Here is a 57,671-nt window from a genome sequence, read left to right on the forward strand (position 1 = left end):
AGGTGGTCGTCACACTCCATTCTTCAAAGGCTACCGTCCACAGTTCTACTTCCGTACAACTGACGTAACTGGTGATATCTCTCTACCAGAAGGCGTAGAAATGGTAATGCCAGGCGACAACATCCAAATGACTGTTGAGCTAATCGCACCAATCGCAATGGACGAAGGTCTTCGTTTCGCGATCCGTGAAGGCGGCCGTACAGTAGGTGCTGGTGTTGTTGCTAAGATCTTCGCTTAATTCTTAAGAATTAAATGAAATCTAGCACACTTCTTCATTAGAAGAATGCGCATCTAGAGAAAGGGAAGCTTAGGCTTCCCTTTTTCATTTTGGTTATATGCTCAGAGCGTCATTTGTCTCACTGCCTATTCTTACGCATTTAGGTAAAACAAACGCTTATCTGCTCTCACTTCTCTTACCTCCCGCTTTTTCTCTACTCTAGGCTTTCTGCTGTTTAATTTGCCGATTTTTATATAACAAATTGGCATTAACAATTTTATAAATCTAACTGGTAGTAAGAACTATTCTTGTTTATATTGTTGCTTAAGCAGTTGTTGTTGGGGTTAGAAATGTACGTTTGCCTTTGTCATGGTGTGTCAGATAAAAAAATCAGACAGTTAGTTTTAGAAGAAGGCATGGCAGACATGCGTAGCATTAGACGCTGCACTGCACTTGGCTCACAATGTGGAAAGTGTGTTAAGCAAGCAAAGCAAATTCTCAACGAAACGGCACCACAAATGTATAAGCAGGCCAGTTAAAACTGGGCTTCGCCTTTTTGACTCTTTGTTGATCGCATCTACAGTTAAATGAATCAACAAGGAGGAACTCTCTATGAAAGGCGACCCGATCATCATTCAACATCTCAACAAAATACTCGGCAATGAACTCGTTGCCATCAATCAGTACTTTCTTCATGCCCGTATGTATAAAGATTGGGGCTTAAAGCATCTTGCGGATAAGGAATATCATGAGTCGATCGATGAGATGAATCATGCCGATCATCTGATTGAACGCATACTGTTTTTAGAGGGGCTTCCCAACCTACAAGACCTAGGTAAATTGATGATTGGTGAAGATACCCAAGAGATGTTGGAATGCGACCTAAAGCTAGAAATGATGGCGATTCCGGATCTCAAAGCGGCGATTGCTTACGCTGAAGATGTGCATGACTACGTCTCACGCGATCTGTTTCAAGATATTCTCGAAGATGAAGAAGAACATGTTGATTGGCTAGAGACTCAGCTAGGTCTGATTAAAATGACCGGCATTCAAAACTATCTACAGGCACAGTTCGTCGACGAAGATGACGACGATTAAACCTTTTCAAAATGCGCTCGTCTGTGCGGGCGCAGTCGATTTATCTGCTTGTTTTCCCCTTCTTTTCTCACCATTACATTTTGCTTGCTTAAACTGCTCTCTTTCTGTACTATTCGTGCTCTTAAATTCTCGGTCAATTATCTTTCGTTCCTTGCTTCCTCTGGATGACCGAGCCATTTGTGGAAGCTGAATAATCCGTAAGGAGCAACACATGCGTCATTACGAAATCGTATTCATGGTGCACCCAGATCAAAGCGAGCAAGTTGCTGGCATGATCGAGCGTTACACTGGTTCAATCACTGAAGCTGGCGGTACTATCCACCGTCTAGAAGACTGGGGCCGTCGTCAACTGGCTTACCCAATCAACAAGCTTCACAAAGCTCACTACGTTCTAATGAACGTTGAAGCTGACCAAGCTGTTATCGATGAGCTAGAAACTGCTTTCCGTTACAACGATGCAGTTCTACGCAACATGATCATGCGTACTAAAGCGGCTATCACTGAGCCATCAATCATGCTTAAACAGAAAGAAGAACGTTCTGCTAAGCGTGAAGAGCGTGCTGAAGCTGCAGCTGAGTAATTGATTGTATGACCAATCGAATGGAGCTGAGCGGCACTGTTGCTAAGCCTCCGATTCGTTCAAAAAGCCCTAGTGGAATCGAGCACTGCCGTTTTTGGTTAGAACATCGTTCCACTGTAATTGAAGCCGACTTACCACGCCAAGTTTATTGTCGTATGCCAGTCGTCGTCAGTGGGGCAAGGTCAACAGCATTCACTCAAAACTTAGTACAAGGCAGTAACATTAAGGTAGGGGGCTTTGTCGCTTACCAAACCGGCCGAAATGGCGTAGGTAAATTAGTGTTGCATGCCGACAACATTACTCAAATTTAAGATCAGGAGATAGCCCATGGCTCGTTTCTTCCGTCGTCGTAAATTCTGCCGTTTCACTGCAGAAGGCGTACAAGAGATTGATTACAAAGACGTAGCAACTCTTAAAAACTACATCACTGAAGCTGGTAAAATCGTTCCTAGCCGTATCACTGGTACAAGCGCTAAATACCAACGTCAACTAGCTCGCGCTATCAAGCGTTCACGCTACCTAGCACTACTACCGTACACTGACAAGCATCAGTAATCGGTCGGTTTATTAAGAAAGAGGATTAAACAATGCAAGTTATTCTACTTGATAAAATCGGTAACCTAGGTGGTCTTGGCGACACAGTAAACGTTAAATCTGGCTACGCTCGTAACTTCCTTATCCCTCAAGGTAAAGCGGTTATGGCTACTAAAGCTAACGTTGAAATGTTCGAAACTCGTCGTGCTGAACTAGAAGCTAAAGTTGCTGAGCAACTATCTGCTGCTGAAGCACGTGCAGAGCAAGTTAACGCTCTAGAAGCAGTTGTTATCGCATCTAAAGCTGGTGACGAAGGTAAACTATTCGGTTCTATCGGTACTCGTGACATCGCTGACGCAGTTACTGCTGCTGGCGTTGCAGTTGCTAAGAGCGAAGTTCGTCTTCCTGAAGGCGCTCTACGTACAACTGGTGAGTTCGAGATCAGCGTTCAACTTCACTCTGAAGTTTTCGCTACAGTTAACCTACAAGTTGTTGCTGCTGACTAATATCAGTATCAAGACGTATTTTAAAAGCACCTCTTTGAGGTGCTTTTTTTATGCCTGCATACCGTCCTGAATAAGGTTGAAGTTAGAAAGCGAACAGCAGGTTAACTGAAAAAATGCTGTCTGAGTTCTCTAAGCCCTCTGGTACGCGGTCATGATACTGGCGTGAGTAAGCTAGCTTGAGCGCAATATCTTCGGTAATGGCGTTGATCACACTAGCATCAGTATCGATACGCGTATTGCTATGACCAGAGACCAGCGTCATGGTCGCTTCGAAGGCTAAGTTATCTAGAGCTTGCCAGCGTGAGTTTATCTTGCCGCGAAAAATCGCCTCTTCTACGATGTCCGGGAAAATAATGTCGTCGTCATCAAGCTCATCTAAGTTGGGTTCTTGATAGCGGTAACCAGGTCCCACTTCGAGCTCCAATACGAAGGTTTCGGTATTGGCAAACTGATAACCCAAACCGCCTGATAAGGTATAGTCGCGGTAGTAGGCACTATAGCGAGAGTCAACGCCTTTAAAGCTGCCGTATAAGTAAGTCTTAGGGCTGAGCTTATAGTCGGTCTGCGCACTGTAGCTTGATTGGCGTTTGTCTTCTTCGCCATCTTTGTACAGCAGGTAAAATTTCCATTCACCGCTGGTACGGTGGCGCCCGCGAATATACTCAGCGTCAATGCGCGAGTTGAGGGATTCAGATTCAGAGTTGCCTGAGTGAGCTTGGTAACCAAACTCAACTTCACTCTTCCACGGCGATGGGACATCAATGTCACTAGCGGTGTCCGTTTCATGGGCGTGCGCAAATGTAGCACTTAATAAACCAAAACAGGCCAACCAAACTCTTGTCACACAGATCCTCGTCGTCATCAAAATAAGCGGGCGGTTAAAATAGCATGAAATGGTAATAGTAACGCACTGCAAATCGGTCAAGGGTAGGTTAATTATTGCAACAAGACGACAATCTTTGTAGCAATGGAAGACAAGCGTTCGATTCTCGCTATAATGATCGGTCATAGAAAGTAGTTGAGCAGAACCATGGCAGAGAACAGAGCGGATAATCGCAGACGTAATAAACCTGATGCACAAGTTGATGCAATCAAAGCACCACCACACTCGTTAGAGGCTGAGCAATCAGTAATTGGTGGTCTGTTGCTGGATAACGAGCGTTGGGATACGGTTGCCGAGCGAGTTGTCGCGCGTGATTTTTATAGTCGCCCACATCGCATTATATTTGAAGCGGTGCAGCGTATTCTCGAAGACAGCAAACCGCTGGACTTGATCACCCTGTCTGAATATCTCGAGCTGCATGAAAATCTCGAAGATGTCGGTGGTTTTGCCTACCTTGCTGACTTGGTAAAAAACACCCCAAGTGCTGCCAACATTAATGCCTATGCCGATATCGTCGCTGAGCGTGCTGTGGTACGTGAACTGATCGGCGTAGCAAATGAAATTGCTGATGCTGGCTATGATCCACAAGGTCGTTCTTCAGAAGATTTAGTTGATTTGGCTGAGAGCAAAGTATTTGCCATTGCCGAGTCGCGCACTAAAGAAAGTGATGGTCCACAAAACGTCGACAACATCCTAGAGAAAACCCTCGAGCGTATTGAGCTGCTGTACAAGTCGCCACAAGATGGCGTGACAGGGGTAGATACGGGCTTTACCGATCTGAATAAGAAGACCGCAGGTCTGCAAGGTTCGGATTTGGTGATTGTTGCCGCGCGTCCATCGATGGGTAAAACCACTTTTGCGATGAACTTATGTGAAAACGCCGCCATGGTGTCAGACAAGCCAGTGCTGATCTTTTCACTCGAGATGCCATCAGAACAGATCATGATGCGTATGTTGGCATCCTTGTCTCGCGTTGACCAAACCAAGATCCGTACCGGTCAATTAGACGATGAGGATTGGGCGCGTATTTCTTCGACCATGGGTATCCTAATGGAGAAGAAAAACATGTACATCGACGATAGCTCAGGTTTAACACCAACTGAAGTGCGCTCACGTGCTCGCCGAATTGCACGTGAACATGGTGGTTTATCGCTTATCATGGTCGACTACTTGCAGCTAATGCGTGTGCCAGCGCTATCCGATAACCGTACTCTAGAGATCGCCGAAATTTCTCGCTCACTCAAAGCACTGGCGAAAGAACTGAACGTGCCTGTAGTGGCGCTGTCTCAGCTCAACCGTTCCCTAGAGCAACGTGCTGATAAACGTCCAGTGAACTCAGACCTACGTGAATCTGGCTCTATCGAGCAGGATGCCGACTTGATCATGTTTATCTATCGCGATGAGGTGTATAACCCAGATAGTTCGATGAAAGGCACCGCAGAGATTATCCTTGGTAAGCAACGTAACGGTCCTATCGGTTCGGTCCGTTTGACGTTCCAAGGGCAATATTCACGCTTCGATAACTACGCGGGTCCGGCGTTTGATATGGATGACGAGTAATAATATGAGTTATATGAAGGCGGCGACCGCTCACGTCGATCTCGCCGCGCTGAAGCACAATTTGCAGCAACTAAAGCAGCAAGCTCCTAACAGTAAAATGATGGCGGTTGTTAAAGCCAATGGTTATGGTCATGGCTTAAATCAGATCGCCAGTAATGCTGATGCGGCGGATGCTTATGGCGTTGCACGTATTGAAGAAGCGTTACAGTTACGCGCTGCTGGCATTGTAAAACCTATCTTATTGTTGGAAGGTTTTTACTCGCCGGGTGATTTGCCAGTATTGGTTACTAATAATATTCAAACCGCAGTGCACTGTGTTGAGCAACTTGAAGCATTGGAAAATGCTATTTTAGAAACGCCAGTACAAGTGTGGCTGAAAATCGACAGTGGAATGCATCGTTTAGGCGTGCGTCCGGAACAACTCGATGATTTTATTACCCGTCTTAAAGCGTGTGAAAATGTCGCTCAACCGCTGCGTTATATCAGTCACTTTGCCAGTGCTGATGAGCTAGAAAAAGCCACCACTCATGAGCAAATTGAACTGTTCCGTTCGTTGACTGATGGTTGTAAAGGCGAGCGTTCTCTTGCCGCGTCAGCCGGCGTATTGGCTTGGTCTGAAAGTCACTTAGACTGGGTGCGTCCAGGTATCATTATGTATGGTGTGTCGCCATTTGCTGATAAATCAGCAGCAGAGCTAGGCTTTTTACCGGTAATGACCTTAAAGTCTCACATTATTGCGGTGCGCGAAGTGAAAAAGGGTGAAAGCGTTGGCTATGGTGGTAATTGGACGAGCGAACATGATACCAAAGTGGGCGTGATTGCGATTGGTTATGGTGACGGTTATCCGCGCACTGCGCCAAATGGCACACCGGTGTTTGTTAATGGTCGCAAAGCGCCTATTGCTGGTCGCGTTTCCATGGATATGCTTAGCGTCGATTTAGGTCCTGATGCCACCGATAAAGTCGGTGATGAAGTGATCCTCTGGGGTAAAGAGTTACCATCAGAAGAAGTCGCCGCACATATTGGCACTATCGCGTATGAGTTGGTGACCAAACTGACACCGCGTGTCGATATGGTCTATTCAAACTGATTTTCTAAAGGGAGCATTTGCTCCCTTTGTCGTTTTTATCGCCTAGTTCAATCCTCGCTGGCTGGGTTACTCACCCTGAATAGTCGCGATGATGCGGCGATTACCGCCTTGATCGCGATGCTCTCCTAAGTAAATACCCTGCCAGGTTCCCAAAGCGAGTCGACCATGACTGATTGGAATGGTGACGCTCGAACCTAAGGTCGAGGCTTTGATATGCGCTGGCATATCATCGTCGCCTTCATAGGTGTGTTGATAGTAAGGGGCACGTTCAGGCACATAATGATTAAAGTGCTTTTCCATGTCCGCGCGTACGGTCGGGTCGGCATTTTCATTGATGGTTAAACTTGCCGAGCTATGTTGAATAAATAGATGTAATAAACCTACTGAAATAGTATCTATCTGCGGTAACTGTTGTTCAATTTCATCAGTAATAAGATGAAAACCACGCGGTTTGGCGCGTAAAGTGATGCTTTTCTGTGACCACATAATCTTTCCTTACTCTATTATTTGGTAATTTAGCTCAGGCTGGCTAGGCTATTGACACGGGTTGCAAAATAGAACGGACATGAACTAAGCGATTGAACGTGATATAACTCAATGTGATTCACAAAGGGCTGAGCCATAATTGTCCTATGAAAAAAAATTACAAGCTCTTGTTTTAGCGCATTTAGCCCAAACATCTAGCTCAGAACCAAATTTTTTTGCTTAAAATCGGGGATTCCATAGTTTGTCTAAACTAAGGAATAAAACCTACTGTAACATCGGAATAGAGACCATGTTGAAAAATATTAACCCAACGCAAACTCAAGCGTGGAAAGCGTTAACAGCACATTTTGAATCTGCTCAAGATATGGATTTAACTGAGTTGTTCGCCAGCGATGCAGCACGCTTTGACAAGTTTTCTACTCGTTTTGGTAACGATCTTCTTATCGATTACTCAAAAAACCTAATCAATGAAGAAACGTTACAACATCTTTTTGCCCTAGCAAAAGAAACGGATCTTCAATCTGCGATTGAAGCGATGTTCAGTGGTGAAGCGATTAACCAAACTGAAGGTCGTGCAGTACTACACACTGCACTACGTAACCGTTCAAACAAACCTGTGATGGTTGATGGCGAAGACGTAATGCCAGCAGTAAATGCGGTTCTTGAGAAAATCAAATCGTTCACTGTGCGCGTAATTGGCGGTGAATGGAAAGGTTACACTGGCAAAGCAATCACAGATATCGTGAATATCGGTATCGGTGGTTCTGACCTAGGTCCTTACATGGTGACTGAAGCACTAGCACCATACAAAAACCACCTGAAATTACACTTTGTTTCTAACGTTGATGGTACCCACATCGTTGAAACATTGAAGAATGTAAACCCAGAAACGACGCTATTCTTGATCGCGTCTAAGACCTTCACAACTCAAGAAACCATGACCAACGCACACACTGCGCGTGACTGGTTCCTAGAGTCTGCGCAAGATCAAGCGCACGTTGCTAAGCACTTCGCAGCGCTTTCAACTAATGCGCCAGCGGTATCTGAATTTGGTATCGACACCGACAACATGTTTGAGTTCTGGGACTGGGTTGGTGGCCGTTACTCGCTATGGTCAGCAATCGGCCTTTCAATCGCTCTATCTGTAGGCTATGACAACTTTGTTGAGCTGCTAGATGGTGCGCACGAGATGGATAACCACTTCGTTGCAACAGATCTAGAAAGCAATATTCCAGTGATCTTGGCGCTAATCGGTATTTGGTACAACAACTTCCATGGCGCAGAAACCGAAGCGATCCTACCTTATGATCAGTACATGCACCGTTTCGCGGCGTACTTCCAGCAAGGTAACATGGAATCAAACGGTAAATACGTTGACCGTAACGGTAATGCAGTAACTTACCAAACAGGTCCAATTATCTGGGGTGAACCAGGTACTAACGGTCAGCACGCGTTCTACCAGCTAATCCACCAAGGTACTAAGCTGATCCCATGTGACTTTATTGCTCCAGCAATTAGCCACAACCCAGCAGGCGATCACCACCAAAAACTAATGTCGAACTTCTTCGCACAAACAGAAGCTCTAGCATTTGGTAAAACAGCTGAAACAGTACTGGCTGAATTCATCAAAGCAGGCAAGACGGAAGAAGAAGCGGCATCACTAGTACCATTCAAAGTATTTGAAGGTAACCGCCCAACTAACTCAATCCTAGTTAAGCAGATCACTCCGCGCACACTAGGTAACTTGATCGCGATGTACGAGCATAAGATCTTCGTACAAGGTGTGATCCTAAATATCTTCAGCTTTGACCAATGGGGTGTAGAGCTAGGTAAACAGCTAGCAAACCAAATCCTACCTGAGCTTGCTGATGAGTCTGCGATCGACTCTCACGATAGCTCAACCAATGGTTTGATTAACGCATTTAAAGCGTTCAAAGCGTAATAACCTGTATATTTGACGCTGCAGCGTTGTTGACTGCATAAATGCATCCTAGTCACATAGTTTTCTATGCTCCTAGGGTGCATTTTTTTGTCGCCTAGCTGCAACATCAACTATTTTGGTTATTGTTGATGAATGTGCATATTTGGCGCTGCAGCGTTGTTGACTGCATAAATGCATCCTAGTCACATAGTTTTCTATGCTCCTAGGGTGCATTTTTTTGTCGCCTAGCTGCAACATCAACTATTTTGGTTATTGTTGATGGATGTGCATATTTGACGCTGCAGCGTTGTTGACTGCATAAATGCATCCTAGTCACATAGTTTTCTATGCTCCTAGGGCGGATTTTTTTGTCGCCTAGCTGCAACATCAACTATTTTGGTTATTGGTGAAGGATGTGCATATTTGACGCCACAGCGTTGTTGCCTTCAGCGTCAGTTATCCTCAGTAAATAAAAACGCCAGCAGTAACATGCTGGCGTTTTTTCTCAACTCTCGTATTTCAACTCTTAAATCTAGGTTTTAGGCTCTGTTCGTAGCTCAGCCCGCTGAGCGTTCCCGCATCCCGAAGCAAAGCCCTTGCTTTGCGTTCCTGCTTTCTGCTCTCGCTTTGCGTTCCGCTCTTCGCTACACCGTATGATGAACCGTGCTCTTTACTTCGGTTTGAATGGTAAATTTTTGCCCTAATAACGCGACGAGTTGATCGTAGTACTGTGTATTGGGTTTGTTGCCGAGCAATTTGCACAGCTCGTTACCGGTTGGTGAGAAGCGATAATAGAGCAGTCTCACGCCTTTACCATGTACTTGCAGCGATAGGTTCTTACCTTGATAAATCATAGGCAGGGCTGAATCGAGTTCAATTTCACCAGACTCTAATTCGGTACCATGCATCAAGCCGAGTTCAAACAAAACTAAGAGGCTGGAGTAGGGCAGTTGGAAGCTACCAACATTGATATTGTTGGTGATGGTGCGTTTGCCAAAGCTGAATAATCCGCCTTGAGCACGAAACCCAACCAGTAGTTTGCGACTGCTATCATGCCCAAAACTGCACGCGAGCGAGGCAGCGCGCTGCAGAATTTGCGCTTCTTTAGGCGCCATATCATGCAGCACCTTAAGCGCCTTCATCGAGGTTGAGCCAGGGTTGGTCACTTCACGCTTAAAGACTTGTGCCCATAGACGTTGCATCGCGGGGTTATGTACCTCTTGCGCCATGTCAAAGAAGCGGTACAGCCAATCTTGGTCAGGCTCTCCGGCTGTTTCGTCACTGCATGAGACATGAGCGAGTTTGAGGATTTGCTCGAGGTTCTTTTGTCTTTGCTCGCGGCGTCGGCGCTCACGTAGTAGCGCTCGCTCCAAGGCAGGCTTTTGTGGCGATTCTTTTTGCAGTAATGCGTCTAAGCCATGAGCTTGGGCAATATGCAGCACGCGACTGGCACTATCTTTGACGTAGCTGGATTTTTTTTCCTGACGACTATCCGCTTTCGGCTCGTGTTCAAGGGTGACGGGTTTGTTGCTCTCAGACATGATGTTACCTTAACCAACAGTAATGTTTGCCTAAAATCTTATGCGCACTTGGGTATATAACTGTACCGCGTTCAACCGGTTGCTGCCAGAGAAACTAATGTGAGGGCGTTAAGCAAAATTCACTATCTCAATTGATAATAATTTGTTAAAGTTGTTATCGTGATTAGTGAGGTGTACATGAAGTTTTCGCTTGATAATAAACTAAAAAAACACCTGTCAATCGCCTTGCTGCTACTGGTTTATGTTGCAGTGCTAGTGTATCTCTCTAGATACCTGATATAACAAGGAAGATTAACAGGTTGTTAAATTGTTAATTAAATTCTAGTAGTCATCATATTCGGCAATCTCGGTGCCTTCGATAAGGTAAGCCGTTTCTGCCAGCTCATGGTTGAGCGTCTCTGTTTTTAAGGTCCCTATTACGTAAATGACATCCCAAAGCTGCTGTATTGGTGCACCTGATGGGAATTTAACGTAAATGATCTGGTTCGGTGGCGGTGGCGGTACATGGATACACGCGCCAAAATAAGGCACCAACAAAAACTCAGTGATCTTTTCATCATCCCCTTCCAGTGGAATTACAAAGCCAGGTATTTTGACTTTGCTACCACTAAGCTCCTGACGCACCGTTCCCACTTTTGATTGCTGCATGGCGCCGCCAGAGTGGTCAGTGATCATTGGCATCCCCATGGAATCAAACTGATTACGCTCCGACTCAGGGATCAAATCAATCCAATCTAAGGTTAAGGTATCGTCACTTGCTAGGGTAGTGAGTGGAAGCGCTAAGCTAAATAAAGAGCAAAGCAGCACGATTACTTTTTTCATTTTTACACCTAATTACACACGTATCGTCATACCATCACTGAGAGACTGACGGTAGGCTCGCAGCGCGGGGAAAATGCCAATCACTGTACCGGCAAATTGCACCGCAGCGATCAAAGCGAATTCATGATTAGAGAGCATCACTAGTGGCAGTTGGATACCATAGTTTTGCGTTACAAACGGACCGACTAGCGCCAGAATGCCGTAGAGCATAGTGATGCCGACCAGAATACCTACGAAGGTCAAGACACTCGCTTCGAGGATCAATAAGCTAAAGATATGTCTTGGTCTGGCTCCCATTGCTCGCAGGATTGCCATTTCGCGGCGTCGTTCTTGCAAACTTGTGAGTAGGCTCGAGAGCATGCCTAGTAAGCCAGCAACGACAACAAAGCCTGAAACCACCATCAATGCTTGCTCGGCAACTGACATCATGCCCCACAACTCATGTAAGGCGACACCAGGTAAAATGGCACTCAGTGGCTCTTGTGGGTAGGTATTGATCTGGCGTTGCAGGGCAAAAGTTTGAATGCGCGACTTAAGACCGATCAACATTGCTGTGATCTGTTTGGGCTGAAAGTTATGTTGTTCAAGCTGCTCGGCTGTTGGCGTAGGACCAAGTCTTGCCCCTGACTCCCAGCCAACATGGATCGCTTCAATCGCCTCGAGTGAAACATGCACGGTTTTGTCTACCGGAGTGCCTGTTGGAGCAAAAATCCCCACTACTTTAAACGGTAAATTATCGTGGCGGCTAAAACCGACATCGCTAATGCCATGAGCAATAATGATTTCACTGCCAATTTGATAGCCGAGCTTTTTCGCCACATCGGCGCCAATCACAGTTTCAAATAAGCCGGTAAAAGGGCGACCTTGCGCCAATTCGAGATTTTGCTTGTTGCCGTAACGATAATGTTCAAAGTAGCTATGGTTAGTGCCTAGAACGCGAAAGCCTTTGTGCGAATCACCAAGAGATAGCGGGATGGTCCAATCTACCGAGCGATGCTGGCTGAACTCCTCGAAACTCTTCCAGTCGATGTTGTTGGTGGCATTGCCAATCCGAAAGACGGAATAGAGCAGTAAGTTCACTTGCCCTGATCGCCCGCCAACAATTAGATCGGTGCCGGAGATGGTATTGGCAAAACTGGTTTTAGCTTGGGTGCGAATACGTTCGACGCCAAGTAACAGTACCAGTGAGACGGCAACCGTTAAAATAGTTAAACATGCCGTTAGGCGGCGGTTGTTAACGCTTTTCCACGCCAACATTAAGGTCGGGCTCATGCTAACTCCCCAGCTTGGTTGACTTGGCGCAGATCGATATTGCGATCAAACAGCGGCTCTAAGGTTGGATCATGGCTAACAAACACTAAGGTTGCGTCAACTTGATTAGCTTGCTCAAGTAACAGCTCGATAAAAGCAGTGCGATTGTCATGATCCAGCGACGAAGTGGGTTCATCGGCAATGATTAATGGTGGGTTGCCGATCAAAGCGCGCGCGGCAGCGACACGTTGTTGCTGACCAATACTGAGTTCAACCACCGGCTTGTGTAACAAGGCTGGGCTTAGGTGCAGTTTAGTTAGTAGCTCTTCTGCTCGCTGCTCTAGTGGTGCTGCAACTCTTGTTAGGCGCTGCTTAGAGAAGCGACAAGGCAAGGTGACATTATCAATCACACTTAGGTAAGGCAGTAGATTGAACTGCTGGAAAATATAGCCAATATTGTCGGCGCGAAAGCGGTCACGCTGCCTACTGCTCAGCTGACTAAGATCCTCACCAAGGATCGTAACGCTGCCATTTTGAGCTTGGTTAATACCGGTCAAAAGCCCAAGTAGGGTGGATTTGCCACAGCCACTTGGACCTTTAATAAATAAGTGCTCGCCACGTTGTACTTGTAGTTGGTCAATCACTAACGTCGGGCTTGGGTTATTCGCCCAAGTGAACTGCACATTTTGGAGGTGAATCACCTGCTGAAAAGCGGTGTTATCCATTGAGTCTTCCAATCAAAATCAATGACAAAAGAGCTTGGCATGATTGCCAAGCTCATTAGCAATTACAGCTTAATCGTGCTGTTTTTTGCGTTTAACTCTAGCGCAGTTTGCGCCTTGTCAGTCAGTACGTTGGCGCGTACTTTCTCTGTGCTTGGGAATAAGCTAAACCACGCCGTATCAATCTGCTGTAATTTACTGATGTCAGCGCACTGGTAGTGATATTCGATGGTAAATTCACCGTGCCCACCTTTTTCATGATCGTGCCCTGCGTGGTCATCATGCCCCTTATGCTCATCGTGTCCGTGATGATCGTCATGGTCACTGTGTGCGTCATGCTCATGGTGGTCAGCATGTTTTTCTTGATGCTCGTGATGATGCTTATCATCATGATGGTCGTGGTCGTGGTCGTGGTCGTGGTCGTGGTCGTGGTGCTCATCTTCGCCAAGAGTGTGACTTACCGAGACATGCTCAATCTTACATCCCGCTGCAGCGCTAAGGGTGAGGACGTCAGTTGGCTGTTTAAGTTGTGCAACGGCTTTTTCCAATGCCTGCTTTTGCGCATCGTTTTCAGGTGCATGCTCAAAACCAACAACATCAGCGCCAGGCGCGGTGATCTCTAAAAGTAGCTCATTACCATCTTGAGCAATATTAAACTCTACCTCACCATGCACATGAGCGTCATGCTGACGAAAGCCTTCTTCCGCGATAGCAGAATGAGCAAAAACTAAACCAAGGGCGAGAGCAATCGGAGAAAACTTGTTCATTTTATTTTCCTAGAACTTATCAAAATATGTCGCGATACCCACAAACAGTTGTGAGATTTCGTGGTACCGAATCAGTACCAAAGAGTAAATCAGTTGTATTTAGATAAGCTTAGGTGGTGCGCGAGCAATTTGCGCGATCACCGGAACCTCGAGGTATTGGTATACAGCAAGCGAAGGTGGAGGTTCGTTGGTGAAGTTGATAAGTTGCGCGGTTGCGCTCGACTTGGCGCCATGCACGACGCTAGCAAATAGCTGACAGTGATGGTGCTCGTGATGGGAAATATCCAAATCCAGTTGGTGATGAATGACCGCTAAGTTTGTCCATAGCAACAGCATGACTGTACAAAGTACAACCATCAGCTTGCGCAGTGACAATAAACTAAAGCGAGATATCACGGTCATCAATCCAACTAAAACGGAGTTGTTATACTATAACAACTCCGCTTACAAACGTCAGGATAAATTTAAATCCTTACAGATTTTGTGTAATTAGCTCAAGAACTTGCTGAATTTCACCTGCTGAAAGCTGACCTTCTTTAACAAACAAGATCTTACCTTGCTTGTCTTGTACCACAATCGCCGAAGATTCCGCTGCTAGTTGCCACTTATTAGCGGCAACACCTTCTTCATCGAGCACCATTGAAGACCATGGGAACTCGACTTTGCTATCTTCAGCCGATGATTTTACGAATGAGCCCGTACCCCAGATGGCATCATCTTGGTTGATAATGGTGGTGGTTTGGTAGCTATCAGTTGGGAACTTTGACGCGGTGATCGCCGCCATTAGTGGCGCATTCATCTCTTTGGCACTGCTGCGGCCAGCGATAGCTTGTACGACACGCACTTTACCAAGCATGTCGTTGCTGCTCCAAGCTTGATAAACCATGTCATTATTTTTCACTAGAATCTCACCGTGCGCTGCGATATCAACGCTCGGTAGAGTCTCACCAACAGTGAGATTGTGTGCTGAAGCAAACATTGGAGAGCATGCAATAGCCAGCGCAAGTAGAGTTTTGTTTGTCATTATTTTCTTCCTGTTTTAGTCATGCTAAATGCGTAGACAAACTAAAGTATATACTCAAATCTCAGTTTCACTAGCCAGACCATGGTCGACTATGGCTGTGGAGGGAAACACACGCCAGTACCGCCTAAACCACAGTAACCGTTGGGATTTTTTGCTAAATATTGCTGGTGGTAGTTTTCGGCAAAATAGTAGTGATCTGCTGGTGCGATTTCAGTAGTGATGACGCTATTGCCGAGCAAGGCTTGGTAATCACTTTGGCTTTGTTTTGCCAGTGCGTGTTGCGCTGAATCATAGGTGTAAATCACTGAACGATATTGTGTGCCTCTATCATTGCCTTGGCGCATTCCCTGAGTGGGGTCATGACGCTCCCAAAATTTATGCAGCAAGCTTTGTAGTGAGACCTGGCGCTCGTCAAACACCACACGTACAACTTCAGCGTGCCCGGTCTGTCCGCTGCAGACTTCTTCATAACTTGGGTTTGATGTGTAGCCACCAGCATAGCCAACCGAGGTACTTATCACGCCATCGATTTGCCAAAAGAGTCGCTCTGCTCCCCAGAAGCAGCCCATGCCAAATAGAATCTCCTGTTGGTGCTCTGTCAGCGGAGCTTTAATTTGACTGCCGTTAACAAAATGCGTGTCATCAATCAGCATCTCTTGGCTACGTCCAGGCAAAGCCAACTCAGGTGTTACAAGGGTTTGTTTATCTAACATACGACTTTCCTTACTCTAATTGTTCTAAACAAGACCGGGAAATTAACCTTTTTCCTACAGACGAATTTGATAACTCACGTTATCATTTAGTACAAACAATACGTAACAAAAGTGCCAAAAGTCCATGATTAAAAAGCCATTAGCTCTTGTCCTTGCTTTGCTATGCATGCCCTGTGTAGCGATGGCGAGTGGCGTGAAGCTATCGATTGAGGGCTTAAAAGGCAAAGTAGAAGAAAACGTAAATGTTTATCTTTCCTCAATTCCGCAGAAAGAGTACGACACTTCATTGCGTTTCCAAGCTCGCTTAGAGCGTAATATTACTGAAGCTTTGAATGCGTTAGGTTATTACCATCCTCAGTTTGATTTTCATGTATCTGATAAAGGCGACAAGCTGACGGTTAAGGTTACTCCGGGTACACCGACGTTGATCAAGCAGCTCGATATTGAATTTGCCGGTGAAGCCAAACAAGACCCAGATTTTGCCGATTTAGTTAAAAATAGCGGCTTGAAAATAGGTAAACGCCTCAATCACGGAGCCTACGACTCACTTAAGTCAGGCATCCGCAATCTTGCTTTGCAAAAAGGCTATTTTGATGGTGACTTCACTCTTAACCGTTTAGAGGTGTCACCCGAGCTCAACCAAGCCTATATCAAACTGCATTATGACAGCGGGATACGTTATCACTTCGGTGATACCATGATAACTGGTAGCCAAATCGAAGAAGACCGCGTCCATTCATTAGAGCCATACAAAAAAGGTGAGCCGTACTTGGTGACCCAAGTGGGTGAGTACAACCAAAACCTTTCTAATACCGATTGGTTCTCGTCGGTATTTGTTGAGCCTGATTTAACTATGCTCGGTAAAGGGCGTGAGTTGCCGATCAAGGTCTCGCTTGCCCCGCAAGCGCGCAACAAGCTGGAAACTGGTATTGGTTACTCAACAGACGTTGGAGTGCGAGGTTCGCTGAAATGGAAAAAACCCTGGGTGAATTCACGCGGGCACAGCTTCGATAGTAGTTTTTCGCTCTCGCAACCTGAACAGACTATTACTGCTGGTTATCGCATCCCGTTAGAAGATGTTTTAAACGATTACTATCGTATTCAATATGGTATGAAAAACGTCGATAACCGGGACACCAAAAGTTTGGAATCGAATCTGGCGTTAGAGCGGCATTGGACGCTCGATAATGGTTGGCATCGCACGGTATTTATTCGTTACTTGCTGGAAAACTACGAGCAAGGTATTCAAGATGATAATGCCCAGTTCCTCTTACCCGGGATTTCGTTTAACCGTACCCGTGCGCGTGGTGGCTCAATGCCGAGCTGGGGTGATAAACAAACATTGACGGTTGAATATGGTAACCCTAAAGCGATGTCAGAAACGGAAGTGCTGCGCTTAATTGGTGGTATGTCGTGGATTCGTAGTGCCGGAGAAAACCATCGCGGTATTTTACGTTTTGGCGGCGGTGCTAACTTAGTTGATGACTTTGATAAGTTATCACCTTCATTGCGTTTCTTTGCTGGTGGCGACAATAACTTGCGTGGTTATGGCTACGAGTCGATCTCGCCACGAGATAGCAGTGGCGCGCTTACTGGTGCTAAGTTTGTCGCTGTGACCTCACTGGAATACAACTACCGCTTGGTCGGTAACTGGTGGGGTGCGATGTTCTACGATTATGGTGATGCGTTTAATGACACTCCGGATTTTAAACGTGGTGTCGGGGTTGGGATCCGCTGGGCATCGCCGGTTGGTCCAGTTCGTTTAGATTTTGCTTGGGGGCTAGATGCAACGCCGGGCGATGAGTTTCAATTGCACTTTACGTTAGGTCCAGAGCTATGACCAAGATGGTATTAAAGTGGTCAAAGTGGCTGTCTTTGTCTGTGTTAGGCTTAGTGTTGGCGCTGCTGCTAACACTGGGCTTTTTGCTGTTTACCCACACCGGGCTTGGCGTGGTGCTTTCTACTTCCGAGCGATTCGTTCCGCAGCTCCAAGTCGGTGAATATCAAGGGGCGATTTTCCCGCGTTTCACCTTAAAGCAAGTGCGCTATCAAGATGAACAATTGCATGTTGATACATCGATTGACTCGCTCACATTGGCTGTTCGGGCGGCATGTCTAACGGAGCCTAGTCTGTGTGTTGATGAGGTGGCGCTACAAGGCGTTAAGTTTTCTTTAACTCAATTGCCGCAAGCGAGCGAAACCAGCGAGCCAGATAACAGTTCGACCGGTGCTATTACAACGCCAATCCCAATTCGCGTAAGCAAAGTTTTGTTCGAAGATATAGATCTTGATGTACTGGGAAATCAAATCCAGTGGCGAGTTTTCGAGACAGGACTGCTGTTTCAAGGTAACCGCTTAAAGGTAGATAAAACCTTACTCTACGATCCTTACATCAAACTCGCGCCCTCGACGAATGAGCCTGCGCCTCAAGACACCTCAAAGAACACTGAGCCGAGTGCGATTGTATTACCCGATGTTGAGCTGCCACTGGCCATCGAGTTGTCGCGGTTAGATGTGAATAAATTTAAACTCGATCAAGTTTCTCCGGTGATCGTTAAGCACTTAGGTTTATCGGCGATTGCAGCCGGCTATGATGTGACGGTTTCAACCTTAGAGTTGGATATGCCGGAGGTTACGGGCGAGCTCAAAGGCAAAGTGACATTAAAGCAAGGCTATCCGCTTAAGCTAGATGTTAAAGCCACGCTGGGTATCGATCCGGTTAAAGGTCAGCAGGTGGAATTAAGTGCGGATGGCAGTGTTGAGAAGTTAGCCTTACAAGCCAAACTGCGCAAACTCATCACCGCAGATATCGAAGCGAATGTAGAGCCGTTAGATCCGGATGTGCCATTTGCCATCACAGTCGATCAATTGAAAGCGCAGTGGCCATTGAGTGGTACGGCAGATTACCAAGCGGATGTTACGAGTTTTAGTGGCAAAGGATCGTTGCAAGGCTACAACGTCGAACTGCAAGGGCAAGCGAAAGGTCAGCAAATCCCAGATGTTGCGCTCGACTTGAAAGGTAAGGGCGATTTATCCCAGCTAACGTTGAGTTCGCTGGATATTAAGAGTTTAGGTGGCTCGGTAGTAGGGCAAGCGATGGTCAATTGGCAAGCTCCGCTTAATTGGTCTGCCGCTCTTACCCTCGACAATATTCAGCCCGGGCTGCAATGGCAACAAGCGGAAGGCAATATTAGCGGTAAGTTAAGCACTACTGGTAGCTTAACCAAGCAAGGTGGTTGGCAAGTCTCACTGCCGATGTTGGATATTGATGGTATTTTGCGTCAATACCCACTCAATATTGTCGGTTCATTGGATGTCTCCGATCGTAAAGGCAAAGGCATTCTGTCATTGCAAACGCCCAAGTTAGTTTTATCACATGGTCCAAATTCGATTGAAGCCAACGGCATGTTAGAACAGCAGTGGGATATGGATGTACGCCTGAATCTGCCTGAGTTAGCCAAATCGGTTCCGGAGTTAAAGGGCAGTGCCTTTGGCACGATTCAAATGAGCGGCAAGCTTGCCGAACCGAAAGTCGTGGCAGATCTAGCGGTGAATAAGATTGATTGGCGTGGTGAAGCGCAAGTGGAATCACTGCTGTTAACTGGTGATGTTGTGCCGTTACCCGCGCCGCACGGCAAGGCAACACTCGTCGTTAAAGGTGCCAATTACCAAGGCACTGAAATTGATGATGTGACGTTGCAAGCAGCTGGGACAGAACAAGCCCATGAAGTCACGTTGGATATTAACTCTCAACTTTTAAAGGCGAGCCTAGCGCTGAGTGGCAATCTTGTTATGCAGCCAGAGCTAAAATGGATAGGGCAGCTGCAGCGCGTGGATTTTCTCAGCGAGCAAGGTGAGTGGCGTCTTGAAGAGGCGACTCGCCTTGGCTTTGATATGGCAACGCAGCAGGCGTTTGTTGCCGCTCACTGTTGGCGTCAGGACAACTCCAATATTTGTTTAGACAAAGATATTGAAGTAGGTACTAGTGGTGAAGCTCAGCTATCGATTAACCAATTTAATTTTAAGCAGTTGGCGATGTTTGTGCCGCAAAAAACACAACTTGCAGGCTCTCTAGATGGATTGGTGTGGGCGAAATGGGCTCCAGGTAAAGCGCCAGAGCTTAAAGCCTCGATTAGCCTCCCCAAGGGCTCGGTGACGCAACGCTTAGAGCAACCGCTAGTGTTTGGTTGGGATAGTGTCAAACTCGATAGCACTATTGCTGATGGTAAGTTACAAGCGAATTGGTTATTTGATGTGACCGACAATGGTGACATCAGTGGTGAGATGACCATTCCAGATATTCAAGCGCAAGATAAACAGATCGATGCTCGTTTAGCTCTGGGAACATTCAACCTCGATTTTCTCAATGTATTGGTTGGGGAATACAGCCAGCTTAAATCCAATATTGAGACCGACTTGAAGATCTCTGGACCACTGCTACATCCACAGGTCAATGGTCAGTTTAAGATTGATGATATGTTGTTACATGGCGACATTTCACCGATTGAAGTCGACTCTGGTGGATTAACCATTAATTTTAGTGGCTATCAAGCGGATTTGAATGCAGCACTACAAACTCCTGATGGAGAGTTGAAAGTGACGGGGGATGCGAATTGGCAAGATCTGCAAGATTGGCGCAGTCAAATGCGGGTATTTGCTGATGAGCTGAAGGTTGTAGTACCACCGATGGTGAAAGTAAAAGTGATGCCGGATATGACTATTTCAGCTTCACCGAAGCATGCCCGTATTGATGGTAAGATCGCCCTACCATGGGGACGAATTGTGATTGATGAACTGCCACCAAGTGCGGTGAGTGTGTCAAAAGACCAAGTCATCGTTGATGCCAAGGGCAAGCCAATCAAAGAAGACACTGTAGTGCCGTTTGATATTGAAACCAACATTAATATTAAGATTGGTGACGACTTTAAACTGTCTGCCTTTGGGCTTGAGGGCGGTCTAGTTGGTGAGTTAAATGTTACGCAGAAGAACAAAGGTCCGTTTATTGTCGGTGAAGTCAATGTGGAAGATGGTTCTTATAAATCGTTTGGGCAAGACTTGCTGATCACTGAAGGCAAGATCTTAATGAATGGCCCAGCGGATCAGCCATATGTGCAAATCACAGCGATCCGTAACCCGGATAATACTCAAGATGATGTGACTGCCGGGGTCAAAGTGACAGGACCTGCCGATGAGCCGCAGTTAACCATTTTCTCTGATCCTGCCATGCCGCAAGCTAATGCTCTTTCTTACCTGCTGCGCGGGCAAGATATTGATGGCGAATCGGGTGGTAATGCGATGACCACGACACTGATCGGTTTGAGCCTTGCCAAGAGTGGTAAAGTGGTTGGTGAGCTCGGTGAAGCGTTTGGCGTGCAAGATTTGCAACTGGATACTGCAGGCTCTGGTGATGAGTCGCAAGTAACGGTCAGCGGCTATGTTCTGCCGGGGTTGCAAGTTAAATATGGGGTAGGGATTTTTGACTCAGTCGGGGAATTTACGGTGCGCTATCGCCTAATGAAAGATCTCTACTTAGAAGCGGTTTCGGGGCTAGATAGTGCCGTCGATCTGCTCTACCAATTTGAGTTTAATTAAGTAAGGGGAACACTGATGCAGCAGTTGGTTTTTGTTTATGGCACCTTGCGTCAAGGAGAGAGCAATCATCATTACCTCGCTGGAGCCGAGTTCCTCGGCTTATACGAGACGCCGCCTGAGTATGCCCTCTATGATCTTGGCGCCTATCCAGCCGTAATAAGTGGGCACCAAGTGATTTTTGGCGAAGTTTATTTGATTGATGATCAAATTCTCACAGGGTTGGACGCGCTAGAAGATGTGCCAGTCGAGTACCGCCGCGAGCAAATCGCCACTTCGTTTGGCGATGCTTGGATCTATCTTTATCAAGATGCCGCCAAGCTCGACTTACTGATCTCCTCCGGAGATTGGTGTCAGCGTCTATAATCAAAAGGTGATTTTGGTTAAGGAGAGAGTCGATGAGTTGGAAAGCGTTAGGGTTATCATTATTGCTTGTTGGGTGTTCTTCACAGATCGAACCTATGTTGTCTGATGACCCAACGGTTTGGCAATCTTATGGGCAAGAAAGAGCCATGGGTGGTTACATTGTCCAATCGGAGAAAAAACTCGCAGCTTTTTCGCTTTCCGGCGAAGTGTCTGCTGAGCAGTACCAAGCCTATTTGTCTGGTTATGAAGTGGGTAAAGCGGCTTACTGTGAACAAGATGCCAGAATGTTAGCGCGCACAGGCAAGCCATATCGTGGCATTTGTGACGATATCAAACCGTTTTTCCGCGAGGATTACTGGAATTATCAGCAAAACCTTTAATCATCTGCTAAACAATAAAAGCCAGCAAACGCTGGCTTTTTCGATCTTAGCTAACGCGATTATTTTTGCGTGCGTTGGTAAGATTCTAAGATCTCTTGGCGCGCAGCTTCTGCGTCTGCCCAACCATCTACTTTAACCCATTTACCTGCTTCAAGCTCTTTGTAACGCTCGAAGAAGTGGGTGATTTGTGCTTTGAGTAGTTCAGGCAGGTCGTCGACATCTTGAATATGGTCGTACTCTTTAGACAGTTTAGTATGCGGAACAGCAACGACCTTAGCGTCTTCCCCTGATTCATCGGTCATTTTCAATACGCCAACTGGGCGACAGCGAATCACAGAGCCTGGGATAAGTGGAAATGGGGTTGGGACTAAAACATCAACCGGGTCGCCATCAAGCGACAGGGTATTATTCACATAACCATAGTTACATGGGTAGAACATTGGAGCAGACATAAAACGGTCGACAAATACCGCCCCTGAGTCTTTATCTACTTCATATTTAATCGGGTCAGCATTGGCTGGGATTTCAATCACTACATACAGATCATCGGGCAAAGATTTACCTGCAGGTACGTCATTCAAGCTCATGTATTATATCCTTATGCTTACTTGGTCAAAAATGCGTCTATTACCTTAAAGCGAAATGCGCGCTAATGTAAATAAATGGTTATGAAAAAAGCGCCCTAAGGCGCTTTTATTCTGCTTACGAGTTACTGCTCGTCGTCGCGATATTTCTCAATAAACTCTTCGACTTTGTTAACCATATTCTTTGAACCGACCACAAATGGCACTCGCTGATGCAATTCAGTCGGCTTAATATCCATAATGCGGTTGACGCCATCGGATGCTGTACCACCCGCTTGCTCGGCAATGTATGCCATCGGGTTGCACTCATAAAGTAAACGCAGCTTACCATTTGGATGGCTTTGTGTACTTGGGTAGAGGTAGACCCCGCCTTTGAGTAGGTTACGGTGGAAGTCCGCGACCAATGAGCCAATGTAGCGTGAAGTGTATGGACGCTTGGTGGCAGTATCATTTTCTTGGCAGTACTTAATGTACTTTTTAATTCCCATTGGGAAGCGGGTATAGTTCCCTTCGTTGATCGAGTAGATTTGCCCATCTTGCGGAATCATCATGTTTTCATGCGACAGGCAGAAAGTGCCAAGTGATGGGTCGTAAGTAAAACCATTTACTCCGTTACCAGTGGTGTAAACCAGCATGGTGGAGGAGCCATAAATAACATAACCGGCGGCGACTTGCTTATTACCCGGTTGCAAGAAATCTTCTTGAGTTGGCGGGGTTCCAATTGGAGAGACGCGACGGTAGATCGAAAAGATGGTGCCGACTGAAACGTTGACATCAATGTTAGAGGAACCATCGAGTGGGTCCATCAGAACCACGTATTTGGCATTCTTATTGAGCTCTTTGTTGAATGCGACCGCTTCATCTTCCTCTTCACTGGCAACGCCACACACCTGATCGCGCGCTTCCAAAGCGGCTTTGAACTTTTCATTAGCGTACAAATCGAGTTTTTGTTGCTCCTCACCTTGTACGTTTTCCGCACCTACAGAGCCCGTAATATCAGCTAGACCGGCTTTATTGATCTCGCGGTTAACAATTTTGGCGGCAAGGCGAATAGAAGAAAGTAACGAAGAAAGATCGCCACTTGCGTGCGGGAAGTCTGCTTGTTTCTCAACGATAAATTCGCCAAGGGTGCGCATTCCAGACATGATGTTTCCTTTTTGGTTAGCTATTGGGGCTTAATCAATGGTGGGTTTTCTATGAAACCTCACCGCTAGTTATGTCGTCAGATGGACGACAACAAAGGCTATCTGTTAAGTGTAAGACGTAGATCTTTTTATGGGTAATGAAGTAATTGCTTGAGATCTCAATTTATTTAGTTGGTGAATAGCGCGTTTGTTCGCTCAATCGTCTGTGCTTGTTTCTGCTACGCTGCAGCGATTTGCGTGATCAAAATGGTTCGCTTTTCTGACTATAAACGCCATAATGAAGCGGTTAATTTTCGCGTAATACAAGGTTTAGTTTATGCATATTCATATCTTGGGGATCTGCGGCACCTTTATGGGTGGTGCGGCAATGTTGGCGCGCCAGTTAGGCCATAAAGTGACGGGAAGCGATGCCAATGTTTACCCACCAATGAGCACAATGCTTGAATCTCAAGGTATTGAAATTATAGAAGGTTTTGACCCTTCGCAATTAAACCCTGCGCCAGATTTGGTGGTGATTGGTAACGCCATGAGTCGTGGTAATCCATGTGTTGAATATGTACTAAATAACAATCTGCGTTACACCTCGGGACCGCAATGGTTGCAAGAGTTTCTGTTACATGACCGCTGGGTATTAGCGGTGTCAGGTACCCATGGCAAAACCACCACTTCGAGCATGTTGGCTTGGGTATTGGAAGAGTGTGGTTATCAACCTGGTTTCCTTGTTGGCGGTGTATTGGGCAACTTTGGCATTTCGGCGCGATTGGGCGAAAGTATGTTTTTTGTCGTCGAAGCCGACGAATATGACAGTGCTTTTTTTGATAAGCGTTCAAAGTTTGTGCACTACCACCCGCGCACGTTAGTGATGAATAACCTTGAATTTGATCATGCGGATATCTTTGATGATCTGGAGGCGATCCAGCGTCAATTCCACCATTTAGTGCGCACCGTGCCAGGAAATGGTCGTATTCTCGCTCCGCGCAAAGATGCTGCAATTGCTAATGTGCTGGAGCGTGGGTGCTGGAGTGAAACCGAATTTACCGGTGAAAGCGGCGAGTGGCATGCGGAGAAAGTCATTAAAGATGGTTCAGAATTCCGTGTTTATCTTAAACAGCAGCATGTTGGGACGGTGAAATGGGATTTAGTCGGCGACCACAACGTTGATAATGCTCTGATGGCGATTGCTGCGGCGCGTCATGTTGGCGTTACGCCTGATCTGGCTTGTGAAGCGTTGGGTAAATTTATCAATACCAAGCGTCGTCTAGAGCTTAAAGGCGAGGTCAACGGCATCAAAGTGTATGACGACTTTGCCCATCACCCAACAGCGATTGAACTGACCAGTGGTGGTTTGCGTAACAAGGTCGGCACAGACAAAATCATCGCTGTGCTTGAACCACGCTCTGCGACGATGAAGCGTGGGGTACATAAAGAAACCTTAGCCGCCTCACTACATCATGCCGATGAAGTGTATCTCTATCAGCCACAAGGCATTGAATGGTCGGTGCAAGATATTGCTAAGCAATGTTCACAACCGGCATTTAGCAGTGCGGATATTGATCAATTAGTGATGCAGATCGCGGCAAGCGCGAAACCGGGTGATCATATTTTGGTGATGAGTAACGGTGGCTTTGAAGGTATTCACGCTAAGCTTTTGGCTAAACTTGCGGAATAACAGTTAATGACTAAGCAAAACAGCAAAGCAATTACCCTCGCTTTTACTGGCGCTTCAGGCGCACCCTATGGGTTGCGTCTGCTTGAGTGCTTACTCGCGGCGGATTATCAGGTTTATCTGCTGATCTCATCGGCGGCACGTGTGGTGCTAGCCACAGAGCATGGTTTAAAACTACCCAGTGGTCCTGATGCGGCCAAACAAGCTTTGGTTGAACATCTCAATTGCGACCCAGAAAAATTGGTGGTGTGCGGCAAGGATGATTGGTTCTCGCCTGTCGCGTCAGGTTCTGCCGCACCTAAACAAATGGTGGTGTGTCCATGCTCTGCTGGCAGCGTGGCAGCTATTGCTCATGGTATGTCAGATAATTTGATTGAGCGTGCAGCTGATGTGGTGATGAAAGAGCGTGGTCAACTGCTGTTGGTGGTGCGTGAAACGCCTTTTTCTACCTTACATTTAGAAAATATGCATAAGCTATCGCAAATGGGGGTGACGATTATGCCAGCGGCGCCAGGTTTTTATCATCAACCAAAAAACATTGAAGATTTAGTCGATTTTATGGTGGCGAGAATTTTAGATCATTTAGGTGTTGAGCAAGGTCTCGTGCCACGTTGGGGTTATGATCAACGCAGCTAGTTGCCATCCGGTTACATTTGTGTCGGTAATTGGTTGTAGCCATTAACAAACGGAATGATTACAATCCATCCGAAACTCATCGGGGAGCAAAGTGCTGGGCACTGGCTGAGATCGACGCTTGTCGGGACCCGTGACCTGAACCAGATAATGCTGGCGTAGGAATTGAGTCAGGATAATTGATGATTATGGATAATTAAGCCTCGACTTCAAACCTGTGCCGCTCAACCTTTGGAGAGCGAACAGTGAAAACCACTCTAACAGCCCTAGCTGTGGCTTGTGCTTCTTTTTCGGCGATTGCCGCAGATAATACACTGACTATCTACACCTATGACTCTTTTGCTGCCGATTGGGGACCAGCTCCGGCAGTTAAAAAAGCCTTTGAAGCGCAATGTGATGGCTGTGAAGTTAACTTTGTTGCTTTAGATGATGGTGTCTCAATTCTTAACCGTTTGCGTTTGGAAAACGGTAACAGCAAAGCGGATATCGTATTAGGTTTGGACAACAACCTAATGGCAGAAGCAAAGAAAACTGGCTTTTTGGCTGAGCACTCGGTGGATACCTCAAGCGTCATCATTCCAGGTGGTTGGCAAGATAAAACCTTTGTCCCTTATGACTTTAGCTACTTCGCTTTTGTTTACAACACCGAGAAACTGACCAATCCACCGACCAGCCTGAAAGAGTTGGTTGAGCAGCGTGACGATCTAAAAGTTATCTACCAAGATCCGCGTACCTCGACACCGGGACAAGGCTTTATGTTGTGGATGAAGTCAGTCTATGGTGATGATGTTGCTGCGGCGTGGCAGAAAGTCGCGAAGAAAACGGTAACCGTAACCAAAGGTTGGTCAGAAGCGTATTCTATGTTCCTTGAGGGTGAGGCTGACATGGTGTTGTCATACACAACTTCACCGGCCTATCACATTATTGCCGAGCAAGATAAGCGCTTTGCTGCGGCTAACTTCTCTGAAGGTCATTACACCCAAGTTGAAGTGGCAGCGAAAGTTAAAGGTTCGCAAAACCCAGAGCTAGCCGAGCAATTTATGCAGTTTATTCTGAGCGAAGGGTTCCAATCGGCAATGCCAACTGGCAACTGGATGTACCCAGTGACTGACATCAAGTTGCCGCAAGGGTATGAAGCTTTGACCGTGCCAGCTAAGGCGCTCAGCTTTACTTCTGATGAAGTCGCTGCGCAGCGTAAGGCTTGGATTCGCGAATGGCAAAGTGCATTGACTCGATAGGATGCTTGTTTGAATCGTACGCCTAAAATCGGGCTGGTGGTCGCGATGCTTATCGCGACCTTTGTTTTTTCAGCCCTTGCTGCCTTGTTTCACGCAGCACCCTCACTTAATGTTCTTTCGGTATGGCAAGATCCGTACTACCGTCATGTAACACAATTTAGCTTCTACCAATCGTTTCTTTCAACACTGCTCAGCGTTGGCTTTGCTTTGCCAGTTGCTCATGCGCTGTCTAAACGCGATTTTAAAGGTAAATCGCTGTTGCTAAGGCTGTTCAGTTCCACCTTAGTTTTGCCTGTTTTAGTTGGGGTTTTTGGCCTGTTGGCGATTTATGGTAATTCGGGGTTGTTCGCCGATCTATTTGCCTATTTCGGTGGTGAGCTGCCGTTTTCTATCTATGGACTAAACGGCATTTTACTCGCGCACGCATTCTTTAATTTGCCTTACGCTGCCCGGCTTTTGTTACAGGCTTTGGAGTCGATTCCACAAGAGCAGCATAAGCTGTGTGCGCATCTTGGTATGAGCCAATGGCAGAAATTTAAGTGGGTAGAGTGGCCGCGTTTGCGTCAACAACTGCCTCATGTCTCTGGTTTAGTGTTTATGTTGTGCTTTACCAGTTTTGCTACTGTGATGGCGCTGGGAGGCGGTCCCAAGTCAACGACGATTGAATTGGCTATCTACCAAGCGATCAAGTTTGATTTTGACCTGCAAGCTGGCGCATTGTTGGCAATTTGGCAGATGCTGCTGTGTGGTGTGTTAGCTCTGACTATTCAAAGGTTAGCTAAGCCAGTTGCGGTCACTAGCGGCTCGACAACCCGTCAGCGTTATTTGGTCAATGACACTCTGAAATGGCGACTTTGGGATGGCGCTTGGATTGCGATGGCGAGCCTACTGGTGGTGCCACCGCTGTTAGTGGTGATCATCAGTGGGTTGAACTCGCAGCTATTTAGCGTACTGAGTGATGCTCGTTTTTGGCAAGCATTGCTGGCTTCTCTGCAAGTGGCTGTGGTGGCGAGTGTGATTGCACTATCTGCAGGTCTTGCGGTATTGACCACCAGTCGCCGTTTACGTCTCAATCACAAGGAGCGCCGAGCTGATCAGATTGAGTTACTCGGGACGATCATTTTAGTCACGCCCGGCTTGGTGATCTCCACCGGACTGTTCTTACTACTGCGCAACGTTACTGACGTGTTCAGTATGGCTTTTTTTATTGTTGTTGCGGTCAATGCTTTAATGGGTTTGCCTTATGTGGTGAAAACGCTTTCGCAGCCGATGTTGCAGATTGAGCAGCAATACCAGTACCTAGCCGCAAGTTTGGGGCTAAAAGGCTGGCAACGCTTTAAAGTGGTGGAATGGCGCGGATTGAAAAAGCCAATGGCGCATGCTTTTGCGATCAGTTTTATGTTGGCGATTGGTGATCTTGGCGCGATTGCCTTATTTGGTGGACAAGAGTTTCGCACGCTACCTCTGTATCTATTCCAACTGCTAGGCAGCTACCAAATGGAAGCGGCTGGGGTGGTTTCGTTGACCCTGCTGGTATTGAGCGTGGTCTGTTTTACCTTGATTGAAAAACTGTTTAAAGCGGATGCAAAGGTTAGCCATGATAAACGTTAAGCAAGTTCACTATACCTATCATAATCAACCATTCGATTTCGACTTGCAGATAGCGCCTGGCTCGATTTGTGCTCTGATGGGACCAAGTGGTGCGGGTAAGTCGACGCTTTTGGCATTAATGGCGGGTTTTATCGAGCCACTGAGTGGCGACATCATTGCTGCCGGCGACTCGCTGATAGGTAAAGCGCCACACCAAAGACCTGTCGCGATGTTGTTTCAAGAGCATAACTTGTTTGCTCATTTGAGCGTTCGAGAAAATATCGGTTTAGGTTTGCACCCTGGCCTAAAACTGACGGCTGAGCAACATCAGCAAGTGGAGTTGGCTGCACAACAAGTGGGAGTGGGTGAGTTTCTTGACCGTCTACCAGAGCAACTCTCAGGTGGACAACGTCAACGAGTCGCGTTGGCGCGCTGTTTTGTTCAGCCACATCCGATTTGGCTACTGGATGAACCTTTCTCTGCGCTTGATCCGCTGTTGCGAGAAGAAATGTTGAACTTGGTACTGCGTTTAGCCAATGAACGCAATCTAACCGTGGTGATGGTGACGCACCATGTCAGTGATGCGCGTTCAATTGCGACGGACTTTGCCTTTATCACGGATGGCAAAATTAGTGTTGCCGAGAAGATTAATCAGCTGAGTGCTGAGCACTCAAACCCTGAGCTAGCGGCGTTTGTTAAAGCGGGACATTGATCGGGTGATAGCAGATTCAAAAAATAAAAAAGGTTGCCGAATTGGCAACCTTTTGACTATTTCGCACAGCGTTAACTCGAGTTAGAACTCTTCGTCATTCAGCTCTTTGATGATTTGGAAAATTTCACGGTACGCCTTTGGTGGCTTGTTCGATGATTTTTCTTTTGCTGCTTGACGAGCTAGCTGGCGTAGACGTTGACGGTCTGCCGCTGGGTAAAGCTCCATCACTTCTTCAATTGCTGCGTCGCCTTGCTCAACAACACGATCACGCAGTTGCTCAAGTTTGTGCAGTACCGCCGTGTTTTGTGAGTGCTTGTTACGAATCTTATCCAGTGCCGCTTGAATTGGTTCTGGATCTTCGTAACGCATCAATTTACCAATGCGTTGCAATTGACGACGACGCGCTTCGTTTTTAAAACGTTGTGCATCTTGAATCGCTTCCGCTAGCTCTTCGCTCAATGGGAATTTTTTCAGCGTAGAAGGCTTTAGACCAACCAGCTCTTCGCCTAGTTTTTGCAACTCTTCCATATCGCGTTTCATCTCGGATTTACTAACCCAGATGATCTCTTCTTCCGGTTCCCATGGCGCTTTTTGATTTTTACGTGCCATCTGTTTTGCCTTATTTGACTATCTATTCCTCTATTTTAACAAGAATCGTGGGGAGAAAGCGAAATTCTTGTTATCCTAGAAGCAATACTCACCAATATTTAGATGAAATATGGACGTAAAAGAGCAAGTCGCTCAGCAACGTGCTGAGCTAGAAGCTGCAGTCGCTAAAGCGCTGGAGATGGCAGCAGTCAAAGCTGATGCCGCAGAAGTTGCCATTACTAAGTCAACCGGCTTAAGTGTTTCCACTCGTATGTGCGAAGTGGAAAACGTGGAATTCAATAGCGATGGTGCGCTGGGTATTACTGTTTACCGCGGTCAACGTAAAGGCAGTGCATCAACTTCTGATTTGAGTGAGAAGGCGATTCAGCAAACGGTATTAGCCGCGTTAGATATCGCACAATACACTTCTGAAGATCCTTGTGCGGGTCCTGCACCAAAAGAATTAATGGTGCAAGAGATCCCCGATCTTGACTTGTTCCACCCTGACACGCCCGATCCTGATTACGCAGCGCAAGTGGCGATTGCCGCAGAAGAGCGCGCATTGGCGTTTAGCAGCAAAATCAAGCAGAGCGATGGTGCGAGCTACGATAGCCATTACGGCGTGAAAGTATATGGTAACAGCCATGGCTTACTGGCTAGTTATGCTAGCAGCCGTCACAGCACCAGTTGTTGTGTGATTGGTCAAGGTGGCAATGGTGAAATGGAGCGTGATTACAGCTATACCGTTGCGCGTCATAAAGATGATTTATGGGCACCAGAGCAAGTTGGTGCGCAAGCCGCTGAGAAAACGGTAAGTCGCTTAGACGCGAAGCGTCTTGCTACCGGTAAATACCCAGTGATGTTTGCTGCTGATGTGGCGACAGGGCTGTTAGGTCACCTAGTGATGGCGATCAGTGGTGGCAACCTTTACCGCAAATCTTCGTTTTTGCTTGACCATCTAGGTGAACAGGTTCTACCAAGCTGGTTTAATCTTTCTGAGCGTCCGCATGTTTTGCGTGGTCTAGCGTCTAGCCCATTTGATAGTGAAGGTGTCTACACCCGTGATACGGAAATTATCACTGATGGTGTATTGGCAACCTACCTGCTAACCAGTTACGCGGCGCGTAAGATGAAAATGACCCCAACGGGTCATGCTGGTGGTATCCATAACTGTTACGTGCAATCAACCGGTCAGAACTTTGAGCAGATGCTCAAAGAGCTGGGGACTGGCTTGCTAGTGACAGAAGTTATGGGACAGGGCGTTAACGTGGTGACGGGTGATTACTCACGCGGTGCTGCGGGCTTCTGGGTTGAAAACGGTCAGATCCAATACCCTGTGTCTGAAATTACCATTGCGGGTAATTTAAAAGATATGTATCAGCAGATTGTCGCGGTTGGCTGTGATGTCGAAACGCGTTCACAGATCCAAACCGGTTCTATCCTGCTAGAAACCATGAAGGTAGCAGGCGAGTAATCGCACTCAATTGGAAACGAAAAATCCCAAGCTCAAGCTTGGGATTTTTGTTTTCAGCAAATGTTCACTGAGCAGGGCGATTATTCACCCCACTGGGCTTCAAACCAACTTTCTAAAATCACCACGGCAGATTGGCAGTCGATATTGCCTTTCGAGAGTGCTTTATAGCCACCCATTGAAAACAGCTCTGCACGCGCTTCTGCGGTGGATAGACGTTCATCATGCAGCTCAACAGGTAAGCCGTAACGACCTTGTAGGCGCTTAGCGAATTTCTTCGCACGTGGCGTGATGGTCTCTAAGTCTTTACCGTGCAAATCGGTGGGTAGACCAACGACAAGTAGGTTGGGTTGCCACTCTTTGATCTGCTTTTCAATGTCATCCCAGTTGGGGATGCCGTCATTGGCTTTGAAGGCTTTAAGTGGTGAAGCGGTGCCAGTGATCTCTTGACCAATTGCACTGCCAATGCTCTTGGTGCCAAAGTCGAAAGCCATGATGGTTCTGTCAGACATAGTTTACTTCTAATTAATATTTAAAGGAGTGAGTTGCGAGCATTAATCGACGCAACTGTTTATCGCTACAGCTTAGGCATGCCCAATGTCGCTTGATAGTTGGGCGACATCAATACCGAGCATCTGTACTGCTTTTTGCCAGCGCTCTTTCACCGGGGTTTCAAACAGCACACTTGGGTCCGCTTCTACCGTTAACCAGGAGTTTTCCGCCAATTCGACTTCTAATTGTCCGGCTTCCCAACCTGAGTAACCGAGTGCGACTAAATAGTGATTCGGCTCAGCTTCGGTCCCCAAAACACTTAAGATATCTTTTGAGGTGGTGACTGAGATTTGGTCGGTCATCTGAATACTCGACTCGTAACGGTCTTTTGGTTGATGCAAAATAAACCCACGATCTTCTGATACCGGACCGCCGTTAAGCACTGGCATCGCCAGATTATCAGTTCTTAGCTGGGGATGAACTGGCTCGACATTGACTTGTTCAAGCATTTTACCGACGGTGATCTCTATTGGTGAGCTGATCATCAGCCCCATGGCACCATCTTGGTTGTGTTCACAAATGTAGATAACGCTGCGTTTGAAATAGGGATCTTTCATCCCTGGCATTGCGACCAAAAAGTGGTTAGTTAAATTCATAAGTATCCAGCCTTATGTCAAACCAAGTTGGGGCGGCAAGCGCCCCGTTGGATTCTATTTTTGAATGCGGCGCTCGATTGCATCCATCAACTTGCCCGTAATTGAGATATCGAAAGCGGCTTCGATTTCACGAATACAAGTCGGGCTTGTTACATTGATTTCAGTTAGTTTGTCGCCAATAACGTCGAGACCGACAAAGATCAGACCTTTTTCTTTAAGTGTAGGCGCTACAGCTTCAGCGATCTGTTTATCTGTCTCGCTAAGTGGACGCGCTTCGCCGCGACCGCCAGCGGCTAGGTTACCACGGGTTTCACCTTCTGCTGGGATGCGCGCTAGGCAGTAAGGCATAGGCTCGCCATCAACCACCAGAATGCGTTTATCACCGTTACTGATGTCTGGCACGAAGGTTTGCGCCATCGCGTAGTTTTGACCGTGGTTAGTCAGCATTTCAATGATCACTGATACGTTTGGATCGTTCTCTTTGACACGGAAAATTGAAGCACCGCCCATACCATCAAGAGGCTTTAAGATCACATCGCCATGCTCTTCACGGAAAGCTTTAATTTTTTCTGCTTTACGCGTCACAATCGTGGTTGGCGTCAACTCTGGGAACCAAGCAGTAAATAGCTTTTCGTTACAGTCACGTAGGCTTTGCGGTTTGTTGACGATCAGCGCGCCTTCATCTTCTGCACGCTCAAGGATGTAGGTCGCGTAGATGTATTCAGTGTCGAAAGGGGGATCTTTACGCATCAACACCGCGTCTAAGTCAGCTAACTTAATCGTTTGTTCGGACTTAAATTCATACCAGCCATTTGGATCTTCTTTGAGTTCAACCACTTTGGTATCTGCGATAGCAACACCTTGATCTAGGTGCAGATCATTCATTTCCATATAGTGGATTTCGTAGCCACGACGCTGCGCTTCTAGCATCATGGCAAAGCTAGAATCCTTCTTAATGTTGATGGACGAAATAGGGTCCATCACAATGCCAAGTTTGATCATGATCTTCTCCGTTTAACCAAGGTCGCCAAAGCGAACTTGCAGGGCTGTAATTGCCGTTAACGCTGCGGTTTCAGTGCGCAGGACGCGCGGACCTAACAACGTTTCTTCAAATTGGTATTCTTGTGTCATATCGATCTCTTGGGCAGACAAGCCGCCTTCAGGACCAATCAATAGACGCACTTTTTCCACCGGTGTTGGTAGCGTGTTGATTGAGTATTTTGCGCGTGGATGCAGGTTGAGTTTCAAGCCGTCGTATTCTTCTGCACACCAATCTTCAAGTTTCATGATTGGGCGGATCTCTGGCACGGTATTACGACCACATTGCTCACAAGCACTAATGGCGATCTTTTGCCATTGGTCGAGCTTCTTCTCGAAACGCTTTTGATCCAGCTTGACGCCACAACGCTCAGAAATCAGTGGCGTAATAGTGTTGACGCCAAGTTCTACCGATTTTTGAATGGTGAACTCCATCTTATCGCCACGGGAGACCACTTGGCCAAGATGCAGATCCAAAGGCGATTCACTGCTGCGCTCAACACGCTCAGTCACTTCTACTTCAACTGTTTTTTTCGATACCGAGCTAATTACGGCTGGAAACTCAGCACCGCTACCATCAAATAACAACACCTCTTGACCCGCCTGCATGCGCAGTACGCGACCAATGTGACCGGCAGCATCATCGCTTAGGGCGATTACGCCAAGTTGGTGAATAGTTTCAGGGTGATAAATTCGAGGAATTCGCATGGTGTATCAGTTCCAGCTTAATTTTAATATCTAGAGAGTAACATGGATGCGTTAAGCAGAAAAAACAAGGGAGCGACTGCTTAACGCCATGGTTAATTATTTATGCTTATAGCTTACGACAGGCTTCAATCACAAATGGGTTGTGGTTGCCTTGTACTTTAGCGATATGCTTGTCGCGCTCACATTCCCACTTTTGTGCTGGATAGGTTTTATTCCACGCCAGCATTAGGTTGCGTTGCTGCTTGGATAACTTGAAGCCATATTCTTGGCTCATGTAGAGATAAGTGCGGGCAATCGAGCCACGAGCGCGATCGGGTGGCATCACTTGGCGCTGCTTAAAGTTAACCTGCATCTCACAAGCACCATAGGTCACCCCATCAATGCCGTTCCACTGACTAAAGTTAAAGTTAGAGCGGTCACCGTTAACTTCGCCAATAGCGGGCGTAAGATTGTGCAGATCGGCTTCCATCATCTTGAACTGCTTATCACGGCGTGAGCAATTCTTGCGGCCACCATCTTGCCAACATTGCAATTGATGCCCAAATTGCCATGCGGGTACAACGTGTTCCCACTCAATGCGCGTAGCACGTACTTTTTGCGTTTGTTTGCGGATCTTGTAACCACAACCTTCAAGATCTGGGATGCCTTTTTTACCCTGCCAGTTAATATCACAACCGCAATAAAAGCTGGTGGCATAATTGAGATCTTGTTCGAGATCTTTATAGATATTGACCGCTTCACGTTTCGCGGCAGAAAAGGAACTAGGTGGCGCAGCCACAGCACTACCTGCCGTTACAGCAAGCAATAGACATAAGAGTTTACGCATGAAAAAGTCTTAGAAAGGAATGACTCTTTGCATCATATCACTCAAATTACAACTTGTTAGCTGATAATTTTACAATTAAGACAACTGGCGACCAGTGAAGGTGAGCAGTTGCTGGCACTTCTGGCAGCGATAACTGGCTTGGTGGCGAATCACTTTATTATGGCGACGAATCGACAGTGGGTAGAAGGTGCATTGGCACTGATATTCAAAGGTTTTACCTTGCACCGAACTAGTAGCAAAACTGTGAGTGGTATTGGCTGATACGCCAAACACCGCTTCCATTACGCCTTGCCACTCTTTGCCATGTGGACGTACGCGTCCATAGACTTGATAGGTGATCAAATGCGCCACTTCATGAGGAATGACCTCTTCAAGAAAAGCGTGTTGGTTCTCTACAAATAGCACCGGATTTAAGCGGATCTCATTCAGTTGCAAGTAAGCTTTGCCGGCTGCTTTGCCACGCAAGCCGTAACGCATAATCGGTTTGGCGAACGGACGTTTAAATGCTTGTTCAGCTAATTGTAAGCAGTGAGCGACCTTTTGCTGCGCTCGGTAGCGAAGTTCTATATCCAAAGTGATTCCGTCGTGCTAGAGACAATTCAGCCCAGCAATAGAGCTGGGCTGAGGCATCATAGCGTGGAAGGTTTAATCTGTTAAGGTTGATGTTTCTTCTTAATCACTTCGTGATAACCGTGCCATGTGGCGTAGCCTAGGATAGGCATGGTAAACAACATCCCAATCCCGTAAGTGGCAAAGCCGATTAGCACCCCACCACAAATTACCGCAGCCCATACCACCATCGCTGGAATATTGGATCGCACGGCGTTAAAGCTGGTAAACACAGCCGTCATCATATCTACGCGACGTTCCATCATTAGTGGGATAGAGAAGGCAGAAATACTGAAAACGACACAGGCTAAAACAAATCCCACCATGGAGCCAATCACCAAGAAGGGAAGAAAATCGGTCAGTGGTGCACCTTGTACAGAAGGGTAGAGTGCATGCAGTAAAGCGGCAATACGCATCCAGAAAATCATACACACCGCGAGTAGCACGGCGAATGCCCATTGTGAACTGGAATTGCGACCTATGGCTTTGATGGAGTGGAATAGGCTGGCGTTATGACCCCGTTCTCGTTCCCAACTGGCGTCGTAAAGACCCAGAGCAAGAAAAGGACCAATCAGCATGTAAACCACTAAGCTTGGCATGATCACCAAATGAGTGCCTTGCCATTGCACTAGTAGCACGATACCTACCGCGGCTGCCATAAAACAGAGCCCATAAAAGGCACTGATAATTGGCATACGTACAAAGTCGTGCAGACCGAGTGCGAGCCAATGAAACGGCGCACTAATGCTCACCGCATTGCAGGGAAAAGTACGAGCGTATTCGTGGTTGGGGACCGTTTTCCGCTCTTGTTTGAGTTCCGATGGGGTGTTAACTGTTCGAGGCATGACTCCTCCTTGATTGTCTCTCACTAATGCCACTAGCGCATGTGGCTATGGATGATGTCTGGCTGACGTTGGACATCTATTCTGTCGTGAGCCGCATCATGGTTTTGTACGTCATAAATAACATTTAACATTAATTTAACTATTGGCGCAGATGAGAGAATTTACAAATTATTTGCTGATTTGGTCGAAGAGAGAGGATTTTGCTGAGAACGAAAAAGCCCCCGCATAGGCGAGGGCTTAAGATATAGCTTGGTAGAGCTGCGGTAAAAATTACTTAATGCCCGCAAACTCACGCAGTAGAGCTGCTTTATCAGTCGCTTCCCATGGGAACTCTTCGCGACCAAAGTGACCGTATGCTGCAGTCTTTTTGTAGATAGGTTGCAGTAGGTTCAACATCTCTTGCAGACCGTATGGACGCAGGTCGAAGAATTGACGTACCGCTTCGATAATGATGTTGTGCGCCACTTTTTCAGTACCGAACGTTTCGATCATAATAGACGTTGGATCTGCTACACCGATTGCGTAAGAAAGTTGGATTTCACAACGATCAGCCATACCTGCTGCTACGATGTTTTTCGCTACGTAACGTGCTGCGTATGCTGCGCTGCGGTCTACTTTCGATGGATCTTTACCAGAGAATGCACCGCCACCGTGACGAGCTGCGCCGCCGTAGGTATCAACGATGATCTTACGACCTGTTAGACCACAATCACCCATTGGACCACCGATCACGAAACGACCAGTTGGGTTAATGAAGTACTTAGTTTCTTTATTTAACCACTCTGAAGGTAGAACTGGCTTGATGATCTCTTCCATAACCGCTTCGCGCAGATCAGGAGTAGAGATTGAATCACAGTGCTGAGTTGAAAGAACAACCGCATCGATGCCAACGATCTTGCCTTGGTCATACTGGAACGTCACCTGAGATTTTGCATCAGGACGTAGCCAATCTAGCGTGCCGTTTTTACGTACTTCAGCTTGCTTTTGTACTAAGCGGTGTGAGTAAGTAATTGGTGCAGGCATAAGTACATCAGTTTCGTTACATGCATAACCGAACATAATGCCTTGGTCGCCAGCGCCTTGCTCTTTAGGATCAGCTTTATCAACACCTTGGTTGATGTCAGGTGATTGCTTACCGATGGTGTTTAGAATCGCACAAGAGTTAGCATCAAAGCCCATGTCTGAGTGAACGTAACCAATTTCACGCACTGTTTCACGAGTAAGTTCTTCAATATCTACCCATGCTGAAGTGGTGATCTCACCACCGACCATTACCATACCGGTTTTTACGTAGGTCTCACACGCTACACGTGCTTTCGGGTCTTGTTCTAGGATCGCATCAAGAACAGCATCAGAGATTTGGTCTGCGATTTTATCTGGATGACCTTCTGAAACTGACTCAGAAGTAAATAGGTGCTTAGCCATGTGGACTCCATGTTCATTGAAATACCGGTATTAAACCCGTACTAAAAATAGCCTTAAGGCGTGTAGGTGTTTCTACATCTAGACGTCTATTCTAAGTTTGAATGCTCGAATTACAAGCTCTTTTTGCAAATAATCAATCAGCAATCGTTTGCTTGGTGAGGTTAAAAAGGTTCGCAATAAAGGGATTTGCTGAATGTTATCGGTGTTTTTGCGTTATTTTTGTCTGGAAAACGTTTGCAGTGCTCTGATCGCTTTGAGAGAATATGCCCACAACAATTCCCCGAACGATAAACTCGCTTACTTTGCACTCAGGAGCAGACATGTCTTCTCGTAAACACCTTGCCAATGCAATCCGCGCTCTAAGCATGGATGGCGTTCAACAAGCTAACTCTGGTCACCCAGGCGCACCTATGGGTATGGCGGACATCGCTGAAGTTCTTTGGCGTTCTCACCTAAACCACAATCCAGCGAACCCAGAATGGGCTGATCGCGACCGTTTCGTGCTGTCTAACGGTCACGGCTCAATGCTAATTTACTCGCTACTGCACCTTAGCGGCTACGAGCTATCTATCGATGACCTAAAAAACTTCCGTCAACTGCACTCTAAGACTCCAGGTCACCCAGAGTACGGCTATGCACCAGGCGTAGAGACCACGACTGGTCCGCTAGGTCAAGGCATCACTAACGCGGTTGGTATGGCAATGGCTGAGAAAGCGCTAGCTGCTCAGTTCAACAAAGAAGGTCATGACATCGTTGATCACCACACTTACGTGTTTATGGGTGACGGCTGTCTAATGGAAGGTATCTCGCACGAGGCATGTTCTCTAGCAGGTACGCTTGGTCTTGGTAAGCTAATCGCATTCTGGGATGACAACGGTATCTCTATCGATGGTCATGTTGAAGGTTGGTTCTCAGATGACACGCCGAAACGTTTTGAAGCGTACGGCTGGCACGTAATTCCTGCAGTGGATGGTCACGATGCTGAAGCGATCAATGCGGCAATCATCGCAGCGAAAGCAGACCCACGCCCAACGCTAATCTGTACCAAAACTATCATCGGTTTTGGTTCGCCAAACAAATCAGGTTCACACGACTGCCACGGCGCGCCACTAGGTGCCGAAGAAATCGCAGCAGCGCGTGAATTCCTAGGTTGGGAACACCCTGCATTTGAAATCCCAGCTGACGTATACGCAGAGTGGGATGCAAAAGCAGCAGGCGCGGATAAAGAAGCAGCTTGGAACGCAAAATTTGACGCTTACGCAGCAGCATACCCTGCAGAAGCGGCAGAGCTTAAACGTCGTATTAACGGCGAACTGCCTGCAGAGTGGGAAGAGAAAGCAAGCCAAATCATTGCTGACCTTCAAGCAAACCCAGCGAACATCGCATCACGTAAAGCATCGCAAAATGCACTAGAAGCATTTGGTCAAATGCTACCAGAATTTATGGGCGGCTCTGCTGACCTAGCGCCTTCTAACCTAACCATGTGGTCGGGTTCTAAGTCTCTAGAAGCAAACGACTTCTCTGGCAACTACATCCACTACGGTGTACGTGAATTCGGTATGACCGCAATCATGAACGGTATCGCGCTGCACGGCGGTTTTGTTCCTTACGGTGCCACTTTCCTAATGTTCATGGAATACGCACGTAACGCAATGCGCATGGCTGCTCTGATGAAAGTTCAGAACATCCAAGTCTACACGCACGACTCTATCGGTCTTGGCGAAGACGGTCCAACTCACCAACCGGTTGAGCAAATGGCGTCACTACGTCTAACACCAAACATGAGCACATGGCGTCCATGTGACCAAGTTGAGTCAGCAGTAGCTTGGAAACTGGCAATTGAGCGTAAAGATGGCCCTACATCACTAATCTTCTCGCGTCAAAACCTAGCGCAGCAACCACGTTCAACTGAGCAAGTGGCTGACATCGCTAAGGGTGCTTACATCCTAAAAGATTGCGCAGGCAAACCTGAGCTAATCCTAATCGCAACAGGTTCTGAAGTTGAACTTGCAGTGAAAGCGGCAGAAGAGCTAACAGCAGCTGGTAAAGCGGTACGTGTAGTATCAATGCCATCAACCGATGCATTTGATAAGCAAGATGCAGCTTACCGTGAGTCAGTACTGCCATCAGATGTGACGGCACGTATCGCAATTGAAGCAGGTATTGCTGACTTCTGGTACAAGTACGTTGGCTTTGATGGTCGTATCATCGGTATGACTACCTTTGGTGAGTCAGCGCCAGCTGATCAACTGTTCGAAATGTTTGGCTTCACAGTAGAAAACGTTGTGAACACAGCAAACGAACTACTAGCGTAATTGAGCGTTGGAAATGAAAAACCGAGCCTGAGTGCTCGGTTTTTTTATGCCTATTCAAACTCGCTGCCTTTATTATCCAGCTCTTTGTGTCCGCAGACTTTACACTGAACATAGCGATTCATATCGTAGTACTCACCACCATTGATAAAGGTGTGCACGAGTAGTTTGATACGCCCAAGTAGTGATGTGTCGGTATCGTAGCTACTTGGCTTACGAGTTAGGATTTCACTATGTGGGGTATCTGATTGACATTTATTACAAAAGTGCGAGGCAGGGTAGGTTTTCATAACCGGTTCCTTTGGTTGTTAAACGGTAAGAAAAATCGCCAAAGGTTACGCCACACTGTAATCAAGCCTATCGCAAGCAAGTGTAAATTGATAATTGCATCATGGATTACACAAGTGTACAGCGAGGGCTTGCGTAATATGTCACTCTTTTGCTGCTTAGAGGGGGGAGATCGAGTACCATCGGTAACCGATAGAACATATATAATAAAGGCGATGGAACTATGCTGAAAGTTGCGATCAACGGGTTTGGACGAATCGGTCGGAATGTCTTACGCGCAGTGTATGAAAGCGGTAAGCACCAAGAGATCAAAGTGGTAGCAGTCAATGAATTAGCCCAGCCAGAAGCTATGGCACACCTACTTCAGTACGACACAAGCCACGGTCGATTCGGCAAGCGCATTAGTCATGACCAAGAACACCTCTACATACATCACGACAACGGCGCTCAAGATGCCGTGCGTATCCTACATCTAAATGAAATAAAATTACTTCCTTGGCGAGATCTCGATGTTGATATCGTATTCGATTGTACCGGTGTGTACGGATGTCGTGCCGACGGTTTAGCTCATATTGAAGCAGGGGCGAAAAAGGTCTTATTCTCCCACCCAGGTGATAATGATCTAGATAACACCATTATCTATGGTGTTAACCATGAAACACTAACTGCAGACCAAACTATTGTCTCCAATGGCTCCTGTACCACCAACTGTATCGTGCCGATCATTAAAGTACTCGATGATGCCTTTGGCATTGATTCAGGTACCATTACTACCATTCACTCCTCAATGAATGATCAGCAAGTGATCGATGCTTATCATGCCGACTTGCGCCGAACTCGCGCGGCGAGCCAATCGATCATTCCGGTGGATACCAAATTGCATCAAGGCATTGAAAGGATCTTCCCGAAATTTAGTAACAGATTTGAGGCAATTTCTGTAAGGGTACCAACGGTAAACGTTACAGCAATGGATTTAAGTGTCACAATTAGTACAAATGTGAAAGTTAATGACGTAAATCAAACCATTATTAACGCTTCTCAGTGTACATTACGTAATATTGTTGACTATACTGAAGCACCACTGGTTTCGGTGGACTTCAATCATGATCCGCACAGCGCCATTGTTGATGGTACCCAGACGAGGGTAAGCAATGGTCAGTTAGTGAAAATGCTGGTGTGGTGTGATAACGAATGGGGCTTTGCCAACCGCATGCTGGATACGGCATTAGCGATGCAGGCAGCAAAATAAAGCGCCCTGAACGGATATGGAGAAATAATTTATTTCTACCCTTGAAATAAATTAGCGAGGTCTCCATATTCGTTAACAGATTAAAGAATTCACAGGCTTGGCAGGGTTGCCGAGTTGTCAAAAAACTTTATTTAATATTTGAGAGGACAAATCATGTCTGTAATCAAGATGACTGACCTGGATCTAGCAGGTAAACGTGTATTCATCCGTGCTGACCTTAACGTGCCAGTAAAAGACGGAAAAGTGACTTCAGATGCACGTATCATCGCATCACTTCCAACTATCAAACTATGCCTAGAAGCAGGCGCGAAAGTGATGGTTACTTCTCACCTAGGTCGCCCAACTGAAGGTGAATACGCAGAAGAGTTCTCTCTACAACCTGTAGTTAACTACCTAAACGACGCACTAGACTGCGAAGTTAAACTAGCGAAAGACTACCTAGATGGTCTAGAGCTAAACGCTGGTGAACTAGTGGTTCTTGAAAACGTTCGCTTTAACAAAGGCGAGAAGAAGAACGAAGAAGAGCTATCTAAGAAGTACGCATCACTATGTGACGTATTCGTAATGGATGCATTCGGTACAGCTCACCGTGCACAAGCTTCAACTCACGGCGTTGGTATGTTTGCTGACGTAGCGTGTGCAGGTCCTCTACTAGCTGCTGAACTAGAAGCACTAGGTAAAGCAATGAGCAACCCAGAGCGTCCACTAGTGGCTATCGTTGGTGGTTCAAAAGTTTCTACTAAACTGACTGTTCTTGAGTCGCTATCAAAAATTGCTGACCAACTTGTTGTTGGTGGTGGTATCGCGAACACATTCATCGCAGCTGAAGGTCACAACGTAGGTAAGTCTCTATACGAAGCAGACCTAGTTGAAACTGCACAAAAACTAATGAAAGAGTGTGCAATTCCAGTTGCAACTGACGTTGCTTGTGCAAAAGCATTCGATGAAAACGCAGAAGCTGAAATCAAAAACGTTGCTGACGTTCAAGATGACGACATGATCTTCGACCTAGGTCCAGATTCAACTGCAGCTCTAGCTGAAATCATCGCAAACGCGAAAACTATCCTATGGAACGGTCCTGTAGGCGTATTCGAATTCAAGAACTTCGAAGCAGGTACGAAAGGTATCTCTGAAGCAATCGCTAAGTCTGCAGCATTCTCTGTAGCAGGTGGTGGTGACACGCTAGCAGCTATCGACCAATTTGGTATCAAAGCTGACGTTTCATACATCTCTACTGGCGGCGGCGCTTTCCTTGAATTCGTTGAAGGTAAAGTACTTCCAGCAGTTGAAATGCTAGAAGCACGCGCAAAGTAAGAATTAAAAGAGCGGGGGAGTAATCTCCCGCTCTGTTGTTTGCTGCATGTCACAATATTCTCTGATAGAATAGCGCGAGTTGTGAGCAAACGTTTGCAAAATTTTAAATTAGTAAGTTTTAATTTTTAAAACGACAGATAAATAGGACTACATCCCATGTCTAAGATCTTCGATTTCGTAAAACCAGGTGTAATCTCTGGTGATGACGTTCAGAAAGTATTTGAAGTTGCTAAAGAGAACAACTTTGCACTTCCAGCAGTTAACGTAGTTAACACTGACTCAATCAACGGCGTACTAGAAGCTGCAGCGAAAGTTAAAGCTCCTGTTGTTGTTCAGTTCTCTAACGGCGGTGCTGGTTTCTTCTGCGGTAAAGGTCTAAAACTAGAAGGTCAAGAAGCTCAAATTCTTGGCGCTGTAGCTGGTGCTAAATACGTACACGCTGTAGCTGAGTCTTACGGCGTGCCTGTAATTCTTCACACTGACCACGCAGCAATGAAACTGCTTCCTTGGATCGACGGTCTTCTAGACGCGGGTGAAGAGTTCTTCGCTCAAACTGGTAAGCCTCTATTCTCTTCTCACATGATCGACCTTTCTGAAGAGTCTCTAGAAGAAAACATCGAAATCTGTGCTAAGTACCTAGCTCGCATGGAAAAGATGGGTATGACTCTAGAATTTGAACTAGGTTGTACTGGTGGTGAAGAAGACGGCGTAGACAACTCTGATATGGATCAGTCTGAGCTATACACTTCTCCAGAAGACGTTGCATACGCATACGAGAAACTAAGCCCAATCAGCCACCGTTTCACTATCGCAGCATCTTTCGGTAACGTACACGGTGTTTACCAAGCAGGTAACGTTGTACTGACTCCAACTATCCTACGTGACTCTCAAGCATACTGTGCTGAGAAATTTGGTATTGCACCAAACGCACTAAACTTCGTATTCCACGGTGGTTCTGGTTCAACTGAAGCAGAAATCAAAGAGTCTATCTCTTACGGTGTTATCAAAATGAACATCGACACTGATACACAGTGGGCAACTTGGGATGGTATCCGTACTTACGAAGCTGAAAACCGTGACTACCTACAAGGTCAGATCGGTAACCCAACAGGTGAAGCGGCTCCTAACAAGAAATACTACGACCCACGCGTATGGCTACGTGCAGGTCAAGCGTCAATGGTTACACGTCTAGAGAAAGCTTTCGCTGACCTAAACGCAATCGACGTACTATAATTCTTCCAGAATTATTGATTTAGAAAACCCGCTCATTGAGCGGGTTTTTTTATGTCTGCGCGGGCGATATCTAATACAAAACAAGTAAAGTCAGCCATTTACTAAAAAAATGTGGCGAAATGTTATATGAATGCGTACGCTTTAACTGGCTGATACCACGGCAGGTAAGTTGTTGCTCTGTTTCGATTGTCTTTGCACAATCTTTGCTTTTCTAAAGTTATATTCTGAGCTATCTTGCCGGCAAACTGGCGTTCGTTCAGTAAGTGGATAAGTTAATTGTCGTTATTTAAAGCAGCACGTCGGCTAATTAGTCACGTATTTTAAAGAGGAAAATTTATATGGCAGGTGAGTCAACGGGGATTGAAACTCCATTGGTCGATGGTCTATCTCAAGCGCAAACTTGGTTAACCAGCAACTCAGATTTATTGGTTCAGTACGGTGTAAACATCATCTCAGCGGTTCTGATCCTATTTATTGGTAACATTATTGCGAAGATGATTGCCAATAGCGTCTCTAAGATGCTTGAGAAGAAGAAAATGGATAAGGCAGTTGTTGAGTTTATCCATGGTATCGTGCGTTACACGCTATTTGTTATTGTCCTAATTGCAGCTCTTAGCCGCATTGGTGTGCAAACCGCTTCTGTAGTAGCCGTAATTGGTGCTGCGGGTCTAGCGATTGGTCTTGCACTACAGGGCTCACTATCAAACTTCGCAGCAGGTGTACTGATTGTTGGCTTCCGTCCATTCAAGTCAGGTGACTACGTAGAAGTAGGCGGTGTTGCTGGTAGTGTTGAAGCGATTCAAATCTTCCAAACCGTACTAAAAACACCAGACAACAAAATGGTTGTAGTACCAAACTCAGGTGTTATTGGCTCGCCAATCACCAACTACTCTCGTCATGACACGCGCCGCGTAGACCTAACGATTGGTGTTTCTTACAGCTCAGACCTAAAACTGACTAAGAAAGTAATCCAAGAAGCATTAGAGAAAGATGAGCGTATCTTAAAAGATCACGACATCACTATCGGTGTGGTAGCTCTGGCAGATTCATCAGTAAACTTCGTGGTTCGTCCATGGTGTAAGACAGCTGATTACTGGGATGTGTACTTTGATTCAAACCAAGCAATCAAAGAGGCGTTAGATGCGAACGGCATCGAGATCCCATTTCCGCAAATGGATGTTCACCTCAACAAGGTGGAAGCGTAATTATTTCTCTGAAATAACGCAAAATAGATAGCAAAAGCGAGGCAATCAATGCCTCGCTTTTTTATAACTCAATAAATCTTAATACCAGTACTTTTCCAGCAATCCGTTGGCTAATACTGCTGCAATGGTGAACATCATGGTGGCAACTAGGATGTCGATGCCTTTTTTCACTTTTGGCTTTGACAGTGTTGGACCAAGCTTTGCTGCGCCAATCGACAAAGTATAGAACCAAGCGAACGATGCCATGATGGTACCGATCGCAAACGAAACTCTATCTTGCCCTTCAAACTGCCCGCCGATAGAGCCGAGAATCACCACTGTATCTAAGTAAAGATGTGGGTTAAGAATCGTCACCGCCATTGCACCGAGTATTACGGTGCGGCGACCGCGCGCCAATACGTGTTGCGCTTGCTCTTGTTTCGCTGGATCGCGAAAAGCACTTTTGAGTGCCAAAGCACCATAAATAGAGAGAAAAGCAATGCCGCCTAAGGTAACGCCATTGAGCAGTAACTCATTTTGAGAAAGCAGGGCACCGCCACCGAAGATACCAAGAGAAATAAAAATTGTATCGAGAATACTACAGGTGATCGCCGTAGTCAGATGGTGTTGACGTTTAATCCCTTGATTAAGCACATAAGCATTTTGCGCTCCAATCGGAATAATCATCGTTGCACCAAGCCCAAAGCCTTGTAATAACACCCAAAAGTTCACTGTTTTCTCTCCAAAGCGACATCAAATATGCAGCGAAGATAATGACATTTGCCTAATAAGTATATTTAATGATTTTAATGTAATATAAGCATTGCTTATTAAGGGGGCAGGGATGCGTGGATTAGATTACAAGTGGATAGAAGCGTTAGATGCGATTGTGCAGCTAGGCAGTTTTGAACATGCCGCCGAGCAGTTGTTTATCTCTCAATCGGCAGTCTCTCAACGCATTAAGCAGCTAGAAAAGTTCTTAGCGCAGCCTGCCTTAATTCGCGAGCAACCGCCCAAACCGACACCTGTCGGCAAGAAATTGTTGGGCTTATATCGCCGCGTACGCTTATTGGAAAGTGAATTGGTGCCTGAGCTGCGTAACGACGCGAGCTTTACGCCACTACAGCTCTCAATTGCGACCAACGCAGATAGTTTGGCAACCTGGTTGCTGCCAGCATTAACTCAGCTTTTAAAACGCGAGCGCGTGGCACTCAACTTAGTAGTCGATGATGAAGGACGCACGCTGGAAAAGCTTAAAGGGGGCGAAGTGGCGGGTGCGATTAGCTTAGAGTCGCAATCGATCCCTGGCTGTGATGCGGACTATCTGGGGCGAGTCGATTATCTGTGTGTCGCCAGCCCAGAGTTTTATGAGCAATACTTTCCGCATGGTGTGAATCGTGAATCATTACTTAAAGCGCCGACACTGGCGTTTGATCATCATGATGATATGAATGACCGCTTTTTGTATCAACATTTTAATCTGCCTAAAGGCAGCATACTCAAACATACGGTGAGAAGCTCGGAGGCGTTTGTCAAACTTGCCTTATCTGGCGTGGCGTATTGCCTTATTCCGAGGCTGCAAATTGAAGATGAATTGGCAAGTGGTGCTTTGGTGGATATCACCCCTGGTTTCTTTCTCTCACACCGTATTTACTGGCACCATTGGCAGTTAGAAACGGGGATCTTGAAAGTAATTTCCGATGCTATCATTGATCATTCTCGCGAGATCTTACCAAGCTGACAGAGTTAGTTTTATGTCAGTTTCACATGGCATGACTGGTCAAAGTGGTAGTTTTACTTATTATGTAATCATCAACTACATGAATAAGGTGAGAGAGATGAAGAAGTTATCTTTGGCAGTGATTGCGCTTTCGACCAGTTTGAGTTTTGGCGCGATGGCAAATGAGTTGAGCTTTCCCCATTTGTCGACCACAGGCTATGGTGAAGTCGTGGCTAAGCCGGATATGGCAGAGTTCTCCGTACAAGTGGTTGAAACCACGATGACGGCAGAACAAGCGAAGCAAAGTGTTGATAAGGCAGTCGAGGCTTTTTTGACCAAGCTTAAGCAACAAGGGGTTGCTGCAGAGCAGATAACCAGTACCAATCTCTATCTTTCACCTCAGTATCATTACCCGAAAAAAGGGCAAGCGGAACTGGTTGGCTACCGTGCTAGTCGCACGATTACCGTTACGGTTGATGAGTTAGAAAAACTGAATTCTTATCTTGATACCGCGCTAAGTGCTGGCATTAACCAAGTCGACAATATTAGCTTAAAGGTAAAAGACGAAGCGAAATATCAACAGCAAGCTCGTCTCGCCGCTATTAAGGACGCGCAGCAAAAAGCGCAATCATTGGCACAAGGTTTTGCACAAGATTTAGGTAAGGTGTGGCAGATCAACTACAACTCGCCAAGCAGCCGACCAGTATTGATGCGTGCAATGAGTATGGATATGAAGTCGGAATCGAATGGCTATCAAGATTCAACTATTGTCATTCGTGATCGAGTGGATGTGGTATATCGACTTGAAGACTAAGCCTCAAGTCGATAGCAGATCGGCTTGATGTTAGGCGGCTGGGCTAACCGCTTGGTCCAGCTGCAAAATCATATTAGAGATATAGCGTTCATATTTAATAACCGCATTATCACTGTCTTTTGCTAGTACGCACTTTACGATCGATTCATATTCGTCGACATCAATAGCATGAATGTGCAAACCACTATTGATGGCATGAAAACGATAGCGTTGAACTTGATTGAGTAGATCAGCGAAAAACGACAGCATGATCTTAGAGGTCGCAGCATTAAGCAGACATTCATGGAAATGGCGTTGACGCTCTTGCCATTCGATCCAATCATATTCTTCTTGCATGGTTTTTAAGCGAGATAGCTTGTGGTAAGCGGTGAGCAATTCGAGCTCCCAGCTTTCATCACCATGATTAATTGCCTGTTTGAGCAAGACTGGGGTAATGATACGCAAGCTATCATGGAGGTCAGCCAGTTCAGATGTTGAAATAGGCGCGACCCAACATCCTTTCTGTGGTTCAACCACCACAAATTTAGACCACGAAAGCTGAACTAACGCTTCACGAATGGGTGAGGCACCCACGTCATATCGCGTTTTAAGATCGGCTACTACTAGTTTTTCACTTGGGGCAAAGTTACCAACTAAGATGTCATGACGGATCATCTTAGCCACTTTGTCAGTTAACGTTGGGCTTGGCACTATACAATCCTCGCTATAGCAATCAGAGCTACTTCAACCTTGAATCTGATTTAACGGTACGTAGTACTTTTGCGCGAATATACAGCGTACTGAATAACGAGGCAAGCGGGTATATAAAAAAAGGGGGCATAGCCCCCTTTTTGTTTATTTGCTTGTATACATTTTGAAATTATAAAACGTGTACAGAAGCTGTGTTAGTTGTGCCTGAAGCAACTAGTGCACCAGAAACCATCACTACGATATCGCCTTTCTTACCAAAACCAGAAGTTAGAGCGTACTCTTTACCGTTTTTGTAGAAATCATCAGTGCTGTCGATTGAATCAACAAGAACTGGGCGAACACCTTTAGTAAGAACTAGTTGTGCCGCAGTCTTAGGGTTAGTTGTTAGCGCAACGATGCTTGCTGTTGGGAAGTACTTACGTACTGAACGAGCAGATTTACCGCCTTCAGTTGCAACGATGATTAGTGGAGCTGCTAGTTTCTCAGCAGTGTCTACTGCGCCTTTACATACTGCTTCAGTGATGCGTAGACGTGGGCTGTCTAGACGAGAACCTAGCTCAGCTTTTAGAGCAGAGTCAGTACGGTTCGCGATTTGAGCCATGATAGATACCGCTTCAACTGGGTACTTACCTTTAGCAGTTTCACCAGAAAGCATTACAGCATCAGTACCGTCCATGATTGCGTTCGCAACGTCACCCGCTTCTGCACGAGTTGGACGTGGGTTGTTGATCATAGAATCTAGCATTTGAGTAGCAGTGATAACTACTTTACGTGCACGGTTACATTTCTCGATCATCATCTTCTGAGCGAAGATTACTTCTTCAGCTGGGATTTCAACACCTAGGTCACCACGAGCAACCATGATACCGTCAGAAAGCTCTAGGATCTCGTCGAAGTTATCAACACCTTCTTGGTTTTCGATCTTAGAGATGATTTGGATGTCTGCGCCGCCGTTAGCCGTTAGGATCTCACGGATTTCTTTAACGTCAGAAGCTTTACGGATGAAAGATGCTGCAACGAAGTCAACGCCTTGCTCACAACCGAATTTAAGGTCGTTCTTATCTTTTTCAGATAGAGCTGGAAGTTGAACAGAAACGCCAGGTAGGTTAACACCTTTGTTTTCGCCTAGAGCACCGTTGTTAAGAACTTTACACTTAACTTCAGTGTCAGTAGTTGAGATAACTTCCATCTCGATTAGACCGTCGTCTACTAGGATAGTGTTACCTGCAGAAAGGTCTTGTGCGAAACCTGCGTAAGTTACTGCTACAGTTTCTTTGTTACCTACAACTGAAGTATCAGTTGTGAAAGTGAATTCTTGACCAGCTACTAGATCAACGTCGTTGCCGCCTTCTAGTTTGATAGTACGGATTTCTGGACCTTTAGTATCTAGAAGGATAGCTAGTTGTTTACCAGTTACTTCCATTACTTTACGGAAGTTATCGATACGAGTGCCGTGTTCTGCGTAGTCACCGTGAGAGAAGTTTAGACGCATTACGTTCATGCCAGCGTTTACAAGTTCAGTTAGCTTCTCTACTGATTCAGTTTTAGGGCCAATCGTACATACGATTTTGGTCTTTTTCATGGAAGATACTCTCCGGTAAATAAATATAGTTACAATTTCAAACCTAGTCTTGTGAAAGTGTTCGCTGTTTTTCTGAACACTTTCGCTTCTGGAGCCAATGCTGATCAATACATTTTGTGCCTGCAAATAATCAGTGTAGTTACGCCTTCTGTATTTGCTCCAGTTTTGAAAGTCTTTTATCGAATTTAGTCATTTTATGACCATTCTGACTTCATAAAAGCGGGTTTTTTTGTGATTTTCACCACTTTACCCACCTTTGATTGCAAAAAAATTGCCGAATTCTGTAATTTTTTTTCTTTTCGGTTGCGAATTCTACCACCGAATCAATCCAATATCACTGCTTAAGAATTGTCTTAGGACAAGGTTTTCTCTCTAAATATTAATTTTTTGGTTCAAAATAAATGGACGAATATCTTTCGAAGTGACTATAATAAATTTCGAAACGAAACTTTTAATTAGTCAGACAATGTCAAAACGAAACACACAGCTAAGAAGACATGCTATTTCTGCTTTGGTGAACACCAAAGGTGAGGTGAGTGTGGAAGAGCTTTCGATCAAATTTGAAACCTCAGAAGTCACAATTAGAAAGGATCTCGCCTCTCTAGAGAAAAATGGTCAATTATTGCGCCGATATGGTGGTGCAATAGCGCTCCCTTCGGAAGTTGTTAGTGATGAATTGGATGCAAAAGTTTCGGTTCGTAAGTTGGAGTTGTCCGTGGCGGCGGCTGAGCTGATTCGCGATCACAACCGCATCGTGATCGACAGTGGCAGTACAACAGCAGCGTTGATCCAGCAATTAAATGGCAAACGTGGTTTGGTGGTGATGACGAACTCACTTCACGTGGCAAATGCACTCAACGAGTTGGAAAGTGAACCACACTTGTTAATGACGGGTGGTACATGGGACGCACATTCGGAGTCTTTTCAGGGGCAGGTCGCTGAAACGGTATTGCGCTCATATGACTTTGACCAGCTATTTATCGGTGCTGATGGTGTCGACTTGGAGCGAGGAACAACAACGTTTAACGAGCTGGTGGGGCTGAGTAAGGTTATGGCTGATGTATCACGAGAGGTGATCGTGATGGTTGAGTCCGAGAAAATCGGTCGCAAGATCCCCAATCTTGAACTGAGCTGGGATGCGATAGACGTACTGATCACCAACAAAGACTTGTCTTCTGACTACCAACAACAAATCGAATCTTTTGGTGTGAAAGTTATTCTCGCCTAAACAAATTTAGGGCCTTTGCTTGCTGCCCTTCGGAAAATAGAGAAATTGGAGAAATCTTATGTGCGGAATCGTAGGTGCCGTAGCGCAACGTGATGTAGCAGAAATTCTGGTTGAAGGACTAAAACGCTTAGAATATCGCGGCTATGACTCAGCGGGAATCGCTGTGGTTGACACACAATCTAATCTGACTCGCCTGCGCCGTTTAGGCAAAGTAAAAGAATTAGCTGATGCAGTTGAGAGTGCAGATGTTGCAGGCGGCACAGGTATCGCACATACCCGTTGGGCAACCCATGGTGAGCCATCGGAAGTGAATGCGCATCCCCACATTTCTGGTGATATTACCGTTGTACACAACGGCATTATTGAAAACCATGAAGAGTTACGCGCCACGCTACGTGAACGTGGCTACGTATTTGAATCGCAAACCGATACGGAAGTGATTGCCCACTTAGTGGAATGGGAGTTGCGCTCGGCATCATCATTGTTGGAAGCGTTGCAAAACACCGCCAAGCAGCTTGAAGGTGCTTACGGTACGGTTGTGATGGATCGTAAAGATCCGAGCCGCCTAGTGGTGGCGCGTTCTGGTAGCCCAATCGTGGTGGGTTTTGGTGTAGGTGAAAACTTCTTAGCCTCTGATCAACTGGCACTGCTTAATGTAACGCGCCGCTTTATGTACCTTGAAGAGGGGGATGTGGCAGAGATTACTCGTCGTGAGGTAAAAGTCTTTGCGCAAAATGGCGAGCAAGTTGAGCGTGAGATTATTGAATCTAATGCTGAGCACGACGCGGGTGATAAAGGTAAATACCGCCACTTTATGCAAAAAGAAGTCTATGAGCAGCCAACTGCGCTTATCAATACAATGGAAGGGCGCATTACGGCGGATTCGGTCGTGACCAATGCAATCGGTGTAAAAGCCGCTGAAATCCTTGAACAAGTAGAACATGTACAGATTGTGGCGTGTGGTACTTCATACAATGCTGGCATGGTGGCACGTTACTGGTTTGAAGATATTGCTGGCGTGAGTTGTGATGTCGAAATCGCTTCTGAATTCCGCTACCGCAAATTTGTTACCCGTCCAAACAGCCTATTGATCACCTTGTCACAATCGGGTGAAACGGCTGATACGCTTGCGGCGCTGCGTCTAGCAAAAGAAAAGGGCTATATGGCGGCGATGACTATTTGTAACGTAGCAGGTTCCTCACTCGTGCGTGAGTCTGATTTTGCCTTTATGACTCGTGCTGGGGTAGAAATTGGTGTGGCATCAACCAAAGCCTTTACTACCCAATTGTCAGCGTTGTTGATGCTGGTAACGGCATTAGGTAAACAGCAAGGTCGTATTGATAAAGCGCGTGAGAAAGAGATTGTTGAGGCGCTGCATGCTTTGCCAAATCAAATTAATCAAGCGCTGTCTTTTGAGCGAGAAATCGAAGCATTAGCAGAAGACTTTGCCGATAAAAACCACACGCTTTTCCTAGGGCGTGGCGAGTTTTACCCGATTGCGATGGAAGCCTCACTCAAGCTAAAAGAGATCTCTTACATTCATGCTGAAGCATACGCAGCTGGCGAACTGAAACATGGTCCTTTGGCGTTAATTGATGCTGACATGCCAGTCGTAGTCGTTGCACCAAGTAACGATCTGCTCGAGAAGCTAAAATCGAATATCGAAGAGGTGCGTGCTCGTGGCGGTCTTTTGTATGTCTTTGCTGATGCCAATGCCGGATTTGAGGCGGATGATACGATGAAGATCATCACCATGCCGCACGTGAGTGAAATTACGGCACCAATCTATTACACCATCCCAATGCAGTTGCTGTCGTACTACGTGGCATTGATCAAAGGGACAGATGTTGACCAACCGCGCAACTTAGCAAAAGCGGTCACAGTAGAATAATATTTCACCAAGTTAAATTAGTTCAAACCTCCACTGATGAGATGTCAGTGGAGGTTTTTTATTGCCTTGCAACCATTGTGCTGCCTACGCTTCACGCATAGTGGCTTGTTTTTCGGCAGGTGATATTTCTTTAATTTATGATCTGATTCATCAAAATAAATACATTAAATGGCGCACCGTTTTTATCAGAAATCATAGATGGTAATTATGGAAGTTAATATTAGTTTAAAATTGCATTAATTTAATTGTCGAAATATTTGCTTTCTTAGATGATTAATAAAATCTTATCAAAACAATAGAAATTCGCTCTGTGTCTAATTGAATATTTGCAGCGTTAAACTTGTGACAAATAGAAAGTTTTTATTTTCTTGTAAAGATAACGGTCACACTTAACTATTAATTTCATTCGATTAATAAGTTTTATCCTTGATTATTGCTCAGTCGAATTATTTTCAATTAGCAGTGAGAAAGAAATGAAACATATTTTTAGATTAAGGCGATTAGGAGAAGTTAGCCATAGAGCTTGGTACACCCTTGATTTTAAGTTGTCTATCCTACCATCTTGCCGTCATATCTAGTCTTTTATACCCGTCCCACTTGAAGTTGCAGCGGTGTTGACTGGCACTCACAGACCTCATTACATAGTACATCTATGCTCAGAGGCTTTGTTCCTTTGTTGCCTACCTACACCTCCAAGTTGTTTGGGTATATCCCTAGCATCATTTGCTATGGGATCCTCATGATTTACAAAATCTATTTTAATTACTCTTTATAAACTCCATTGTCATTTATATCTAAAGAGTTCATTAATTTAGATTGAGTTATTTAAGCTAATTAATTTTAGTTCGATATCTACTGCCTAAAATAACCCGCCTACATGGATGGGTAGAATAACTATATCCAATATTGGAGCGTGAAATGAAATTTAATAATAAGAAAGTGATTTTATTATCTAGCTTAGTGGTATCAAGCCAAGCGTTTGCTGTCAATGTGTTTAAAAATGATACCACCAGTGTTGATATCTCTGGTGCATTTTTAATGGACTACTGGCAGCCAGTACATGCATTTGAAGATCATGATTTTAATACTAGCCGCAGTACATTAGGTTTTGGTATTGGACATCAATTTGGCAATGGTTGGTCTGGTGATGTGAAATTTGAGTGGGATAACATTACGAGTGCGCCGACAGATGCCTCTGGTGAAAAATCCGATGATCAGTTCCGTACTCGTCTAGGTTACTTCTCGGTACATCATGAAGAGTACGGTAGTTTACGTTTTGGTAAGCAGTACTCGGCCTACCATGATGTAGCTGGTTATATGGATAACTTGATTGTATTTGACCCAGATGCAACGCCAATCTTTAGTGATACGAAAGACGGCGGGTTTATGGGTACCGCACGTGGCGATGACTTGGTTACTTACCGGAATAGCTTTGAGAACTTAAATATTTCGGCTCAGTATGGTTTTAAAGAAAACGCACCGGGTGGCAAGTTAATGGCTCCGACCAGCGCAGAGCTTGCTCGTGAATCAAACTACGCCTTGGCAGTCAGTTATGACTTTGATTTTGGTTTAAGTCTTGGTGCAACGCATTTGGTTAATAAGGTTGAGACAACGGATGCTAGCTTGAATCTGGATCCAACTGATGAGCAAAAAATTACAACTCTCGCGGCAAAATATTCATACCAAGCGTTCAAGGTAACTGCTGCTTACACTGATGGCACCAAAGCGCATGAAACCGGTTATTTAGCATATAGTGATAATTTCTATGCTGATGCAACAGGTATCGATGCTTATGCTGAATACTACTTTGCTATCGGTTTACGTCCATACGTTTACTTATCGAATGTAGACTTTGATGATGGCGATATTCAAGGTGAACGTAGTATCTACTCAATGGGTCTAAGCTATCACGCTGCGCCTAATTTCATCATCTCTGGTGAAGTGAGAAAAGTAGAAGAAGAAGGTCTAAGTGCTGGTGATCAAGATGATACGATTTCTGGTATCACAGTAATTTACGCGTTCTAAGATCCTAATTAAGCGTTAAGTTAAGAGCCAGAGGTTTGCGTCTCTGGCTCTTTGTCATTAATTGCTATTTAGGTAAGCCTTAGTTGAGATCTCAGTCCATGAACGCACCTTACTTAGGTATTGACGCTGAGACTCAATAATACGCTGCGCAAGGGGATCTTTACTGGCGTATTCTTCTAACAGCGCTTGTTTTTCACTGTTTAAACGCTCACGAACTTCAGGTGGGAATTCCAATACTTGGATATCTGGGTATTCTTGGCTCATGGTTGCCCAGCTATTGGCATTGGCATCGATCGCTTGCGTGTACATATCAAAGGCTGCCACGCGGAACGCGGTTTCTAGGATCACTTGTAGGTCTTTAGGTAATTTATCCCAAGCTCGTTTGTTAACTAAAAATTGAGTCTCTGACCCAGGCTCTTGCCAAGCAGTGTAGTAATATTTGGCGATTTGGTGAAAGCCCATACGTAGATCAAACGCAGGACCTGCCCACTCTAGGGCATCGATAGTGCCGCGCTCTAGCGAGGTATAGAGCTCACCCGGAGCAATATTGGTTGGCTTCGCGCCAACTCGCGCCATCACTTCACCAGCAAAACCAGGAATGCGCATCTTAAGACCTTTTAGATCATCGATGGTCTTAATCTCTTTTTGGAACCAGCCACCCATCTGAATATCTGAATTACCGCCAGGGAAAGAGAGCAAGTTATGCGGCGCATACACTTCTTGCATTAATTCCATACCGCCACCATGGTAGAACCATGCATATTGCTCCGTCGACATCATGCCAAATGGCATCGCTGAAAAGTAGAGTGTGTTTGGTACTTTGCCTTTCCAGTAATAAGACGCAGAGTGTCCCAAGTCGTACTGACCCGACTTGACCATATCAAACACCCCGAGCGGTGCTTTGTGCTTATTGGCGGAATCGATGCGGATTTGCAGGCGTCCGTTTGACATCTCTTCAGCTAATTTCGCCATGTTCTTTGAGGCATCACCTAGGATAGGAGTATTGGCTCCCCAAGTTTCTGCTAGCTTAAGGCGATAGACTTTTTCTTGTGCAAAAGCTCCAACTGAGCCAACGCTGAATGAGACAGCGACGACACTTGCCAGAGCCTGTTTAATCCATTTATTCATTATTATGACTTCCTGTATTGACTACTTTATCGTTGGTAGAGTTAAAGTTCTTATTTTTTGCGTCAAGCTAGGGCGTGGTCATTTATTGGGCAAAAAAAAGCATAAACTTTGGTTTTAGTCAGTCAGAATAGATGAGTGTAGCGTCGAGGGGCGTTTTGATTGGTGTTCGTTACTAAGCGGGCTAAGTCGTTAGTTCATCATTGCGTTTTGATTTATTGAGCATGGATCACGGCTTAGCATTTACTAAGCCGCAACTTTCATTGCCGACACCGTTCGCTACGCGTGATAGTTAAGGTAGGTTTCTGCCTCTGCGCGGGTCATATAGCGCGCTAAGGTTTTAAGAGGCACTTGGCGCAGGTCAACCACGATAAGTCCATCTAAAGCATTGTTAAAGTCTGGGTCGACGTTAAAGCTAACTAATTTGCCATTGAGTGCTAGATATTGGCGCAGCAGAACAGGGATGCTCTTACCACTATCGATTCTTGCTATTACGCGAGAAAGCAGTTGGATATCGCCAAGAGCCGAGAGCATGCTCGTGCTCCATTGGTTGCTGGTGGTCGGTAATGGGTTTGACGGCTGAACTAGCTGAGCACAGCTTTGGTCATAATGATGTTGCTCGATAGAATCGACAATAAGTTGGCGCACACTATCGCTATAGTCATTGCTAATACTGACAGGACCAAACAAGTGTGTGTATTCAGGATTACGTTGCACAAATCCGGCAATCCCTTTCCAAA

General features: G+C 45.9%; 57 protein-coding genes and 1 riboswitch (1 of these 58 running past the window's edge). Of the genes, 30 read left to right on the forward strand and 27 right to left on the reverse strand.

Features of this window, described 5'->3' with window-relative positions; all coding sequences use genetic code 11:
* The 7 genes from DPF93_RS12855 to rplI form a co-directional block, all read left to right on the forward strand.
* Positions 1–238: EF-Tu C-terminal domain-related protein (locus tag DPF93_RS12855; RefSeq protein WP_483050732.1), on the forward strand; the 238-nt coding region annotated here is incomplete at its 5' end.
* 329 nt (positions 239–567) lie between these two features.
* Positions 568–756, forward strand: coding sequence for a (2Fe-2S)-binding protein (locus DPF93_RS12865; protein ID WP_114766655.1), 189 nt, complete (start codon positions 568–570; stop codon positions 754–756).
* A gap of 73 nt (positions 757–829) precedes the next feature.
* On the forward strand, positions 830–1,315 hold the full coding sequence (gene bfr, locus DPF93_RS12870; RefSeq protein WP_114766553.1) for a bacterioferritin: 486 nt from the start codon (positions 830–832) through the stop codon (positions 1,313–1,315).
* Positions 1,316–1,526: 211 nt separating this feature from the next.
* Positions 1,527–1,895 carry a 30S ribosomal protein S6 gene (rpsF, locus tag DPF93_RS12875; RefSeq protein ID WP_075652511.1) on the forward strand — a complete coding sequence of 123 codons (369 nt, stop codon included), beginning with the start codon at positions 1,527–1,529 and terminating at the stop codon, positions 1,893–1,895.
* Positions 1,896–1,903: 8 nt separating this feature from the next.
* The gene (priB, locus tag DPF93_RS12880) at positions 1,904–2,206 is read left to right on the forward strand and encodes a primosomal replication protein N (protein WP_075652512.1); all 303 of its coding nucleotides are present in this window, start codon (positions 1,904–1,906) and stop codon (positions 2,204–2,206) included.
* 16 nt (positions 2,207–2,222) lie between these two features.
* A complete protein-coding gene (rpsR, locus tag DPF93_RS12885) occupies positions 2,223–2,450 on the forward strand; it encodes a 30S ribosomal protein S18 (protein ID WP_000090472.1) in 228 nt (75 codons plus the stop codon).
* Between the two features lie 32 nt (positions 2,451–2,482).
* Positions 2,483–2,935 carry a 50S ribosomal protein L9 gene (rplI, locus tag DPF93_RS12890; RefSeq protein ID WP_114766554.1) on the forward strand — a complete coding sequence of 151 codons (453 nt, stop codon included), beginning with the start codon at positions 2,483–2,485 and terminating at the stop codon, positions 2,933–2,935.
* Between the two features lie 82 nt (positions 2,936–3,017).
* Here rplI and DPF93_RS12895 read toward each other — a convergent pair whose 3' ends face one another.
* Positions 3,018–3,779 carry a DUF481 domain-containing protein gene (locus tag DPF93_RS12895; protein ID WP_208638788.1) on the reverse strand — a complete coding sequence of 254 codons (762 nt, stop codon included), beginning with the start codon at positions 3,777–3,779 and terminating at the stop codon, positions 3,018–3,020.
* A 186-nt stretch (positions 3,780–3,965) separates the two neighbouring features.
* On the opposite strand from DPF93_RS12895, the gene DPF93_RS12900 reads away from it, so the two are divergent.
* Positions 3,966–5,378 (forward strand): replicative DNA helicase, encoded by a 1,413-nt coding sequence (locus tag DPF93_RS12900; protein WP_114766555.1) that lies wholly within the window; start codon positions 3,966–3,968, stop codon positions 5,376–5,378.
* Between the two features lie 4 nt (positions 5,379–5,382).
* Positions 5,383–6,468, forward strand: coding sequence for an alanine racemase (alr, locus tag DPF93_RS12905; RefSeq protein ID WP_208638789.1), 1,086 nt, complete (start codon positions 5,383–5,385; stop codon positions 6,466–6,468).
* A gap of 66 nt (positions 6,469–6,534) precedes the next feature.
* On the opposite strand, the gene DPF93_RS12910 is transcribed toward alr, so the two are convergent.
* On the reverse strand, positions 6,535–6,954 hold the full coding sequence (locus DPF93_RS12910) for a secondary thiamine-phosphate synthase enzyme YjbQ (protein WP_114766557.1): 420 nt from the start codon (positions 6,952–6,954) through the stop codon (positions 6,535–6,537).
* A 289-nt stretch (positions 6,955–7,243) separates the two neighbouring features.
* Between DPF93_RS12910 and pgi the strand changes: the two genes are divergently transcribed.
* Positions 7,244–8,896, forward strand: a complete 1,653-nt coding sequence (pgi, locus tag DPF93_RS12915) for a glucose-6-phosphate isomerase (protein ID WP_114766558.1) — start codon at positions 7,244–7,246, stop codon at positions 8,894–8,896.
* A gap of 623 nt (positions 8,897–9,519) precedes the next feature.
* Here pgi and DPF93_RS12920 read toward each other — a convergent pair.
* The 8 genes from DPF93_RS12920 to msrA form a co-directional block, all read right to left on the reverse strand.
* A complete protein-coding gene (locus DPF93_RS12920; protein WP_114766559.1) occupies positions 9,520–10,416 on the reverse strand; it encodes a TIGR03899 family protein in 897 nt (298 codons plus the stop codon).
* A gap of 321 nt (positions 10,417–10,737) precedes the next feature.
* Entirely contained in the window at positions 10,738–11,238 is a 501-nt protein-coding gene (locus DPF93_RS12925) for a DUF3299 domain-containing protein (RefSeq protein ID WP_114766560.1), read from the reverse strand.
* A 12-nt stretch (positions 11,239–11,250) separates the two neighbouring features.
* Complete coding sequence (locus DPF93_RS12930; protein WP_114766561.1) at positions 11,251–12,510, reverse strand: ABC transporter permease; 1,260 nt, start codon at positions 12,508–12,510, stop codon at positions 11,251–11,253.
* Positions 12,507–13,214, reverse strand: coding sequence for an ABC transporter ATP-binding protein (locus DPF93_RS12935; protein WP_114766562.1), 708 nt, complete (start codon positions 13,212–13,214; stop codon positions 12,507–12,509). Before DPF93_RS12935 ends, DPF93_RS12930 begins: the two co-directional genes overlap by 4 nt.
* Before the next feature lie 62 nt (positions 13,215–13,276).
* On the reverse strand, positions 13,277–13,978 hold the full coding sequence (gene zrgA, locus DPF93_RS12940) for a zinc uptake protein ZrgA (protein WP_114766563.1): 702 nt from the start codon (positions 13,976–13,978) through the stop codon (positions 13,277–13,279).
* A 99-nt stretch (positions 13,979–14,077) separates the two neighbouring features.
* On the reverse strand, positions 14,078–14,380 hold the full coding sequence (locus tag DPF93_RS12945; RefSeq protein WP_244204723.1) for a DUF2607 family protein: 303 nt from the start codon (positions 14,378–14,380) through the stop codon (positions 14,078–14,080).
* Positions 14,381–14,450: 70 nt separating this feature from the next.
* Entirely contained in the window at positions 14,451–15,002 is a 552-nt protein-coding gene (locus tag DPF93_RS12950; RefSeq protein ID WP_114766564.1) for a YtfJ family protein, read from the reverse strand.
* Between the two features lie 89 nt (positions 15,003–15,091).
* Complete coding sequence (gene msrA / locus DPF93_RS12955; RefSeq protein WP_114766565.1) at positions 15,092–15,715, reverse strand: peptide-methionine (S)-S-oxide reductase MsrA; 624 nt, start codon at positions 15,713–15,715, stop codon at positions 15,092–15,094.
* A gap of 124 nt (positions 15,716–15,839) precedes the next feature.
* Here msrA and tamA point away from each other — a divergent pair, with 124 nt between their 5' ends.
* The 4 genes from tamA to DPF93_RS12975 are packed head-to-tail and all read left to right on the forward strand — an operon-like array spanning position 15,840 to position 22,050.
* Complete coding sequence (gene tamA / locus DPF93_RS12960; RefSeq protein ID WP_114766566.1) at positions 15,840–17,555, forward strand: autotransporter assembly complex protein TamA; 1,716 nt, start codon at positions 15,840–15,842, stop codon at positions 17,553–17,555.
* Positions 17,552–21,307: an autotransporter assembly complex protein TamB gene (tamB, locus tag DPF93_RS12965; protein WP_114766567.1), complete on the forward strand. Its 3,756-nt coding sequence runs from the start codon at positions 17,552–17,554 to the stop codon at positions 21,305–21,307. The genes tamA and tamB overlap by 4 nt, the downstream gene beginning before the upstream one ends.
* Positions 21,308–21,322: 15 nt before the next feature.
* A complete protein-coding gene (locus DPF93_RS12970; protein WP_114766568.1) occupies positions 21,323–21,670 on the forward strand; it encodes a gamma-glutamylcyclotransferase family protein in 348 nt (115 codons plus the stop codon).
* A 32-nt stretch (positions 21,671–21,702) separates the two neighbouring features.
* Positions 21,703–22,050 (forward strand): DUF2799 domain-containing protein, encoded by a 348-nt coding sequence (locus DPF93_RS12975; RefSeq protein WP_114766569.1) that lies wholly within the window; start codon positions 21,703–21,705, stop codon positions 22,048–22,050.
* A 59-nt stretch (positions 22,051–22,109) separates the two neighbouring features.
* Here the strand turns inward: DPF93_RS12975 and ppa are convergent, their stop codons facing one another.
* Complete coding sequence (gene ppa, locus DPF93_RS12980; RefSeq protein ID WP_114766570.1) at positions 22,110–22,637, reverse strand: inorganic diphosphatase; 528 nt, start codon at positions 22,635–22,637, stop codon at positions 22,110–22,112.
* A 122-nt stretch (positions 22,638–22,759) separates the two neighbouring features.
* Entirely contained in the window at positions 22,760–23,779 is a 1,020-nt protein-coding gene (gene fbp, locus DPF93_RS12985; RefSeq protein WP_114766571.1) for a class 1 fructose-bisphosphatase, read from the reverse strand.
* A 316-nt stretch (positions 23,780–24,095) separates the two neighbouring features.
* On the opposite strand from fbp, the gene mpl reads away from it, so the two are divergent.
* From mpl to thiQ, 5 genes are all read left to right on the forward strand, one after another.
* Positions 24,096–25,448: a UDP-N-acetylmuramate:L-alanyl-gamma-D-glutamyl-meso-diaminopimelate ligase gene (mpl, locus tag DPF93_RS12990; RefSeq protein ID WP_114766572.1), complete on the forward strand. Its 1,353-nt coding sequence runs from the start codon at positions 24,096–24,098 to the stop codon at positions 25,446–25,448.
* Between the two features lie 6 nt (positions 25,449–25,454).
* On the forward strand, positions 25,455–26,081 hold the full coding sequence (locus tag DPF93_RS12995; protein ID WP_114766573.1) for a flavin prenyltransferase UbiX: 627 nt from the start codon (positions 25,455–25,457) through the stop codon (positions 26,079–26,081).
* Positions 26,082–26,151: 70 nt separating this feature from the next.
* A riboswitch (TPP riboswitch) is annotated at positions 26,152–26,260 on the forward strand.
* A gap of 63 nt (positions 26,261–26,323) precedes the next feature.
* Positions 26,324–27,316 carry a thiamine ABC transporter substrate binding subunit gene (gene thiB / locus DPF93_RS13000; RefSeq protein WP_114766574.1) on the forward strand — a complete coding sequence of 331 codons (993 nt, stop codon included), beginning with the start codon at positions 26,324–26,326 and terminating at the stop codon, positions 27,314–27,316.
* Positions 27,317–27,325: 9 nt separating this feature from the next.
* Positions 27,326–28,927: a thiamine/thiamine pyrophosphate ABC transporter permease ThiP gene (thiP, locus tag DPF93_RS13005; protein ID WP_114766575.1), complete on the forward strand. Its 1,602-nt coding sequence runs from the start codon at positions 27,326–27,328 to the stop codon at positions 28,925–28,927.
* Entirely contained in the window at positions 28,914–29,618 is a 705-nt protein-coding gene (gene thiQ, locus DPF93_RS13010; RefSeq protein WP_114766576.1) for a thiamine ABC transporter ATP-binding protein, read from the forward strand. Before thiP ends, thiQ begins: the two co-directional genes overlap by 14 nt.
* Positions 29,619–29,699: 81 nt before the next feature.
* Here thiQ and yjgA read toward each other — a convergent pair whose 3' ends face one another.
* Positions 29,700–30,227, reverse strand: coding sequence for a ribosome biogenesis factor YjgA (yjgA, locus tag DPF93_RS13015; RefSeq protein WP_114766577.1), 528 nt, complete (start codon positions 30,225–30,227; stop codon positions 29,700–29,702).
* 109 nt (positions 30,228–30,336) lie between these two features.
* Here yjgA and pmbA point away from each other — a divergent pair, with 109 nt between their 5' ends.
* Positions 30,337–31,680, forward strand: coding sequence for a metalloprotease PmbA (gene pmbA, locus DPF93_RS13020; protein WP_114766578.1), 1,344 nt, complete (start codon positions 30,337–30,339; stop codon positions 31,678–31,680).
* Between the two features lie 80 nt (positions 31,681–31,760).
* On the opposite strand, the gene ruvX is transcribed toward pmbA, so the two are convergent.
* From ruvX to metK, 8 genes are all read right to left on the reverse strand, one after another.
* A complete protein-coding gene (gene ruvX / locus DPF93_RS13025) occupies positions 31,761–32,189 on the reverse strand; it encodes a Holliday junction resolvase RuvX (protein WP_075649604.1) in 429 nt (142 codons plus the stop codon).
* A gap of 72 nt (positions 32,190–32,261) precedes the next feature.
* A complete protein-coding gene (locus DPF93_RS13030; RefSeq protein ID WP_114766579.1) occupies positions 32,262–32,825 on the reverse strand; it encodes a YqgE/AlgH family protein in 564 nt (187 codons plus the stop codon).
* Between the two features lie 54 nt (positions 32,826–32,879).
* The gene (gshB, locus tag DPF93_RS13035) at positions 32,880–33,827 is read right to left on the reverse strand and encodes a glutathione synthase (RefSeq protein WP_114766580.1); all 948 of its coding nucleotides are present in this window, start codon (positions 33,825–33,827) and stop codon (positions 32,880–32,882) included.
* 12 nt (positions 33,828–33,839) lie between these two features.
* Positions 33,840–34,571, reverse strand: coding sequence for a 16S rRNA (uracil(1498)-N(3))-methyltransferase (gene rsmE, locus DPF93_RS13040; protein ID WP_114766581.1), 732 nt, complete (start codon positions 34,569–34,571; stop codon positions 33,840–33,842).
* Positions 34,572–34,677: 106 nt separating this feature from the next.
* The gene (locus tag DPF93_RS13045; RefSeq protein ID WP_114766582.1) at positions 34,678–35,397 is read right to left on the reverse strand and encodes an endonuclease; all 720 of its coding nucleotides are present in this window, start codon (positions 35,395–35,397) and stop codon (positions 34,678–34,680) included.
* 75 nt (positions 35,398–35,472) lie between these two features.
* On the reverse strand, positions 35,473–35,970 hold the full coding sequence (locus tag DPF93_RS13050) for a SprT family zinc-dependent metalloprotease (protein WP_114766583.1): 498 nt from the start codon (positions 35,968–35,970) through the stop codon (positions 35,473–35,475).
* An 80-nt stretch (positions 35,971–36,050) separates the two neighbouring features.
* On the reverse strand, positions 36,051–36,851 hold the full coding sequence (locus tag DPF93_RS13055) for a DUF2189 domain-containing protein (protein WP_114766584.1): 801 nt from the start codon (positions 36,849–36,851) through the stop codon (positions 36,051–36,053).
* A 270-nt stretch (positions 36,852–37,121) separates the two neighbouring features.
* Positions 37,122–38,276: a methionine adenosyltransferase gene (gene metK, locus DPF93_RS13060; protein ID WP_114766585.1), complete on the reverse strand. Its 1,155-nt coding sequence runs from the start codon at positions 38,274–38,276 to the stop codon at positions 37,122–37,124.
* A gap of 320 nt (positions 38,277–38,596) precedes the next feature.
* On the opposite strand from metK, the gene tkt reads away from it, so the two are divergent.
* Positions 38,597–40,591, forward strand: coding sequence for a transketolase (gene tkt, locus DPF93_RS13070; protein ID WP_114766586.1), 1,995 nt, complete (start codon positions 38,597–38,599; stop codon positions 40,589–40,591).
* 50 nt (positions 40,592–40,641) lie between these two features.
* On the opposite strand, the gene DPF93_RS13075 is transcribed toward tkt, so the two are convergent.
* Positions 40,642–40,878 (reverse strand): hypothetical protein, encoded by a 237-nt coding sequence (locus DPF93_RS13075; protein WP_114766587.1) that lies wholly within the window; start codon positions 40,876–40,878, stop codon positions 40,642–40,644.
* Positions 40,879–41,099: 221 nt separating this feature from the next.
* On the opposite strand from DPF93_RS13075, the gene epd reads away from it, so the two are divergent.
* From epd to mscS, 4 genes are all read left to right on the forward strand, one after another.
* A complete protein-coding gene (gene epd, locus DPF93_RS13080) occupies positions 41,100–42,125 on the forward strand; it encodes an erythrose-4-phosphate dehydrogenase (protein ID WP_114766588.1) in 1,026 nt (341 codons plus the stop codon).
* Positions 42,126–42,278: 153 nt separating this feature from the next.
* Positions 42,279–43,439: a phosphoglycerate kinase gene (locus DPF93_RS13085; protein WP_075649592.1), complete on the forward strand. Its 1,161-nt coding sequence runs from the start codon at positions 42,279–42,281 to the stop codon at positions 43,437–43,439.
* A gap of 156 nt (positions 43,440–43,595) precedes the next feature.
* Positions 43,596–44,672: a class II fructose-bisphosphate aldolase gene (gene fbaA, locus DPF93_RS13090; protein ID WP_114766589.1), complete on the forward strand. Its 1,077-nt coding sequence runs from the start codon at positions 43,596–43,598 to the stop codon at positions 44,670–44,672.
* 338 nt (positions 44,673–45,010) lie between these two features.
* On the forward strand, positions 45,011–45,877 hold the full coding sequence (gene mscS, locus DPF93_RS13095) for a small-conductance mechanosensitive channel MscS (RefSeq protein WP_114766590.1): 867 nt from the start codon (positions 45,011–45,013) through the stop codon (positions 45,875–45,877).
* Positions 45,878–45,955: 78 nt separating this feature from the next.
* Here the strand turns inward: mscS and DPF93_RS13100 are convergent, their stop codons facing one another.
* Positions 45,956–46,588 (reverse strand): LysE/ArgO family amino acid transporter, encoded by a 633-nt coding sequence (locus DPF93_RS13100; RefSeq protein ID WP_114766591.1) that lies wholly within the window; start codon positions 46,586–46,588, stop codon positions 45,956–45,958.
* A 112-nt stretch (positions 46,589–46,700) separates the two neighbouring features.
* Here DPF93_RS13100 and DPF93_RS13105 point away from each other — a divergent pair, with 112 nt between their 5' ends.
* Together DPF93_RS13105 and DPF93_RS13110 are read left to right on the forward strand one after the other, a co-directional pair.
* Entirely contained in the window at positions 46,701–47,597 is an 897-nt protein-coding gene (locus DPF93_RS13105; RefSeq protein ID WP_114766592.1) for a LysR family transcriptional regulator ArgP, read from the forward strand.
* Positions 47,598–47,694: 97 nt separating this feature from the next.
* Entirely contained in the window at positions 47,695–48,390 is a 696-nt protein-coding gene (locus tag DPF93_RS13110; protein ID WP_114766658.1) for an oxidative stress defense protein, read from the forward strand.
* Positions 48,391–48,420: 30 nt separating this feature from the next.
* Here DPF93_RS13110 and DPF93_RS13115 read toward each other — a convergent pair whose 3' ends face one another.
* Both DPF93_RS13115 and pykF read right to left on the reverse strand, forming a co-directional pair.
* Positions 48,421–49,080, reverse strand: coding sequence for a GntR family transcriptional regulator (locus DPF93_RS13115; protein WP_114766593.1), 660 nt, complete (start codon positions 49,078–49,080; stop codon positions 48,421–48,423).
* 169 nt (positions 49,081–49,249) lie between these two features.
* Entirely contained in the window at positions 49,250–50,662 is a 1,413-nt protein-coding gene (gene pykF / locus DPF93_RS13120; RefSeq protein WP_075649585.1) for a pyruvate kinase PykF, read from the reverse strand.
* A 466-nt stretch (positions 50,663–51,128) separates the two neighbouring features.
* Between pykF and DPF93_RS13125 the strand changes: the two genes are divergently transcribed.
* The 3 genes from DPF93_RS13125 (at position 51,129) to DPF93_RS13135 (ending at position 55,806) form a co-directional block, all read left to right on the forward strand.
* Positions 51,129–51,890: a DeoR/GlpR family DNA-binding transcription regulator gene (locus DPF93_RS13125; protein WP_114766594.1), complete on the forward strand. Its 762-nt coding sequence runs from the start codon at positions 51,129–51,131 to the stop codon at positions 51,888–51,890.
* 58 nt (positions 51,891–51,948) lie between these two features.
* On the forward strand, positions 51,949–53,781 hold the full coding sequence (gene glmS / locus DPF93_RS13130; RefSeq protein WP_114766595.1) for a glutamine--fructose-6-phosphate transaminase (isomerizing): 1,833 nt from the start codon (positions 51,949–51,951) through the stop codon (positions 53,779–53,781).
* 918 nt (positions 53,782–54,699) lie between these two features.
* Positions 54,700–55,806: a porin gene (locus DPF93_RS13135; RefSeq protein ID WP_114766596.1), complete on the forward strand. Its 1,107-nt coding sequence runs from the start codon at positions 54,700–54,702 to the stop codon at positions 55,804–55,806.
* Between the two features lie 57 nt (positions 55,807–55,863).
* On the opposite strand, the gene DPF93_RS13140 is transcribed toward DPF93_RS13135, so the two are convergent.
* Together DPF93_RS13140 and DPF93_RS13145 are read right to left on the reverse strand one after the other, a co-directional pair.
* Complete coding sequence (locus DPF93_RS13140; protein WP_114766597.1) at positions 55,864–56,934, reverse strand: TRAP transporter substrate-binding protein; 1,071 nt, start codon at positions 56,932–56,934, stop codon at positions 55,864–55,866.
* A gap of 276 nt (positions 56,935–57,210) precedes the next feature.
* Positions 57,211–57,671: the end of a lysophospholipid acyltransferase family protein gene (locus tag DPF93_RS13145; RefSeq protein WP_114766598.1), read on the reverse strand. Its footprint extends 1,288 nt past the window's final position; the window shows 461 of its 1,749 coding nt (coding positions 1,289–1,749); its start codon lies beyond the right edge, outside the window; it ends in the stop codon at positions 57,211–57,213.

The organism is Vibrio rhodolitus (genome assembly GCF_003350325.1).
Taxonomy (GTDB): domain Bacteria; phylum Pseudomonadota; class Gammaproteobacteria; order Enterobacterales; family Vibrionaceae; genus Vibrio; species Vibrio rhodolitus.

What these genes read in the sequence shown, in the direction of transcription:
- rpsR (WP_000090472.1), top strand. Translation starts at nt 2,223, where the DNA reads ATGGCTCGTTTCTTCCGTCGTCGTAAATTCTGCCGTTTCACTGCAGAA.
- DPF93_RS12970 (WP_114766568.1), top strand. Translation starts at nt 21,323, where the DNA reads ATGCAGCAGTTGGTTTTTGTTTATGGCACCTTGCGTCAAGGAGAGAGC.
- pmbA (WP_114766578.1), top strand. Translation starts at nt 30,337, where the DNA reads ATGGACGTAAAAGAGCAAGTCGCTCAGCAACGTGCTGAGCTAGAAGCT.
- DPF93_RS12935 (WP_114766562.1), bottom strand. Translation starts at nt 13,214, where the DNA reads ATGGATAACACCGCTTTTCAGCAGGTGATTCACCTCCAAAATGTGCAG.
- DPF93_RS13110 (WP_114766658.1), top strand. Translation starts at nt 47,695, where the DNA reads ATGAAGAAGTTATCTTTGGCAGTGATTGCGCTTTCGACCAGTTTGAGT.
- tkt (WP_114766586.1), top strand. Translation starts at nt 38,597, where the DNA reads ATGTCTTCTCGTAAACACCTTGCCAATGCAATCCGCGCTCTAAGCATG.
- epd (WP_114766588.1), top strand. Translation starts at nt 41,100, where the DNA reads ATGCTGAAAGTTGCGATCAACGGGTTTGGACGAATCGGTCGGAATGTC.
- fbaA (WP_114766589.1), top strand. Translation starts at nt 43,596, where the DNA reads ATGTCTAAGATCTTCGATTTCGTAAAACCAGGTGTAATCTCTGGTGAT.
- DPF93_RS12945 (WP_244204723.1), bottom strand. Translation starts at nt 14,380, where the DNA reads ATGACCGTGATATCTCGCTTTAGTTTATTGTCACTGCGCAAGCTGATG.
- alr (WP_208638789.1), top strand. Translation starts at nt 5,383, where the DNA reads ATGAGTTATATGAAGGCGGCGACCGCTCACGTCGATCTCGCCGCGCTG.
- DPF93_RS12865 (WP_114766655.1), top strand. Translation starts at nt 568, where the DNA reads ATGTACGTTTGCCTTTGTCATGGTGTGTCAGATAAAAAAATCAGACAG.
- ruvX (WP_075649604.1), bottom strand. Translation starts at nt 32,189, where the DNA reads ATGTCTGACAGAACCATCATGGCTTTCGACTTTGGCACCAAGAGCATT.
- priB (WP_075652512.1), top strand. Translation starts at nt 1,904, where the DNA reads ATGACCAATCGAATGGAGCTGAGCGGCACTGTTGCTAAGCCTCCGATT.
- DPF93_RS12995 (WP_114766573.1), top strand. Translation starts at nt 25,455, where the DNA reads ATGACTAAGCAAAACAGCAAAGCAATTACCCTCGCTTTTACTGGCGCT.
- DPF93_RS12920 (WP_114766559.1), bottom strand. Translation starts at nt 10,416, where the DNA reads ATGTCTGAGAGCAACAAACCCGTCACCCTTGAACACGAGCCGAAAGCG.
- DPF93_RS13045 (WP_114766582.1), bottom strand. Translation starts at nt 35,397, where the DNA reads ATGCGTAAACTCTTATGTCTATTGCTTGCTGTAACGGCAGGTAGTGCT.
- bfr (WP_114766553.1), top strand. Translation starts at nt 830, where the DNA reads ATGAAAGGCGACCCGATCATCATTCAACATCTCAACAAAATACTCGGC.
- thiQ (WP_114766576.1), top strand. Translation starts at nt 28,914, where the DNA reads ATGATAAACGTTAAGCAAGTTCACTATACCTATCATAATCAACCATTC.
- DPF93_RS13030 (WP_114766579.1), bottom strand. Translation starts at nt 32,825, where the DNA reads ATGAATTTAACTAACCACTTTTTGGTCGCAATGCCAGGGATGAAAGAT.
- DPF93_RS12930 (WP_114766561.1), bottom strand. Translation starts at nt 12,510, where the DNA reads ATGAGCCCGACCTTAATGTTGGCGTGGAAAAGCGTTAACAACCGCCGC.
- ppa (WP_114766570.1), bottom strand. Translation starts at nt 22,637, where the DNA reads ATGAGCTTGAATGACGTACCTGCAGGTAAATCTTTGCCCGATGATCTG.
- rpsF (WP_075652511.1), top strand. Translation starts at nt 1,527, where the DNA reads ATGCGTCATTACGAAATCGTATTCATGGTGCACCCAGATCAAAGCGAG.
- pykF (WP_075649585.1), bottom strand. Translation starts at nt 50,662, where the DNA reads ATGAAAAAGACCAAAATCGTATGTACGATTGGCCCTAAAACTGAATCA.
- tamB (WP_114766567.1), top strand. Translation starts at nt 17,552, where the DNA reads ATGACCAAGATGGTATTAAAGTGGTCAAAGTGGCTGTCTTTGTCTGTG.
- DPF93_RS13105 (WP_114766592.1), top strand. Translation starts at nt 46,701, where the DNA reads ATGCGTGGATTAGATTACAAGTGGATAGAAGCGTTAGATGCGATTGTG.
- rsmE (WP_114766581.1), bottom strand. Translation starts at nt 34,571, where the DNA reads ATGCGAATTCCTCGAATTTATCACCCTGAAACTATTCACCAACTTGGC.
- DPF93_RS12950 (WP_114766564.1), bottom strand. Translation starts at nt 15,002, where the DNA reads ATGACAAACAAAACTCTACTTGCGCTGGCTATTGCATGCTCTCCAATG.
- rplI (WP_114766554.1), top strand. Translation starts at nt 2,483, where the DNA reads ATGCAAGTTATTCTACTTGATAAAATCGGTAACCTAGGTGGTCTTGGC.
- msrA (WP_114766565.1), bottom strand. Translation starts at nt 15,715, where the DNA reads ATGTTAGATAAACAAACCCTTGTAACACCTGAGTTGGCTTTGCCTGGA.
- DPF93_RS12975 (WP_114766569.1), top strand. Translation starts at nt 21,703, where the DNA reads ATGAGTTGGAAAGCGTTAGGGTTATCATTATTGCTTGTTGGGTGTTCT.
- mscS (WP_114766590.1), top strand. Translation starts at nt 45,011, where the DNA reads ATGGCAGGTGAGTCAACGGGGATTGAAACTCCATTGGTCGATGGTCTA.
- DPF93_RS13055 (WP_114766584.1), bottom strand. Translation starts at nt 36,851, where the DNA reads ATGCCTCGAACAGTTAACACCCCATCGGAACTCAAACAAGAGCGGAAA.
- tamA (WP_114766566.1), top strand. Translation starts at nt 15,840, where the DNA reads ATGATTAAAAAGCCATTAGCTCTTGTCCTTGCTTTGCTATGCATGCCC.
- gshB (WP_114766580.1), bottom strand. Translation starts at nt 33,827, where the DNA reads ATGATCAAACTTGGCATTGTGATGGACCCTATTTCGTCCATCAACATT.
- glmS (WP_114766595.1), top strand. Translation starts at nt 51,949, where the DNA reads ATGTGCGGAATCGTAGGTGCCGTAGCGCAACGTGATGTAGCAGAAATT.
- metK (WP_114766585.1), bottom strand. Translation starts at nt 38,276, where the DNA reads ATGGCTAAGCACCTATTTACTTCTGAGTCAGTTTCAGAAGGTCATCCA.
- yjgA (WP_114766577.1), bottom strand. Translation starts at nt 30,227, where the DNA reads ATGGCACGTAAAAATCAAAAAGCGCCATGGGAACCGGAAGAAGAGATC.
- DPF93_RS12910 (WP_114766557.1), bottom strand. Translation starts at nt 6,954, where the DNA reads ATGTGGTCACAGAAAAGCATCACTTTACGCGCCAAACCGCGTGGTTTT.
- pgi (WP_114766558.1), top strand. Translation starts at nt 7,244, where the DNA reads ATGTTGAAAAATATTAACCCAACGCAAACTCAAGCGTGGAAAGCGTTA.
- zrgA (WP_114766563.1), bottom strand. Translation starts at nt 13,978, where the DNA reads ATGAACAAGTTTTCTCCGATTGCTCTCGCCCTTGGTTTAGTTTTTGCT.
- DPF93_RS13075 (WP_114766587.1), bottom strand. Translation starts at nt 40,878, where the DNA reads ATGAAAACCTACCCTGCCTCGCACTTTTGTAATAAATGTCAATCAGAT.
- DPF93_RS13140 (WP_114766597.1), bottom strand. Translation starts at nt 56,934, where the DNA reads ATGAATAAATGGATTAAACAGGCTCTGGCAAGTGTCGTCGCTGTCTCA.
- DPF93_RS13135 (WP_114766596.1), top strand. Translation starts at nt 54,700, where the DNA reads ATGAAATTTAATAATAAGAAAGTGATTTTATTATCTAGCTTAGTGGTA.
- mpl (WP_114766572.1), top strand. Translation starts at nt 24,096, where the DNA reads ATGCATATTCATATCTTGGGGATCTGCGGCACCTTTATGGGTGGTGCG.
- DPF93_RS12900 (WP_114766555.1), top strand. Translation starts at nt 3,966, where the DNA reads ATGGCAGAGAACAGAGCGGATAATCGCAGACGTAATAAACCTGATGCA.
- fbp (WP_114766571.1), bottom strand. Translation starts at nt 23,779, where the DNA reads ATGTCTGGAATGCGCACCCTTGGCGAATTTATCGTTGAGAAACAAGCA.
- DPF93_RS13085 (WP_075649592.1), top strand. Translation starts at nt 42,279, where the DNA reads ATGTCTGTAATCAAGATGACTGACCTGGATCTAGCAGGTAAACGTGTA.
- DPF93_RS13125 (WP_114766594.1), top strand. Translation starts at nt 51,129, where the DNA reads ATGTCAAAACGAAACACACAGCTAAGAAGACATGCTATTTCTGCTTTG.
- DPF93_RS12925 (WP_114766560.1), bottom strand. Translation starts at nt 11,238, where the DNA reads ATGAAAAAAGTAATCGTGCTGCTTTGCTCTTTATTTAGCTTAGCGCTT.